50 protein-coding genes (2 of these 50 only partly in view) are annotated in these 57,671 nt (G+C 73.2%); 28 read left to right on the plus strand and 22 right to left on the minus strand.

Annotation, left to right across the window (positions count from 1 at the left end; genetic code table 11):
• Positions 1 to 93, minus strand: partial view of a DsbA family oxidoreductase gene (locus UIS43_RS04540; protein WP_041552692.1) — the 5' portion only. Its footprint begins 549 nt before the window's first position; only the first 93 of its 642 coding nucleotides appear in the window; the start codon lies at positions 91 to 93; the stop codon falls past the left edge of the window.
• A gap of 123 nt (positions 94 to 216) precedes the next feature.
• Positions 217 to 1,158 carry an ADP-ribosylglycohydrolase family protein gene (locus tag UIS43_RS04545; RefSeq protein WP_370012552.1) on the minus strand — a complete coding sequence of 314 codons (942 nt, stop codon included), beginning with the start codon at positions 1,156 to 1,158 and terminating at the stop codon, positions 217 to 219.
• A gap of 278 nt (positions 1,159 to 1,436) precedes the next feature.
• On the opposite strand from UIS43_RS04545, the gene nirB reads away from it, so the two are divergent.
• From nirB to UIS43_RS04600, 11 genes are all read left to right on the plus strand, one after another.
• Positions 1,437 to 3,938 carry a nitrite reductase large subunit NirB gene (gene nirB, locus UIS43_RS04550; RefSeq protein ID WP_013153205.1) on the plus strand — a complete coding sequence of 834 codons (2,502 nt, stop codon included), beginning with the start codon at positions 1,437 to 1,439 and terminating at the stop codon, positions 3,936 to 3,938.
• Complete coding sequence (gene nirD, locus UIS43_RS04555) at positions 3,935 to 4,306, plus strand: nitrite reductase small subunit NirD (protein ID WP_013153206.1); 372 nt, start codon at positions 3,935 to 3,937, stop codon at positions 4,304 to 4,306. Before nirB ends, nirD begins: the two co-directional genes overlap by 4 nt.
• Positions 4,303 to 5,478, plus strand: coding sequence for a uroporphyrinogen-III synthase (locus UIS43_RS04560; protein WP_013153207.1), 1,176 nt, complete (start codon positions 4,303 to 4,305; stop codon positions 5,476 to 5,478). The genes nirD and UIS43_RS04560 overlap by 4 nt, the downstream gene beginning before the upstream one ends.
• 70 nt (positions 5,479 to 5,548) lie before the next feature.
• Entirely contained in the window at positions 5,549 to 6,241 is a 693-nt protein-coding gene (locus UIS43_RS04565; RefSeq protein WP_117199473.1) for a sirohydrochlorin chelatase, read from the plus strand.
• Positions 6,242 to 6,456: 215 nt separating this feature from the next.
• Positions 6,457 to 7,611 carry a protein phosphatase gene (locus UIS43_RS04570; RefSeq protein ID WP_370012554.1) on the plus strand — a complete coding sequence of 385 codons (1,155 nt, stop codon included), beginning with the start codon at positions 6,457 to 6,459 and terminating at the stop codon, positions 7,609 to 7,611.
• Between the two features lie 245 nt (positions 7,612 to 7,856).
• Entirely contained in the window at positions 7,857 to 8,576 is a 720-nt protein-coding gene (locus UIS43_RS04575) for a septal ring lytic transglycosylase RlpA family protein (protein ID WP_013153210.1), read from the plus strand.
• A gap of 220 nt (positions 8,577 to 8,796) precedes the next feature.
• On the plus strand, positions 8,797 to 12,393 hold the full coding sequence (locus UIS43_RS04580) for a TM0106 family RecB-like putative nuclease (protein ID WP_370012555.1): 3,597 nt from the start codon (positions 8,797 to 8,799) through the stop codon (positions 12,391 to 12,393).
• A gap of 391 nt (positions 12,394 to 12,784) precedes the next feature.
• Positions 12,785 to 13,105 (plus strand): hypothetical protein, encoded by a 321-nt coding sequence (locus tag UIS43_RS04585; protein WP_041553134.1) that lies wholly within the window; start codon positions 12,785 to 12,787, stop codon positions 13,103 to 13,105.
• A gap of 56 nt (positions 13,106 to 13,161) precedes the next feature.
• On the plus strand, positions 13,162 to 13,659 hold the full coding sequence (locus UIS43_RS04590; protein WP_013153213.1) for a hypothetical protein: 498 nt from the start codon (positions 13,162 to 13,164) through the stop codon (positions 13,657 to 13,659).
• Between the two features lie 78 nt (positions 13,660 to 13,737).
• Positions 13,738 to 14,979 carry a site-specific integrase gene (locus tag UIS43_RS04595; protein ID WP_370012559.1) on the plus strand — a complete coding sequence of 414 codons (1,242 nt, stop codon included), beginning with the start codon at positions 13,738 to 13,740 and terminating at the stop codon, positions 14,977 to 14,979.
• Between the two features lie 133 nt (positions 14,980 to 15,112).
• Positions 15,113 to 16,507 carry a hypothetical protein gene (locus tag UIS43_RS04600; protein ID WP_358452969.1) on the plus strand — a complete coding sequence of 465 codons (1,395 nt, stop codon included), beginning with the start codon at positions 15,113 to 15,115 and terminating at the stop codon, positions 16,505 to 16,507.
• Between the two features lie 31 nt (positions 16,508 to 16,538).
• Here the strand turns inward: UIS43_RS04600 and UIS43_RS04605 are convergent, their stop codons facing one another.
• Positions 16,539 to 17,063 carry a hypothetical protein gene (locus UIS43_RS04605; protein ID WP_370012562.1) on the minus strand — a complete coding sequence of 175 codons (525 nt, stop codon included), beginning with the start codon at positions 17,061 to 17,063 and terminating at the stop codon, positions 16,539 to 16,541.
• A 224-nt stretch (positions 17,064 to 17,287) separates the two neighbouring features.
• Positions 17,288 to 18,673 carry an amino acid permease gene (locus UIS43_RS04610; protein WP_019607156.1) on the minus strand — a complete coding sequence of 462 codons (1,386 nt, stop codon included), beginning with the start codon at positions 18,671 to 18,673 and terminating at the stop codon, positions 17,288 to 17,290.
• Positions 18,674 to 19,066: 393 nt separating this feature from the next.
• Between UIS43_RS04610 and UIS43_RS04615 the strand changes: the two genes are divergently transcribed.
• The 3 genes from UIS43_RS04615 to UIS43_RS04625 all read left to right on the plus strand — a co-directional run bounded on the left by UIS43_RS04615 (position 19,067) and on the right by UIS43_RS04625 (position 21,795).
• A complete protein-coding gene (locus UIS43_RS04615; RefSeq protein WP_358413529.1) occupies positions 19,067 to 20,326 on the plus strand; it encodes a histidine kinase in 1,260 nt (419 codons plus the stop codon).
• Positions 20,323 to 20,979 (plus strand): response regulator transcription factor, encoded by a 657-nt coding sequence (locus UIS43_RS04620; RefSeq protein ID WP_013153219.1) that lies wholly within the window; start codon positions 20,323 to 20,325, stop codon positions 20,977 to 20,979. Before UIS43_RS04615 ends, UIS43_RS04620 begins: the two co-directional genes overlap by 4 nt.
• A gap of 105 nt (positions 20,980 to 21,084) precedes the next feature.
• Positions 21,085 to 21,795: a class I SAM-dependent methyltransferase gene (locus tag UIS43_RS04625; RefSeq protein ID WP_013153220.1), complete on the plus strand. Its 711-nt coding sequence runs from the start codon at positions 21,085 to 21,087 to the stop codon at positions 21,793 to 21,795.
• 54 nt (positions 21,796 to 21,849) lie between these two features.
• Here the strand turns inward: UIS43_RS04625 and UIS43_RS04630 are convergent, their stop codons facing one another.
• The 6 genes from UIS43_RS04630 to UIS43_RS04655 form a co-directional block, all read right to left on the minus strand.
• Positions 21,850 to 22,596 carry an alpha/beta fold hydrolase gene (locus UIS43_RS04630; protein ID WP_013153221.1) on the minus strand — a complete coding sequence of 249 codons (747 nt, stop codon included), beginning with the start codon at positions 22,594 to 22,596 and terminating at the stop codon, positions 21,850 to 21,852.
• Positions 22,597 to 22,608: 12 nt separating this feature from the next.
• Positions 22,609 to 23,427, minus strand: a complete 819-nt coding sequence (locus tag UIS43_RS04635) for an exodeoxyribonuclease III (protein WP_370013228.1) — start codon at positions 23,425 to 23,427, stop codon at positions 22,609 to 22,611.
• Positions 23,428 to 23,452: 25 nt separating this feature from the next.
• Positions 23,453 to 24,442, minus strand: a complete 990-nt coding sequence (locus UIS43_RS04640; RefSeq protein ID WP_013153223.1) for a tyrosine-type recombinase/integrase — start codon at positions 24,440 to 24,442, stop codon at positions 23,453 to 23,455.
• A gap of 252 nt (positions 24,443 to 24,694) precedes the next feature.
• A complete protein-coding gene (locus UIS43_RS04645; protein ID WP_013153224.1) occupies positions 24,695 to 25,771 on the minus strand; it encodes an acetate/propionate family kinase in 1,077 nt (358 codons plus the stop codon).
• On the minus strand, positions 25,771 to 28,119 hold the full coding sequence (locus UIS43_RS04650) for a phosphoketolase (RefSeq protein WP_071622133.1): 2,349 nt from the start codon (positions 28,117 to 28,119) through the stop codon (positions 25,771 to 25,773). The genes UIS43_RS04645 and UIS43_RS04650 overlap by 1 nt, the downstream gene beginning before the upstream one ends.
• A gap of 1,256 nt (positions 28,120 to 29,375) precedes the next feature.
• The gene (locus UIS43_RS04655; RefSeq protein WP_013153226.1) at positions 29,376 to 30,404 is read right to left on the minus strand and encodes an acyltransferase domain-containing protein; all 1,029 of its coding nucleotides are present in this window, start codon (positions 30,402 to 30,404) and stop codon (positions 29,376 to 29,378) included.
• Between the two features lie 118 nt (positions 30,405 to 30,522).
• On the opposite strand from UIS43_RS04655, the gene UIS43_RS04660 reads away from it, so the two are divergent.
• Entirely contained in the window at positions 30,523 to 32,142 is a 1,620-nt protein-coding gene (locus UIS43_RS04660; protein WP_370012565.1) for an AMP-binding protein, read from the plus strand.
• Positions 32,143 to 32,217: 75 nt separating this feature from the next.
• Here the strand turns inward: UIS43_RS04660 and UIS43_RS04665 are convergent, their stop codons facing one another.
• Positions 32,218 to 32,502 (minus strand): 4a-hydroxytetrahydrobiopterin dehydratase, encoded by a 285-nt coding sequence (locus UIS43_RS04665; RefSeq protein WP_013153228.1) that lies wholly within the window; start codon positions 32,500 to 32,502, stop codon positions 32,218 to 32,220.
• Positions 32,503 to 32,917: 415 nt separating this feature from the next.
• Between UIS43_RS04665 and UIS43_RS04670 the strand changes: the two genes are divergently transcribed.
• From UIS43_RS04670 to UIS43_RS04685, 4 genes are read left to right on the plus strand one after another with little or no spacing between them, the layout of a single operon-like run.
• Positions 32,918 to 35,227, plus strand: coding sequence for a nitrate- and nitrite sensing domain-containing protein (locus UIS43_RS04670; RefSeq protein ID WP_013153229.1), 2,310 nt, complete (start codon positions 32,918 to 32,920; stop codon positions 35,225 to 35,227).
• Positions 35,227 to 35,685, plus strand: a complete 459-nt coding sequence (locus UIS43_RS04675; protein WP_013153230.1) for a roadblock/LC7 domain-containing protein — start codon at positions 35,227 to 35,229, stop codon at positions 35,683 to 35,685. The genes UIS43_RS04670 and UIS43_RS04675 overlap by 1 nt, the downstream gene beginning before the upstream one ends.
• Positions 35,686 to 35,689: 4 nt before the next feature.
• A complete protein-coding gene (locus tag UIS43_RS04680) occupies positions 35,690 to 36,070 on the plus strand; it encodes a DUF742 domain-containing protein (protein ID WP_174548378.1) in 381 nt (126 codons plus the stop codon).
• Between the two features lie 46 nt (positions 36,071 to 36,116).
• Positions 36,117 to 36,692 (plus strand): ATP/GTP-binding protein, encoded by a 576-nt coding sequence (locus UIS43_RS04685; protein WP_036552209.1) that lies wholly within the window; start codon positions 36,117 to 36,119, stop codon positions 36,690 to 36,692.
• Between the two features lie 304 nt (positions 36,693 to 36,996).
• On the opposite strand, the gene UIS43_RS04690 is transcribed toward UIS43_RS04685, so the two are convergent.
• The 3 genes from UIS43_RS04690 to UIS43_RS04700 are packed head-to-tail and all read right to left on the minus strand — an operon-like array spanning position 36,997 to position 39,954.
• Positions 36,997 to 37,812, minus strand: coding sequence for an ABC transporter ATP-binding protein (locus UIS43_RS04690; RefSeq protein WP_013153233.1), 816 nt, complete (start codon positions 37,810 to 37,812; stop codon positions 36,997 to 36,999).
• Between the two features lie 19 nt (positions 37,813 to 37,831).
• Positions 37,832 to 38,923, minus strand: coding sequence for an iron chelate uptake ABC transporter family permease subunit (locus tag UIS43_RS04695; protein WP_013153234.1), 1,092 nt, complete (start codon positions 38,921 to 38,923; stop codon positions 37,832 to 37,834).
• Complete coding sequence (locus UIS43_RS04700) at positions 38,920 to 39,954, minus strand: FecCD family ABC transporter permease (RefSeq protein ID WP_370012568.1); 1,035 nt, start codon at positions 39,952 to 39,954, stop codon at positions 38,920 to 38,922. Before UIS43_RS04700 ends, UIS43_RS04695 begins: the two co-directional genes overlap by 4 nt.
• A gap of 141 nt (positions 39,955 to 40,095) precedes the next feature.
• On the opposite strand from UIS43_RS04700, the gene UIS43_RS04705 reads away from it, so the two are divergent.
• Positions 40,096 to 41,103 (plus strand): ABC transporter substrate-binding protein, encoded by a 1,008-nt coding sequence (locus tag UIS43_RS04705; protein ID WP_071622135.1) that lies wholly within the window; start codon positions 40,096 to 40,098, stop codon positions 41,101 to 41,103.
• A 177-nt stretch (positions 41,104 to 41,280) separates the two neighbouring features.
• Positions 41,281 to 42,081 carry a GNAT family N-acetyltransferase gene (locus tag UIS43_RS04710; RefSeq protein ID WP_013153237.1) on the plus strand — a complete coding sequence of 267 codons (801 nt, stop codon included), beginning with the start codon at positions 41,281 to 41,283 and terminating at the stop codon, positions 42,079 to 42,081.
• 42 nt (positions 42,082 to 42,123) lie between these two features.
• On the opposite strand, the gene UIS43_RS04715 is transcribed toward UIS43_RS04710, so the two are convergent.
• From UIS43_RS04715 to UIS43_RS04735, 5 genes are all read right to left on the minus strand, one after another.
• Positions 42,124 to 42,891: a TSUP family transporter gene (locus UIS43_RS04715; RefSeq protein ID WP_013153238.1), complete on the minus strand. Its 768-nt coding sequence runs from the start codon at positions 42,889 to 42,891 to the stop codon at positions 42,124 to 42,126.
• Between the two features lie 308 nt (positions 42,892 to 43,199).
• Entirely contained in the window at positions 43,200 to 43,385 is a 186-nt protein-coding gene (locus UIS43_RS04720) for a hypothetical protein (protein ID WP_370012571.1), read from the minus strand.
• 169 nt (positions 43,386 to 43,554) lie between these two features.
• Positions 43,555 to 44,187, minus strand: a complete 633-nt coding sequence (locus UIS43_RS04725) for an alpha/beta hydrolase (RefSeq protein ID WP_013153240.1) — start codon at positions 44,185 to 44,187, stop codon at positions 43,555 to 43,557.
• On the minus strand, positions 44,184 to 45,134 hold the full coding sequence (locus UIS43_RS04730; RefSeq protein ID WP_013153241.1) for a ring-cleaving dioxygenase: 951 nt from the start codon (positions 45,132 to 45,134) through the stop codon (positions 44,184 to 44,186). The genes UIS43_RS04725 and UIS43_RS04730 overlap by 4 nt, the downstream gene beginning before the upstream one ends.
• 161 nt (positions 45,135 to 45,295) lie before the next feature.
• Positions 45,296 to 46,540 carry an MFS transporter gene (locus tag UIS43_RS04735; RefSeq protein ID WP_370012573.1) on the minus strand — a complete coding sequence of 415 codons (1,245 nt, stop codon included), beginning with the start codon at positions 46,538 to 46,540 and terminating at the stop codon, positions 45,296 to 45,298.
• A gap of 70 nt (positions 46,541 to 46,610) precedes the next feature.
• Here UIS43_RS04735 and UIS43_RS04740 point away from each other — a divergent pair, with 70 nt between their 5' ends.
• Positions 46,611 to 47,606, plus strand: coding sequence for a LysR family transcriptional regulator (locus UIS43_RS04740; RefSeq protein ID WP_117198392.1), 996 nt, complete (start codon positions 46,611 to 46,613; stop codon positions 47,604 to 47,606).
• Between the two features lie 103 nt (positions 47,607 to 47,709).
• A complete protein-coding gene (locus UIS43_RS04745) occupies positions 47,710 to 48,489 on the plus strand; it encodes an SDR family oxidoreductase (protein WP_370012575.1) in 780 nt (259 codons plus the stop codon).
• A gap of 46 nt (positions 48,490 to 48,535) precedes the next feature.
• On the opposite strand, the gene UIS43_RS04750 is transcribed toward UIS43_RS04745, so the two are convergent.
• Entirely contained in the window at positions 48,536 to 50,398 is a 1,863-nt protein-coding gene (locus tag UIS43_RS04750; RefSeq protein ID WP_013153245.1) for a serine/threonine-protein kinase, read from the minus strand.
• Positions 50,399 to 50,863: 465 nt separating this feature from the next.
• Here UIS43_RS04750 and UIS43_RS04755 point away from each other — a divergent pair, with 465 nt between their 5' ends.
• From UIS43_RS04755 to UIS43_RS04775, 5 genes are all read left to right on the plus strand, one after another.
• Entirely contained in the window at positions 50,864 to 52,117 is a 1,254-nt protein-coding gene (locus UIS43_RS04755) for a cytochrome P450 (protein WP_370012576.1), read from the plus strand.
• Positions 52,118 to 52,135: 18 nt separating this feature from the next.
• Complete coding sequence (locus UIS43_RS04760) at positions 52,136 to 53,257, plus strand: endo-1,4-beta-xylanase (protein ID WP_013153247.1); 1,122 nt, start codon at positions 52,136 to 52,138, stop codon at positions 53,255 to 53,257.
• Between the two features lie 141 nt (positions 53,258 to 53,398).
• Positions 53,399 to 54,322 (plus strand): aminoglycoside phosphotransferase family protein, encoded by a 924-nt coding sequence (locus UIS43_RS04765; RefSeq protein WP_013153248.1) that lies wholly within the window; start codon positions 53,399 to 53,401, stop codon positions 54,320 to 54,322.
• A gap of 317 nt (positions 54,323 to 54,639) precedes the next feature.
• Positions 54,640 to 55,605: an alpha/beta hydrolase gene (locus UIS43_RS04770; RefSeq protein ID WP_013153249.1), complete on the plus strand. Its 966-nt coding sequence runs from the start codon at positions 54,640 to 54,642 to the stop codon at positions 55,603 to 55,605.
• Between the two features lie 20 nt (positions 55,606 to 55,625).
• Complete coding sequence (locus UIS43_RS04775; RefSeq protein WP_013153250.1) at positions 55,626 to 56,594, plus strand: helix-turn-helix domain-containing protein; 969 nt, start codon at positions 55,626 to 55,628, stop codon at positions 56,592 to 56,594.
• Positions 56,595 to 56,749: 155 nt separating this feature from the next.
• On the opposite strand, the gene UIS43_RS04780 is transcribed toward UIS43_RS04775, so the two are convergent.
• Both UIS43_RS04780 and UIS43_RS04785 read right to left on the minus strand, forming a co-directional pair.
• Positions 56,750 to 57,451: a pentapeptide repeat-containing protein gene (locus tag UIS43_RS04780; RefSeq protein ID WP_358169097.1), complete on the minus strand. Its 702-nt coding sequence runs from the start codon at positions 57,449 to 57,451 to the stop codon at positions 56,750 to 56,752.
• A 119-nt stretch (positions 57,452 to 57,570) separates the two neighbouring features.
• On the minus strand, positions 57,571 to 57,671 hold the end of the coding sequence (locus UIS43_RS04785; protein ID WP_013153252.1) for a PucR family transcriptional regulator. 1,462 nt of this gene lie beyond the right edge of the window; only the last 101 of its 1,563 coding nucleotides appear in the window; its start codon lies beyond the right edge, outside the window — the gene reads right to left on this strand; the stop codon is at positions 57,571 to 57,573.

Consider the following 57,671-nt stretch of genomic DNA (forward strand, 5'->3'; position numbering starts at 1 on the left):
GGCGTGCTCGAACAGCTCCAGCGCCCTCTCCAGGCGCCGCTTGCCGATGTAGCACCACGGACAGACCACGTCGGACCACACCTCGACCTGCACAGGCCAACCCCCCACTCACCCACACGTTCCCCAGGCGCCTTTGCCGCTCCGGCTCCGAGCCACCCTAACCGGCACCCGGTACCGGCTACGGCGCGCGGACCCCGCGGCCCCACGGCACGACCCCTAGCGGTCGAGGCCGCCGTCCGCCAGCGCCCAACCGGGCAGCTCCTCGGTGCGCTCGGCCCACTCGGCGGGAACCCGGCCCCCGGGCAGCCCCGCACCCAGGATCCCCGCCACGATCGCGCAGGTGGTGTCCATGTCCCCGCCCGGAGCGACCGCCGCCCACATCGCCGAGGCGAAACTCCCACCGCCCGCACGCGCCCCCGACAGGACCCCGCCGTGCCGGGCCGCCACCCACAGCGTGAACGGCACCGTGTCCAACGCGCTGACCCGGGAGCCGTCGCCCAACTCGGCGGCCGCCCCCAACGGGTCGGCGGTCACCAGCAGCCTGCGGGCGGCGCCCACCGCCTCGCGCACGCGCCCCGGCCGCAGACACCCGGCCACCCCGTCCAGGAAGGGCCCGGGCCCCATCGGCTCGCGCCGTGCCACCAGCGCGGCGGCCACCGCCACCGCGACCGCGCCGTCCACCGCCTCGGGGTGGGTGTGGGTCACCCGCGCGCTCACCGCCGCCTCCCGGGCGGCCCGACCCGGATCGTCGGCGTACCAGGCGCCCAACGGGGCCACCCGCATCGCCGCCCCGTTGCCGAAGGAACCCGACCCCCCGAACGGCTCCGCGGCCAGCGTCCGCCAGTCCCCGCCCTCGCGCACCCGGCGCAGCAGCCGCCCGGTGGCCGGGCCGTACCCGCGGTCGAAGTCGTGGTGGCGGGCGAAGGAGCCCGCCAGCCGTTCGGGGTCCACCCCTTCGCCGCGCACCGCCTCCGCGTACACCGACGCCGCCATCTCGGTGTCGTCCGTCCACTGCCACGGCCCCGGCGGCAACTCCCGCTCCTCCAAGAAGCGCCGGTTGGCCGGAACGAAGAACTGGGAGCCGAAGGCGTCACCCACGGCCAGGGCGGACAGACAGGACAGGGCGCGCGCGGGGCGCGTGGCGGCGAACGTGTGCATCAGCGCCCATCCTGGCCGAGCCGGGGACCGCTGTCCACGCACCGCCCCCCACCGGGCAGGGAGGGACGGGGACACGGCCGAACCCGCGCGGCCCCTGCGGTGTGACCAACCACCCAGGCGGGGCCCGCCCGGCACCCACCCTGGCGCTTCACCCCGCATCACGCACCCGCCACCTGCGGTGGCAGCACATCGAAACAAGCGCGACACATACGGCTGACCGTCGGGAAACACCCGGGAGGTTGCCTGAAACCTGTCCGACCCCGCAGCAGGAGGAGCCCATGGAAGAACTCGTCGTCATCGGCAACGGCATGGTCGGCCACCGCCTCGTCGAGGCCCTGCGCGACCGCGACACCGCCGGACACTGGCACATCACCGTCGTGGGCGAGGAGCCCCGCACCGCCTACGACCGGGTGGCCCTGTCCTCCTACTTCGACGGCGCCAGCGCCCAGGACCTGTCCCTGGGCGACCTGAGCGGCCCCCACGTGGACGTGCACGTCAACGAACGCGCCGTGGGCATCGACCGCGCCAGCCGCACCGTCACCACCGCGAGCGGACGCGTCCTGCCCTACGACCGGCTCGTCCTGGCCACCGGCTCCACGCCCTTCGTGCCCCCCGTGCCCGGCCACGACCTGCCCGGCTGCCACGTCTACCGCACCATCGAGGACCTGGACGCCATCACCGCCTCCGCGCGCGGCGCGCGCACCGGCGTGGTCGTGGGCGGCGGCCTGCTGGGGCTGGAGGCCGCCAACGCCCTGCGCCTGCTGGGCGTGCGGGCGCACGTGGTCGAACTCGCCCCCCACCTGATGCCCGCGCAGATCGACGAGGGCGCCGGAGGCCTGCTGCGTACCCTGATCACCGACCTGGGCGTGCGGGTCCACACCGGCTCGGCCTCCACCGCCGTGGAGGCCGGCCCCGACGGCCGCGTGGCCCGCCTGAGACTGGGCGAGGGCTCCCTGGACGCCGACCTGGTCGTGTTCTCCGTGGGCATCCGCCCCCGCGACGACCTCGCCCGCGCGATCGGGCTGGAGGTGGGCGAGCGTGGCGGCATCGTCGTCGACGACACCTGCACCACCAGCGACGCCCACATCCACGCCGTGGGAGAGGCCGCCAACCACCGCGGCACCGTGTACGGCCTCATCGCACCCGGCAACGCCATGGCCGAGGTCGTCGCCGACCGGCTCGTGGGCGGCCGGGCCACCTTCACCGGCGCCGACACCTCCACCAAACTCAAGCTCATGGGCGTGGACGTGGCCAGCTTCGGCGACGCCCACGGCCGCACCCCCGGCGCCCTGGACGTGGTCGTCAACGACGCCGCCAGCGGCCGCTACGCCAAGCTCGTGGTCTCCGACGACGCCACCACGCTGCTCGGCGGCGTCCTGGTCGGCGACGCCTCGGCCTACGCCACCCTGCGCCCCCTGGTCGGCTCCCCCCTGCCCGGCGACCCCCTGTCGCTGATCACCCCCGAGGGCGCCACCCTGGGCGCCGACGCCCTGCCCGACACCGCCCAGATCTGCTCGTGCAACGCCGTCACCAAGGGCGAACTGACCGAGGCCATCTCCTGCGGCAACCACGACGTGCCCGCGCTCAAGGCCTGCACCAGGGCGGGCACCAGCTGCGGCTCGTGCGTGCCCATGCTCAAGCAGATCCTCTCCCAGGCGGGCATCGAGCAGTCCAAGGCCCTGTGCGAGCACTTCCCCCAGTCGCGCGCCGAACTGGTCGAGATCGTGCGCGCCACCGGCACCACCACCTTCTCCGGGCTCATCGCCGCCCACGGCACCGGACACGGCTGCGACGTGTGCAAGCCCACGGTGGCCTCCATCCTGGCCTCCCTGGGCAACGGGCACATCCTGGAGGGCGAACAGGCCACCCTGCAGGACACCAACGACCGCTACCTGGCCAACATGCAGCGCAACGGCACCTACTCGGTCGTGCCCCGCATCCCCGGCGGCGAGATCACCCCCGACAAGCTCATCGTCATCGGCGAGGTCGCACGCGACTTCAACCTCTACACCAAGATCACCGGCGGCCAGCGCATCGACCTGTTCGGCGCCCGCCTCGAACAGCTGCCCGTCATCTGGAAACGGCTGGTCGACGCCGGATTCGAGTCCGGACACGCCTACGGCAAGTCCCTGCGCACCGTCAAGTCGTGCGTGGGCACCACCTGGTGCCGCTTCGGCGTCCAGGACTCGGTGGGCCTGGCCATCCGCCTGGAGGAGCGCTACCGGGGCCTGCGCTCACCCCACAAGCTCAAGGCCGCCGTCTCCGGATGCGCCCGCGAGTGCGCCGAGGCCCGCGGCAAGGACTTCGGCGTCATCGCCACCGACAAGGGCTGGAACCTGTACGTGGGCGGCAACGGCGGCTTCACCCCCCGCCACGCCGAACTCCTGGCCTCGGACCTGGACGAGGACACCCTCATCCGCTACGTCGACCGGTTCCTGATGTTCTACGTGCGCACCGCCGACCGCCTCCAGCGCACCGCCCCCTGGATCGAGTCCCTGGACGGCGGCCTGGACCACCTGCGCGACGTCGTCGTCCAGGACTCCCTGGGCATCGCCGCCGAACTGGAGGAGGCCATGGCCCGCCACGTGGACTCCTACGGCGACGAGTGGGCCGCGGTCCTGGCCGACCCCGACAAGCTCGCGCGCTTCGTCTCCTTCGCCAACGCCCCCGACACCCCCGACCCCACCATCAGCTTCACCACCACCCGCGACCAGCCGGTCCCCACCGCTCCCGTCAGCCTGGGCATGCCCGCCCGCCGACCCCAGGAGGCCACCCGATGACCGTCACCACCCGAGCCCAGCCCACCACCTGGATCGACGCCTGCGCCCCGGCGGGCCTGCGCGTGGAGGACGGGGTGGCAGTGCTGCTCCCCGACGGCCGCCAGGTCGCCGTGTTCCGCACCCGCGACCAGCACCTGTACGCCGTCGACAACATCGACCCCTACACCGGAGCCGCCGTCATCGCACGCGGCATCGTCGGCGACCGCGCGGGCGAGCCCACCGTCGCCTCACCCATGCTCAAGAACGTCTTCTCCCTGCGCACCGGCCAGAGCCTGGACGACGAGCACGTGCGCCTGACCACCTGGCCCGTGCGCCAGACCGACACCGCCGTGCAGATCGGCGCACGCGCCCAGGAGGACACACCGTGAACACCTCCCTGGACGACGACACCGCGGCCCCGCCCGCCCACCGCCCGGCCGAACCCGCCACCACCGCGCCGCTGGCCGGGTTCACCGTCGCCGTCACCGCCGCCCGCCGCGCCGAGGAGATCAGCGCCCTGCTGCGCCGCAAGGGCGCCCAGGTCCTGGCCGCACCGGCCCTGCGCATCGTGCCGCTCAGCGACGACCAGCGCCTGGCCTCGGTCTCCGAACAGCTCGCCCGCCGCCCCGCCGACGTCGTCGTGGCCACCACCGGCATCGGCTTCCGCGGCTGGGTGGAGGCGTGCGAGACCTGGGGCACCGTCGACCCGCTCCTGGCGAGCCTGCGCACCTCGCGCCTGCTGGCCCGCGGCCCCAAGGCCAAGGGCGCCATCCGCGCCGCCGGACTCACCGAGGAGTGGTCGCCGCCCTCGGAGTCCTCCGCCGAGGTCCTGGACTACCTGCTCGCCCGGGGCGTGCGGGGTCTGCGCGTGGCCATCCAGCTGCACGGCGAACCCCTGCCCGACTTCACCGCCGCCCTGCGCCTGGCCGGAGCCGACGTCGTCGAGGTCCCCGTCTACCGCTGGACCCTGCCCGAGGACACCGCGCCCCTGGACCGCCTCATCGAGGCCGTCACCAACGGGGGAGTGGACGCGGTCACCTTCACCAGCGCCCCGGCCGCGGCGGGGCTGCTGGCCCGCGCCCACACCACCGGCCACCAGGCCGCCCTGGTCCGGGCCCTGCGCGGCGACGTCCTGGCCATGTGCGTGGGAGCGGTCACCGCACGCCCCCTCATGGCCCACGACATCCCCACCGTGTGGCCCCAGCGCGCCCGCGTCGGCGCCCAGGTCCGCGCGCTCGCCGAGGAGCTGCCCGCACGCTTTCCGACCCTGTCCGTGGCCGGACACCGCCTGCGCCTGCGCGGCCACGCCGTCCTGGTCGACGGCACCGTGCGCACCCTCTCGCCCACCCTGATGCGGGTGCTGCGCGAGCTGGCGCGCAGGCCCGGCCAGGTCCTGGACCGCACCCGCCTGCTCACCTGCCTGGGCGAGGACGCCGACGCCCACGCCGTGGAGACGGCCGTGGCCCGGCTGCGCACCGCGCTGGGCGACCCCCGCATCATCCAGACCGTGGTCAAACGCGGCTACCGGCTGGCCCTGGACCCGGCCGAACGCACCCTCTGACAGCGCACCGGCCCACCCGACCGAGGGAAAGGAAGAAGCGGACCCCGGCCCCGGCCGTCCGCGCCACGCGATGCACCGACACCCCACCCTGCTGCTGGCCGTCCACGGCACCCGCGACCCCCACGGCACCGCCGTGGCCCACTCCCTGGCCCTGCGCGTGGCCGAGGTGACGGGCCGACCCACCCGCCTGGCCTTCGCCGACGTGCTCGCGCCCAGCGTCGGCGAGGTCGCCGCCCGCACCCCGGGACCGCTGGTGGTCGTGCCCGCGTTCCTGGCCTCGGGCTACCACGTGCGCACCGACATCCCCCACCAGCTCGCCCGCGCCGGACGCGCCGACGCCGTCATCACCCCCGCCCTGGGCGATCACCCCGCGGTCCTGGACACCGCCGTGCGCCGCCTGGTCGGAGCCGGGTACCGGCCCGGGGACGCCGTCGTGCTGGCCTGCGCCGGGACCTCCGACCCCTTCGCGGGCGCCGAGCTGGAGCAGGCGGCCCGGCGCATGTCCCAGCGCCTGGGCACCCCCGTGGAGCTGGGGTTCATCGCCACAGGCGAACCCACCGTCGCCGAACGGGTGGTCCGCCTGCGCGAGCGGGGGCACCGCAGGGTGGCCGTGGCCAGCTGGCTGCTGGCACCGGGGCTCTTCCACGACCGCCTGGCCGGGGCGGGCGCGGACGTGGTGGCGCGCCCGCTGTGCCCGGACCCGGCCCTGGCCCACGCCGTGGCCGCGCGCTACCGCCAGGCCGCCATCGCCCAGCCCGTCTGAACCGGGGGCAGGCCACCGGGGCGGGGGAGCGGTACCCACCGGGTCGAGCACCGGTCCGGTGGGGGGAGGGACCCGCCGCACGGCACCGGCCCGCCCCGCCGCGCCCTGCCCGGGCATGGCCACAACCGGCCGCCGGGTGCGCGGGGCCGGCGGCCGGGGAAGACCACCCGTGGGCTCCCCGCCCATCCCGGTCCGCACCGCCCCCGAGGACAGCCATGCCCGCAGTACCCGCGCCCCTGCTCGACTTCCACGACCCCGCCAGCGACCGGGCCGTCGGCGCCCTGTTCGGCGCCCCGACCGCCGCCGCCCTGGTCGGCACCCCACCCTCCCTGGCCGCGCACGCCACCGGACCCGGCACCGCCCACGCCCGCCTGGTCCGCGCCGCGCTCACCGACCTGACCGGACCCGACCAGCCGCCCCGGCCCCCCGGGGACCCCGTCGAGCACGCCTGGGCCGCGGCGCTGCGCACCGCCGCCCGCACCGGCGCCCTGCCCTCCTTCGCCCCCGCCCTGGAGCACACCACCGCCGACGACCCCCTGGGCGCCTCCTGGCGTGCGTTGACGCGCACCCGCCGCCCCGCCGAGGACCCCGCCCGCGGCTCCTTCGCCTGCACCCACCTGGTCGAGGCCGTCTGGTCGGCCCACGCCGCCGCCGGGGACCGGGCCGCCCTGCACACCGGAACCCTGGCCGCCGCCCTGTGGGGCGCCTCGGCCCTGCCCCTGCACGCCCTGCGCCGCCTGTCGGAGACCACCGACCCCCACACCCTGACCACCACCGCCCTGACCACCGCCCGCGGCCCCCACCCCACCCTGTGGCCCGAGCACCCCGTCCTGGTCGACGAACCCCGCCGCCTGCCGCCCTTCGCCGTCCCCCACCCCCTGGACCCGGGCGTCCTGCTGGGCAACCTCGACCACCTGCGCGCCCACCCCGAGACCGTGGACGCCGCGGTCTCGCTGTGCCGCACCCACCCCAGCGACGCGCCCCACCTGCCCGCCGCCGACTGGGTGCGGGTGTGGCTGCACGACCGCCGGGGCGCCAACTCCCACCCGCACTTCACCCTGGACGAGGCCGCCGCCGCGGTCGCGGCCCTGCGCGCGGAGGGCAAACGCGTCCTGCTGCACTGCTGGGCGGGCGCCTCGCGCACCCCGGCCGTGGCCACCCGCTACGCCGTCGCCGCCCTGGGCGCCCCCGTCCTGCCCACCCTGGCCGCCATGATCCGCACCGTGGGCGGGCACCTGGACAACCCCAGCCTGTCCACCGCCGTCGCCCGGCTCAGCGGCGTGGACCTGCCCGACCCGGCCGCCACCCTCTTCCCCGAGGGCGTGCCGCCCCGGCGCCCCGAGCTGCCCGAGCCCCACATCACCGGGTGACGAACACCACCGACCCTTCAGGTGACAAGTTCCACAAACCCTCCCTTTCCGGTACCGTTACCCTCGCGTTACCCCTAGGATCTGCGCCCAGAACCCGCGCACCACCCGGCGGCCCGCTCCGGGCACCGCGCCCTCCCGCGCCCCGGGGCGCCGTACCACCCGCGCACCCTGCCACGGCAACCGCGCACCCCACCCCGGAGCACCCGCGCCGCCACGCCCTGTTCCCGTTCGAAGGACTATCCGTCGTGGGCACACACCAGCCCCAGAACCCGCCGGCCGACGAAGAGGCCACCCGCGCCGACGCGCCCGTGGGACCCCGCGTGGCCGCCAAACGCTCCCGCCGCAAGCGCACCCTCATCCTGGCCTCGGCCACCGGGGCCGCGCTCCTGGTGGGCGGCACCGCCGCCGCGGCCGTCATCGCCACCGGCGCCGACCCGGGCAGTGCCACCAACGCCGCGGGCGTCCCCCAGGCAGACCCGGACCCGCTGGTCGCCGACGACGCCACGCCCAACGCCGGGCAGGAGCAGCAGCAGCTCGCCGAGGAGGCCGTCAGCTCCGCCACCCAGCGCTCCAGCACCGACGCCTCCGACATCCTCGAAGAGCCCGAGGAGGAGGAGACCGAGGAGGCCGAGGAACCCGCCGCCGACAGCGGCGGCGACTCCGAGTCCACCGGTCAGGGCGGCACCTGCCAGGCCTCCTACTACGGAGCCGACTTCGCCGGACGCACCACCGCCAACGGTGAGACGTTCGACCCCAACGCCATGACCGCCGCGCACAAGACCCTGCCCTTCGGCACCCAGGTCCAGGTCACCAACCCGAGCAGCGGCGCGTCCGTGACCGTGCGCATCAACGACCGCGGCCCCTACGTGGACGGACGCTGCCTGGACCTGTCCACCGCGGCCTTCGACCAGATCATCGGCACCGGAGCCGGTGTGGGCCAGGTCGACTGGCAGGTCGTGGGGTAACACCCTCCCCACCCGCACGCGTGCGCGCCGCGGCTGCCCCGAACGGGCCGCCGCGGCGCCGCCGCACGCGGCACACCTTCGGCGCCCAGCCCCAAGACGGCCCCGCCGAACCCTCACCGCCCCTCCCACCGCACCCGCCGCGCGTGTGAGCCCCCACACGTCACCGCTTCGTGGCACAATCCCCAGCACCCACACCAACACCACACAGGGGAGCAGGGGCGTGTTCCGCACCACCACCGGTTGGGTCGTCTCACCCACCGACCTCGTCGACACCCTGGAGTGCGACCACCGCAGCGCCCTGAAGACCGCCCTGGCCGCCCGCGTCGAAGGCGCACCCGCCCCCACCGACATCGACCCGCTCGTGGCCCAGCACGGCCTGGCCCACGAACAGGCCGAACTCGAACGCCTCAGCGCCCTGGTCGAGGTCGTCCGCATGCCCGACCCCCGCCCCGAGGACGCCTCCCTGGCCGCGGCCGCCCAGGCCACCGCCGAGGCCATGGCCGCCGGAGTCCCCGTCATCTACCAGGGCAGCTTCCACCACCGCCTCACCGACCCCGACCCCGACGGGCACACGGTGTCCTTCCACGGCCGCGCCGACTTCCTCATCCGCTCCGACCTGGACCCCGCCACCGGCCGCACCCGCACCCCCGCCCCCGCGAACTGGACCTACGAACCCTGGGACACCAAGCTCGCCCGCCGCCCCGGCCCCGGCGCCGTCGTCCAGCTCGCCGCCTACGCCCACGCCGTCAGCGTCGCCACCGGCCACACCCCCCAGCACATGCACCTGCTCACCGGCGACAACCACACCCACACCCTGCCCACCGCCGACTTCACCCCCATCCTGAGCACCGTCACCACCCGCCTGCTCACCCTCCTGGCCAGCGAACCCGCCCTGCCCGCCCCCACCTGGGGCCAGCCCCGCCCCGCCTGCGAGGGCTGCGGCTACCAGGCCTGGTGCTCCCAGGGGCGCACCGCCGCCCGCCACCTGTCCCTGGTCGCCGGACTGCGCACCGACCAGGCCGCCAAACTCACCGACTCCGGACTGGACACCATCGACGCCCTCGCCCGGGCCGACGACGACCAGCGCCCCGCCACCCTGCCCCGCCGCTCCTTCGACCAGCTACGCGCCCAGGCCGCCCTCCAGGTCCGCCAAGACCGCACCCGCACCCCCGACAACCCCCAGGGCACCGTCACCGCCGAGGTCTTCGCCCCCGACGGCCTGGCCAGCCTGCCCGCCCCCAGCCCCGGCGACGTCTTCTTCGACATGGAGGGCTACCCCTACCACTCCCGCGAGGGCGAACGCGGCCTGGAGTACCTCTTCGGCGCCACCACCGAGGACGCCCACGGAGCCGAGACCTTCCACGCCTTCTGGGCCCACGACCGCGCCCAGGAGAAGAAGGCCCTGGAGGACTTCGTCGACTTCGCCACCGCCCGCGTGGACGCCGACCCCGGCGCCCACGTCTACCACTACGCCTCCTACGAGGTGGACCGCCTCAAACACCTGAGCTCGGAGTTCGCCACCCGCGAGGAGGAGGTCAACCGGCTCCTGCGCGAGAACCGCCTGGTGGACCTGTACACCGTCGTGCGCAAGAGCCTGCGCGTGTCCCAGCGCTCCTACTCCATCAAGTACCTCGAACCCCTCTACCTGCCCGCCGCCCGCTCCGGCGGCGTCACCACCGCCACCTCCAGCATCGACGCCTACGCCGCCTACCTGGCCGCCACCGAGGCCGGCGACCACGACCGGGCCGCGCGGGTCCTGGCCGACATCGCCGCCTACAACCGCGACGACTGCCACTCCACCGCGCGCCTGCGCGACTGGCTGGAGGACCACCGCACCCACCAGGGCATCACCGACCGCCCCCTGGTCCAGCTCGAACTCACCGAGGCCGAGGCCGAACGCGCCCGCAAACGCCAGGAGAAGGCCGCCCGCCACGCCGCCCTCACCGAACCCCTGCTCGACCAGGTCCCCGCCCAGGCCCAGGACCGCGAACCCGACCACCACACCCGCGCCCAACTGGCCGCCCTGGTCGGCTACTACCAGCGCGAGAACCTGCCCCCCTGGCGCGAGCACTACCGGCGCACCAGCGCCCCCCTGACCGACCTGGAGTCCGACACCGACTGCGCCGTGCCCTGGCAGGTGCGCGCGGGGGAGTGGATCGAACCCACCGGCCGCCAGCGCAAGTCCCGCCGCGAACTCTCCCTGCGCCTGGACACCGCCCACCCCCACCCCTTCACCTCCGGCCAGGACGTGCACCTGCTCTACCCCGGCGCCCCCGGGCAGCCCGCCACCACCACCCAGGCCAAGGTCGCCGAGGCCGACGCCGACACCCTGGCCATCACCGAGACCTGCGACCCCGACTCCACCTACTCCCGGCCCCCCGTCGCCGTCCTGCCCGGCTCCCCGGTCAACCCCGCCCCCAAGGACGGCGCCCTGGAGACGGTGGCCCGCACCGCCCTGGACACCCTGCCCGCGTGGCCCCACCACCCCGGCCTGGACGTGCTGCGCCGCATCCCGCCGCGCCTGAGCACCCCCGGCCCGCTCCCCGACCCCGCCGACCACGACGGCGACCTCATCCAGGCCACCATCACCGCCGTGGACCGTCTGGAGGGCTCCTACCTCGCCGTGCAGGGCCCGCCCGGCGCGGGCAAGACCTACCTGGCCGCCCAGCTCATCACCCACCTGGCCCGCCAGGGCAGGAGCGTGGGCGTGTGCTCCACCGGCCACAAGGCCGTGGAGAACGTCATGACCGCCGCCCTGCGCGCCGCCGAGGCCGCCGGGGTGGAGGTGGCCGCCGCCAAACGCGCCAAGGGGCGCGGCAAGGACACCGACCAGGACCTGCCCTGGGAACAGCCCTCCAGCCCCCAGGCCCTGGCCAGCTGGCGCGACAAGCACACCGCCCAGGGCCGCCCCGTCCTCATCGGCGGCACCGCCTGGGCCATGTCCAACGCCGCCATGCTCGCCGACCCCCTGGACGTGCTCATCATCGACGAGGCCGGACAGTTCGCCCTGGCCGACACCCTCGCCGTCTCCGCCGCCGCCCGCAACCTCGTCCTGCTGGGCGACCCCCAGCAGCTGCCCCAGGTCGTCCAGGGCACCCACGGTGAGGGCGCCGACGCCTCCGCCCTGCAACACCTCATGGCCGGACGCCAGATCATCGACCCCTCACGCGGCTACTTCCTCGACCAGACCCGCCGCATGCACCCGGCCGTGTGCGCCACCGTCTCCGCCCTGTCCTACCAGGGCCGCCTGCACGCCCACCCCAGCACCGCCGACCGCACCCTGGCCACCCTGGCACCGGGCGTGTACACCCTGCCCACCCCCCACCAGGGCCGCACCACCCACAGCCCCGAGGAGGTCCAGGCGGTGGTGGAGGTGGCCACCCACCTGGTCACCGACAAGGTCACCGACGCCGCCGAGGCGCACCCGCGCCCCCTGACCGGCCACGACATCCTCGTGGTGGCCCCCTACAACCTCCAGGTGCGCGCCCTGCGCCGCGCCCTGGCCCGGGCCGCCGACGACCACCCCGCCCTGGAGGGAGTGCGCGTGGGCACCGTGGACAAGTTCCAGGGCCAGGAGGCCGCCGCCGTCATCTGCTCGATGACCACCTCCAACGCCGCCGAGGCCAGCCGCGGCACCGCCTTCGTCCTGGACCGCAACCGCCTCAACGTGGCCCTGTCGCGCGCCCAGCTGGTCGCCGCCGTGGTCTTCTCACCCGACCTGCTCACCACCGCCCCGCGCAGCATCGACGAACTGCGCCTGCTGTCCTCCTTCACCCGCCTGACCGAGGGCGCCCGCCCCTGGCCCGCCCGGCGCTGACCGCCCCGCCCCACGGTTTCGGAGCTGCCTGAGTCAGTGCTAGCTTGGTGAGCGTCGATTCGGATGAGAACCAAGTCCGAATCGGCCTACCGCCGGGCTGGCGGGAAGTGATGTCTGTGGAGCTGATGTAAGACCGACGGGCGGTGTTCCGCCCTCCGAACAGTTCGGTTCGGCAACCAGCGACGAAGCAGAAAGCTCGACCCGCGAGGGAAGAATCCCCCTGCTTTGGATGGGAGAGAGGTCAAACAGCACCGCACGCGCCCCGGGCCCCACACGCCGGGGGCGGCGCCCTGCGTCTTCTGACGGCAAGAACCACCACCCGCACCCCGGTGCGGGCGTGCCCCCGCCCGCCCTGGACCGCCACCCGTTCTCGAAAGGCACCACGGCCCCCGTGTCTGACCGTCCCTCCGCCCCCGGCAACGGCCGCAACACCCGCCACCCCACCGGCATCCGCGTCGTCATCGCCCTGTTGGCCCTGATGTGCCTGGTGCTGGGGCCGGCCGGCTACCTCCGGGGACTCAGCGCCCAGGCCCACGCCGGCTCCGCGGCCGAGTGGTTCACCCTGGCCTTCGGCGCCGCCGTGGGCATCCCCCTGCTGGCCGCCGCCGTGGCCACCGTCGCCGGGGACCGCAGGGCCGCCCTGTGGTCGCTGGCCCTGCTGGCCTGGCCGGTGGTCTTCGTCGTGGCCATCCACCTGGCCCAGGCGCTGTGAACCCCGCCCTCCCGGCGCGGCCCGGCCCCCGCCCGAACCGGCGGTAGGCTACCCACGTGTCACCCAAGAAACGCAAGCGCCGCAAGGCCCAGCGCCCCGACACCGCCCCGCACCAGCAGGAGAGCGCCCCGGAGCCCGGCCCGCTCCCGCCCACGGCGGGCGTCAGCCGCACCCCGGTGGTCCTCACCGACCCGCCCGACCGCAGACTCACCGCCCTGTGGGCGGTGCTGGCCCTGGTGTGGCTGCTGGGCACCCCGCTGGCCCTGGCCAACCTGCTGTTCGTGTTCATGGACCTGCAGGAATCGGTGATCAACGCCGCCCCCGACGCCCCGGTGCCCCCCGAGAGCCTGGACCCGGTCGGCAACGCCCTGATCTGGGTCCTGGTCCTGGCCCTGGCCGTCCCGGCGGCCTCGGCCGTGGCCGCCCTGGTCCTGCGGCGCAGGATCGCCGCGATCGGGTTCACCGCGGCCCTGCTCGTCTCGGCCCTGCCCCTGCTGTGGGTCATGCCCCCGGCCGAACTCTGGGACGCCCTGACCGCCCACCTGTTCGGCTGACACACCGCCCCGACCGCTCCGCCGCCCCGGGCACCCGCGCCGCCTGCCGCCTTCGCACGGGCCCCTGGGCCATCATGGATGACCGTGAACACACCCCAGCCCACCCCCGACCCCGCGCCCGCCCACGAGATCGCCCTGCCCGGGGCCGTGCGCGCCCGCCTGGAACAGGCCACCCCCAGCGTCCTGGTCGACACCCGCGCCCTGGCCCGCGTCCGCGAGCGCTTCGACACCGAACAGGCCCAGACCCTGGGCCGCTACCTGGCCAGCGCCCAGTCGCCCAACACCCTGCGCGCCTACCGCGCCGACTGGACCTCCTTCACCGCCTGGTGCCTGGCCCAGGAACGCCAGTCCCTGCCCGCCGACCCGGTGGACGTGGCCGTGTACCTGGCCGCCTGCGCCCAGGAGCGCACCCCCGACGACACCGGCTGGGCCCTGGCCCCCTCCAGCATCGAACGGCGCGCCGCCGCCATCGCCGCCGTGCACGGCGCCCACGGCCTGGACTCGCCCACCCGCGCCGAGGTCGTGCGCATGACCCTGCGCGGCATCCGCCGCACCCGCCGGGCCCGCCCGCGCCGCAAGGAACCGGTCATCCTGCCCGTCCTGGAGGCGCTGCTGTCGGTGCGCCCGGGCCCCGAACACCCCCACGGGGTGGCCCGCAGACGCGACACCCTGCTGCTGCTGACCGGGTTCGGCGGGGCCCTGCGCCGCAGCGAACTGGCCGCGCTGACCTTCGACGACCTGACCCTGCACACCGACCCCGCCACCGGTGCCCCCGCCCTGGTGGTGGCACTGGGCGCGACCAAGACCGACCAGGAGGGCCGCCACGGCCAACGGGTCGCCCTGCCCCGGGGGCGGCACCGCCACACCTGCCCGGTGTGCGCCTACGCTGACTGGGCCGCCCTGGTCGAGACCCACCACGCGGGCGGTGAGGAGGCGGTGGCCGCCCTGCTGGAGCGCCCCCGCCCCGAGGGGGCCCTGGCCCATCTGTGCCAGGGCTGGCCGGGCACGGACCTGGCCGACGGCTCCGAGCGCCCCCTGCTGCCCGCCGTGGACCGCCACGGCCACCTCGGGTCGCGCCCGATGTCGGGCCGGGCCGTGGGGGAGCTGGTCAAACGCTACGCCCGCCGCGCCGGGCTGGACCCCGACGACTTCGGCGGGCACTCCCTGAGGGCGGGGTTCGCCACCCAGGCCGCGCTGGGCGGGGCCAGCGACCGCGAGATCATGCGCCAGGGCCGCTGGACCAACCCGCGCACGGTCCACGACTACATCCGCACCGCCAACCCGCTGGAGGACAACGCCGTCACCCGGCTGGGCCTGTGACCCCGCCCTCCTGGGCCCCTTGGGCATCTCAGCTTGCCAACAAACACACCAGTAGTACTCGAAATCACCAGTTAAAGTGCGATCCTTCCCTGATGAGACATTAGGTTGGTTCCGTGAGAAAGGGGACGGGCCCATGGTCGACGAGTTTCGCGCGGCGTTCCAAGAACTGATCGACGCCTCCGTCGCCACCGACCCCCAACACTTCCCCCCGGCCGTCCACAAGGTCTACGTGCTGGCCTCCCAGATCCCCGCCTCCGAACGCGAACTCGCCCTGGAGGCCCTGGCCCCCCTGCTCTCGGGAGACCACGCCGCCCCCGGCATCATCGCCGACCTGTCCGTGGTCGCCGGAGCCCTGGTCGAGATGGGCACCGACCCCGGCCCCACCGGCATCGAGGTCCTGCGCCGCCTGCGCACCATGGGCCGGGGCGCCATCGTCTTCGTCCGCGCCTGGGAACGCACCGGCAACGACGCCCCGCCCGACCCCGACGCCGTCACCGCCGACGCCGAGGCCCGCGTGAGCTCCGACCTGGGCAACGACGCCCCCGGCGCCACCATGTGCTGGTGGACCATCCGCCGCCACGGCCTGGCCGCCAGGACCATGCTCAGCGAGGCCCCCGTGCGCGCCCACATGCGCCGCGACCCCTCCCTGCACGCCGAACTCCTGGCCATCGCCAACCAGCTCGCCGACCTGCTCACCGAGTTCGTCCAGGTCCGCGACCTGCTGCGCATGGCCGAGGCCACCGGCGCCCTGGTCCTGGACCGCGCCTCCCAGCGCGCCTTCCGCGTCCGCTTCGAGGGCATCGGCGACAACGCCCAGCTGCACACCCTGCTCGCCGACGCCCTCATCGGCCCCCGCCGCCAGGGCCTGCCCGGGGACCCGCCCGACCCGCGCTGGGTCGCCGCCTTCCGCGACAGCGCCCCCGACCCCGCCGCCCAGACCGTGCGCGGCTGGTGGAACCTGGTCGCCCACGACGGCACCTGGGTGTGGAACGAGGGCCTGCCCGCCGAGATCCCCACCCTGGAGGGCGAACACCTGCTGGTCCTGGACGAACAGCCCTATCCCCGCTCCTGGAACGCCGCCCGGCGCCACCCCCAGGTACGCGGCTGGCTGGAGGTGGAGGCCGAACTGCCCCCCGAGGAGGCCGCGCTGTGGTGGAAGCGCGTCGCCCCGGCCGAACCGGCCATCCCCACCACCGACGAGGACCAGCACCCGCCGCTACCCGAACCGGTCGTACTCGGCACCGAGGAGGCCGAACCCCTCCGGGTCCGCGGCTTCCTGCCCGAGGAACCCCCCGCACCCGAGCCGGCGGCCCCGCCCGAGCCCCAGAGCGCACCCCGCCCCGAACCCGCCCAACCCCCACGCGCCCCGGCCCGGCCCGCTCCCTCCGAACCCTCCGCGCGTCCGCAGCGGCCCGAACCGCCCCGCGCACCCCGGCCTCCCGCCGAACCCACCGGCGGCAACGGCATCCTGCCGCCCCTGCCGCCCGGGGTGTCCAACAGCTCCGGCTGGGGGCCCGCCTGGCGCTGACCGCCCGCGCCGGACCCCGGACGTCCCTGTCTCAGGCCCGGTGCCGGGGGGTGTGGGGCACCGACTCGGCCGCACCGCGCGTGCCCCGGGGGTCCGGCTCGTCCTCGTACAGGCCCTCGAAGTACTCCTCCTCCTCCTCGGTGGGGCCCTCATCATCCTCACGGCGCCAGCGCTGCCCCACGAACACCGGGGCCACCAGCACCACCACCAAGGGCACGAACACCCCCAACGGCAGCAGCACCAGGGCGCCCTCGGTCCCGGGCAGCTGCGGCAACCGCTCCAGCAGGTACATCCGCCACACCGCCAGGCCGCTCAGCGACCCCACCGCCAGCGCCGCGCCCAGCGGCAGCATCGGCGTCAACCGCGGCGGCACCGCCACCATCGCCACCAACAGCCCCATACCCACCAACCCGGCCACCGCCAGGGGCCCCGAACCCTGCAGGGCGCCCAGACCGACCGCGTGCAGACCGCGCAGGTGGGTGAACGCCCACCCCGCCAGCAGGACCAGCAGCGGACCCAGGATCAGACCGGACAGGAAGCCGACGAAGTGTCGCACGGGGGTGCTCCTCTCAGAGGTTGCGCAGCACCCTAGCGACAAAACCCAGAAACGGCATCACATCACCTCAAGACGGGCATCCGTTCCGGGGGAGGGAACCGTATCCACGGCAACGGGGCCCCGCCCCCACCGGGAGCGGAGCCCCGCCAGACCGCCGCGTCGGTCGAAGCCCGGGCCGGAACCGCCACCGCGACCCCCGCCCGACCACCGTTCCCCGAAGCGCGCTAGTCGGCGCCCGGGTGACGGCGCAGCGCCTCCGCGTCGGGCCGGTCGGGCACCGCCAGCACCCGGTCCGTGGGCGGCGTACGCCCCCACCGGCGCCGGAACTCATAGGCCACCAGCGCCACCACCACCGACCCCACCGACGCCAGCAGCGCCTGACGCTGGTCGGGGATGACCACCATCGCCACGAAGATCGTCACCAGACCCCCCAGCACCACCCACGTCAGGTACGGGAACGCCCACATCCGCAGGGTCAGCCGCTGCGGCTCACGCCGACGCACCCGCGCCCCCACCACCAGCTGCGAGGCGCAGATGGTCAGGAACAGCACCAGCAGGATCGCGCCGATGGAGGCCACCAGGAACGGGAACACCCGGTCGGGCCACAGGTAGTCGGCCACCGCCGCCCCGTACCCCACCACGGTGCCGAGCAGGATCGCCCGCACCGGCACACCCCGCCGGTTGGTCCCGCGCAGCACCCGCGGGGCGTCCCCCTGCCGGGTCAGCGTGAACAGCATCCGCGAGGAGGTGTACATCGCCGCGTTCAACACGCTCAGCACCGCGATGAGGACCACGATCTCCATGATCAGCGCCGCCCCGGGCACACCCACGTGCTCCATCACCGCCACGAACGGGCTGCGCCCCGGATCCACGCTGTTCCACGGCAGCACCATCACCACCACCACGATCGAGGCCACATAGAACAGCCCGATCCGCCAGAGCACGTTGGTCACCGCCGAGGCCACACCGCGCTCGGGCTCGGAGCTCTCGCCCGCGGCCACGGTGATGATCTCCACCCCGCCGAAGGCGAACAGCACCACCACCGTGGCGGCCAGCACCGCCACCCACCCGTTGGGCGCCACCCCGCCGTGCTCCCACAGGTTGGCCACACTGGAGCCGTCCGCGCCGCTCCACAGACCCACCGCCCACAGGCCGCCGATCAACAGGAACGCCACGATCGTGGCCACCTTCACCAACGAGAAGAACGACTCGGTCTCGGCGAACACCCGCACCGACACCAGGTTGGCCACCGTCATCGACAACAGCACCAGCAGCGCCAGCGCCCACCCGGGCACCCCCGGCACCCACTGGCCCAGGATCGCCGCACCGGCCACCGACTCCGCGGCCACCAGCACCGCGTACATCCACCAGTACACCCACCCGATGGTGAAACCGGCACGGGGACCGAAGGCCAGGCGGGCGTAGTCGGAGAAGGAGCCCCCGGCCGGGACCGCCACCACCATCTCACCCAGGGCGCGCAGGGTGAAGAACACCAGCGCCCCCGCCAGGACGTAGGAGAGCACCGCCGCCGGGCCCGCCATCTGGATGACCGACCCGGAGCCGATGAAGAGCCCGGCGCCCACCGAACCGCCGATCGCGATCAGCGCCATGTGGCGGCGCCGGAGCGAGTGGGCCAGTCCGGCACCGGGGGTCTGCGTTTGGTTGGCCGCGCTCGGGGGCGGCGTCGCACTGCTTGTCACCTGGCCAACCTTAGGCAGCATCCCACCCCCTGGACAGGACCGGCCCCTCAAAAAACAGCGGATGACCCCATCATGTGCCATATGCAACAGTCACCGACGGGCCCTCACCTCCCGCGAAACGCCCACCGCACCCAACCCGGGCCCCGCTCACCCCGCACGCGGGGGACACACGGGGGAGGGGCGCCCGTCAACACCACACCGGGCGACGCCCGGGCCGCGAACACACCCCACCCCCGAACACACCCCCAGCCTCACCCCGCCGGGGGAGGCGCCACCGCCCCCGCCTGTGCCACGATCACCCACGTGCGCCACCTCACCCCGCTCCTGCGCCCGCTCACCAGCGCCCACACCTACCGGCGCTGGGCCTACCTCGTCATCGGCGGCGCGCTCCTGATGCCCTACGCCATGGCCGCCCTCGTCCTGGCCACCCTCGTCAACCCCACCCCCGCACCCGCCGCCTTCGCCCTGACCCTCACCGCGGCCCTGGCCGCCGTCGCCGCCACCGCCTACCTGCCCGGCACCCGCAGCGCCCAGACCCACCTGGCCCGCGCCCTGCTCCGCGGCCCCCTCACCTCCACACCCCGCCCCAACCCCACCTGGCGCAGCAACGCCCGCACCAGCCTGTGGCTGTGCCTGCACATGCTCACCGGCATGGCCGTGTGCCTGCTCACCATGGTCGCCCTGACCGAGGCCGCCCTCCTGGCCGTCGCACCCCTGACCCGCGACGTCGCCACCATCGCCCAGGGCCCCCTGACCTTCATGGGCCAGACCGCCCTGACCCCCGCCCAGCGCGCCCTGGGCCCCCTCATCGGCCTCGCCCTGCTCGCCGCCCTGGTCTACACCACCGCCCTGGTCGGCCACCTGCTCACCCTGGCCGCACCCCGCCTGCTGGGCCCCTCACCCACCGAACGCCTGGCCGCCGCCCAGGCCCACGCCCACACCCTCGCCGAACGCAACCGTCTGGCCCGCGAACTCCACGACTCCCTGGGCCACGCCCTGTCCGTGGTCACCCTCCAAGCCGCCACCGCCGCCCGCCTGCTCGACACCGACCCCGACTTCGCCCGACAGGCCCTCACCCACATCGCCGACCAGGCCCGCACCGCCACCGCCGACCTCGACCACGCACTGGGCATCCTGCGCGAGAACACCCCCACCCCACGCACCACACCCCCCGACCTGGCCCACCTGCCCCACCTGGCCCGCGCCACCCAACACACCGGCACCGACCTGACCCTGCACCTGAACGGCGACCCCGCACACGTCCCCGCCCTGCTCTCCCGCGAGACCTACCGCATCAGCCAAGAAGCCCTCACCAACGCCCTGCGCCACGCCCCCGGCCAACCCCTCACCCTCACCCTGGACATCACCCCCACCGCCCTGACCCTGACCCTCACCAACCCCCTCCCGCCCACCCGCGCCCACCGCACCCCGCGAGGGCGCGGCCACCACGGCATCACCGGCATGCGCGAACGAGCCCACCTGCTCGGCGGCACGCTCACCGCCGGCCCCCACCACGGCACCTGGCACCTGACCTGCCGCCTGACCTGGAAAGAACAACCGTGATCGCCATCAACCTCGTCGACGACGAAGCCCTCATCCGCGCCGGACTGGCCGCCCTCATCAACGCCGAGGACGACATGCGGGTCACCGGCCAGGCCGACGACGGCGCCGACGTACCCGACCTGGTCCGACGCACCCGACCCGACCTGGTCCTGATGGACGTGCGCATGCCCCGCCTGGACGGCATCCAGGCCACCCGCACCCTGCACACCACCCTGACCCACCCGCCCCGCGTCATCGTCCTCACCACCTTCGACAACGACGACTACGTCTGGGGCGCCCTACGCGCGGGCGCCCACGGATTCCTCCTCAAACGCACCCCGCCCGAGGACATCCTGGCCGCCATCCGCCTCGCCCACCGCGGCGACACCCTGCTCTTTCCCACCGCCCTGCGCCACCTGGCCGCCACCCAACCCGCCGCCCCCACACCCGCCGCCCGCGCCGTGGCCACCCTCACCCAGCGCGAGTCCCAGACCCTCACCCTCATGGCCCAGGGGCTCACCAACGCCGAGATCGCCGACCGCCTCTTCCTGGGCACCGAGACCGTCAAGACCCACGTCTCCCACATCCTCACCAAGCTCGGCGTCCGCGACCGCACCCAGGCCGTGATAGCCGCCTACGACTCCGGCCTCATCCGCCCCAACACCGGCCGCTGAGCCCTCCCGCGCACAACGACACACCCACCCCCAGATGAACACACGGCGACAACACTGCTACTTTCAGCAACCACACCGTGTCCATGCCGCACCCGGGGAAACCACATGCCCACCACCATCGACCTCGACCACATCCGCCACCTCTACCGCACCCACCGCGACGACCTGGCCCGCGTCCGCGACCAGATGCGCCACCACCACACCGCCAACCCCCACCTGCGCCCCTGCACCGACGACATCGAAGCCGAGATCACCTACCTGCTCCTGCGCGAGAACGCCCCCGCCCACACCGTCCAGATCGGCACCGACCACGGCTGGTCCACCACCTGGATCCTGTCCGCCCTACGCGACAACGGCACCGGCCACCTGCACTCCTTCGACACCCGCGACCACGCACCCCGCCACGTCCCCACCGACCTGGCCCGCACCCGCTGGACCTTCACCCACGGCGACATCCGCACCAGCACCGCCCACCTGCCCCCGCGCACCGACCACCTGCACATCAACGCCACCCACCAGGGCTGGTTCGCCCGCTGGTACCTGCACCACCTGCTGCCCACCCTGCCCCCGCACACCACCGTCACCGTCCACGACGTCTTCCGCCACCACTCCACCCCGCCCTTCACCGAAGGCGCCCACGTCATGGCCTGGCTCACCACCCACACCACCGGCTTCTTCACCGCCTCCGCCGCCCGCGCACCCCACACCCACCGCGCCCTACGCGAACTCAAGGAAGAACTCGGCCTGACCACACCCCTGCACCCCGGCCACCACAACCCCGCCATCTACTTCCGCCTGCCCGCACCCACCCCCTGACACGCGAAGGGGGGCGAAGGCACACCAACCCCCGCCCCCGCGGCCGCAGCGGCCTCAGCCCTCCCCGGCCTCCACCGCACGCCGCACACGCTCACGCCCCGACACCACATCAGCCGCGTCCGCGACGATCCGCGAAAAATTCACCGGCTGATCCAGACTCACCATGTGCCCCGCCCGCGGCACGTTCACCAACCGACCATCCACACACGAGTCGAAGAAACGCTTCTCATGGATCCGGAAGTGGTCCCGCGCCCCGTTGATCAACCACACCGGCCCCTCATACGACGCCAACGCCGCCAACACGTCCATCTCCGAGACCGCGTCGATCACCGCCGTGGCCGCCTCCACCGCCAAACCACCCCCCAACACCGCGTCCGCCGCACCATCACGCAACGTCAACCGGTGGAACCGCTCGTTGACCGCCGCACCCTTGTCCGGCAACCGATCCATCAACACCGCCGGGATCCGGTACACCTGCGCCAACAACTGCGCGGGCTTGGCCGTACACCCGGCCGCCACCAACCCCGCCACCTTCCCCGGAGCGGCGGCCGCCGTCGCGATCGAGACGAACCCGCCCAGGCTCAACCCCACCACCAGCGCCCGGCCGCCCACACTGTCGACCGCCGTCAACACCGCGTCCACCGCACGCCCCAGCGAGAACTCCTCACCCCGCCGCGACCCGTGCCCAGGAAGATCGGGGACCACCACCGTGCGCCCCTCGCTCTCCAACAACTCCACCTGCGGGCGCCACATAGTCCCCGACACCCGCAACCCGTGCACCAGAACGATCGGCACACCCATGACCGCCTCCTCCTACCGCACCCGGTAGCGCACCGTCACCGGAGCGTGATCCGACCAACGACCCGCATGCTCGGACGCACGCTCCACCCGCGCGTCCACCGCACACCCCGCCAACCCCGGCGTGGCCACCTGAAGATCAATCCGCCACCCCGCGTCGTTGTCGAAGGCACGACCACGGTAGGACCACCACGTGTAGGGCCCCTCCTGGTCCGGATGCAACGACCGCACCACGTCCACGAACCCCGCCTCACCCAGAACCCGCGACAACCACTCCCGCTCCTCGGGCAGGAACCCCGCGTTCTTACGGTTGGCCCGCCAGTTCTTCAGATCCACCTCGGCATGGGCGATGTTCCAGTCCCCGCACACCACCAGCTCACGACCGCGCTCCTCCACCTCGGCCCGCCGCTTGACCAGATACGGCAGGAACGCCTCCATGAAACGCTCCTTCTCCTCCTGGCGCTCGGTGCCCACCTCACCCGAGGGCAGGTACAGGCTCGCCACCGTCACCCCACCCAGGTCCACCTCCACATACCGGCCCGCGTCCTCGAACTCGGCATGCCCGAACCCCACCCGCACCTCGTCGGGCTCACGCCGCGAGTACACCGCGACCCCCGCACGCCCCCGCGCCGCGGCCGGAGCCAACACCACGTGCCACCCCTCAGGCGCCACCACACCCGCCGGCAACTGCTCGGCCTCGGCCCGCGTCTCCTGAAGGCACACCACATCGGCGTCCGTGCCCGCCAACCACCCCACGAACCCCGGATCCTTCTTCGCCGCGGCCCGCAACCCGTTCACGTTCACCGATGACACAGTCAAATAAGTCGTATCCACAGGCAAAGCCTAGCCACACCCCGACTCAGCCGCCCCCGCCCTCGGCCACCAGACGCCGCAGCACCCCGTACGTACGGTTCGACGACGCCGCCTCCCGCTGCGCCCGCGCCGTCACCTCGATGTAGGCCTGCGACGACGCCACCGACGCGTGCCCCAGCAGATGCATGATCTCCGACACCGACGCCCCGTCCTCCGCCAACCGCGTCGCGAAGGTGTGCCGCAACGCGTGCACCAGCGTCCCCCGCGCCACCCGGTCGTGCACACCCGCGTGCTTGTAACACTGCTGCACCAGATACTGCAGCCCGCCCCGGCGCAACCCCTCACCCCGGTTGTCCACCAACAACGGATCCGACCCCCGCACCACCCCGAACCGCTCACGCCGCGAGACCAGATAGGCCTCCAACAACGCCTCCAACGGCACCTCGATCGGCAGGACCCGCTCACCCCCGCCCTTGCCCACCACCCGGATACGGCGCTCACCCGAACGCCCGCCCACCGACTCCACCCGCAGCGACAACATCTCCGCCGACCGCATCCCCGTCAGCAGCGCCAACGCCAACACCGCCAGGTCCCGCTCCGGCCACGGATCACGCGCCTTGCGCGCACCCCGCGCCAACGCCTCCAACAACCGCTCCGGCGTGTCCTCGCCCATCAACGGCTTGGGCCCCGAAGGGCGCACCCGCGGCCGCGGCACCGCCGACATCGGATTTCCCGCCACCACCCCCTCCGACACCCAGAACCCGAAGAACCCGTTCCACGTCGACCACGCCCGCACCACGCTGGAGGCCGCCCGCTCCCCGGCGAACTCCGCGAACGCCGCCCGCAGCACCCCCGCCTCCAGGTCCTGCCACTCCACCTGCTCAGGCTCCACACCCATCACCTGCGCCACACACCCCAACACCCCGCGCAGATCACGCCGGTAAGCGGCCACCGTATGCGGGGAGGGCTTGGCCGCCCGACGCGCCACCAGGTACTGCTCCACAGCCTCGGCCACAGGCCCCGTCTGAGCACTCATACCCCCAGCATCCCCGATTCCGCGGGCGCTTCCACCGCCCGCCTCCACCGGGTGCCGAACACGTCCGAACCCGTCGGACACCCGGCAGCGGGGGAGAGGACACCACGACGCACCCGGGAACCGCACGGCAGCGGGGAAGAGGAGGAGGCACCCGACCACGACGGCACGGCGACACCCCGCACCCACCAGGAACCCCGGAAGCGAAACCGCGCGAAGAACCCAGACAAGGCACAGAAACCGGGGGAGAGGCACTCACCCCCCGCCCAGCACCCGCCGCACCCCCGCCGCGATCTCCACGTCCTCACGCGAGGGCACCACCAACGTGCGCACCCGCGCACCCACACCCGTCACCTCCGCCTCACCCTCCACAGCCGCATTCACCGCACCATCCACACCCACACCCAAGAAACCCAGCCCCCGCGCCACACGCTCACGCACCGGAGCCGCCGCCTCGCCCACACCACCGGTGAACACCAACGTGTCCACCCCGCCCAGCGCCGCCGCCATCGACGCCACACCCGCACACAACCGGTGCACGTACACCCCCAGCGCCAACCGCGCCCGCGCGTCGTCGCGCTCCAACACCTCACGCATGTCCTCGGTCCCCGCAAGCCCCAACAACCCCGACTCGCGCTCCAACCCCCGCTGGACCTCCTCCACCGACAACCCGCCATGGCGCACCAACCACACCACCAACCCCGGATCCACACTCCCCGAACGCGTGGCCATCACCACCCCCTCCAACGGGGTGAACCCCATCGTGGTGTCCACACACCGGCCGCCCGCCACCGCCGCCAACGACGCACCCGACCCCAGATGCGCGCTCACCACACGCTCACCACCGGTCAACTCCGCCGCCCGCCGCGACACATAGGCGTGCGAGAGCCCGTGGAACCCGTACCGGCGCACCCCCCACTCCCGTCGCCACCGCTCGGGCACCGCGTACGTCGACGCCACCTCCGGCAGACCGGAGTGGAAGGCGGTGTCGAAACACGCCACCGCCGCACACCCCGGCAACACCCGCCCCACCGCCTCGATCGCCTCCAACGCCTTGGGCTGGTGCAGCGGCGCCAACGAACCCCACGCCCGCAACCGCTCCACCACCGAGGCGTCCAACCGCACCGGATCGACGAACTCACCGCCCCCGTGCACCACACGGTGACCCACCGCGTCCACCTCGGGCACACCCTCCAGCGCCCGGCTCAGCTCCCGCGGGTCCCAGTGCCCCCCACGCGCCGCGAGCGACTCCGAGGCCAGCACCGCGCCGTCACCGTCCACCACCCCCAGCTTCAGGCTGGAGGACCCCGCGTTGACCACCAGAACACGCATCAGTACCGCCACACCCACTCACGGATCTCCGCCGGATCCTCACCGAACTCCCGGGTGTGGGCGCGGTGCCGCAACCGCTCGTCCACCATCCGCTGACGCACCTGGGCCGACCGCTGGCCCAGTCCCGGAACCCGGTCGATCACGTCCATGACCAGATGGAACCGGTCCAGGTCGTTGAGCATCACCATGTCGAACGGTGTGGTCGTCGTGCCCCGCTCCCGGTATCCGCGCACGTGCAGGTTCGCGTGGCCCGCCCTGCGGTAGGTCAACCGGTGCACCAGCCACGGATACCCGTGGAAGGCGAAAACCACCGGCTTGTCCGTGGTGAACAGGGCGTCGTACTCGGCGTCGGGCAACCCGTGCGGGTGATCGCTGTCGGGCAGCAACCGCATCAGGTCCACCACGTTGACCACCCGTACCCGCACCCCCGGCAACCAGCGGCGCACCAGGTCCGCGGCCGCCAAGACCTCCAACGTGGGCACGTCACCCGCACAGGCCAGAACCACGTCCGGATCCGCCCCACCGTCGGTACTGGCCCACTCCCAGATCCCGATCCCGCGCGCGCAGTGCGCCACCGCCTCCTCCATCGACAGGTACCCCAGCCCCGGTTGCTTGCCCGCCACCACCACGTTCACGTAGTCGCTGGAGCGCAGGCAGTGGTCGGCCACCGACAACAGCGTGTTGGCGTCCGGCGGCAGGTACACGCGCACCACCTCCGCGGGCTTGTTGAGCACCACGTCCAGGAACCCCGGATCCTGGTGGGTGAACCCGTTGTGGTCCTGACGCCACACGTGCGAGGTCAACAGGTAGTTCAACGACGAGATCGGCCGCCGCCACGGCAGATCCCGGGACACCTTCAACCACTTCGCGTGCTGGTTGAACATCGAGTCCACGATGTGCACGAACGCCTCGTAACAGCCGAACAGCCCGTGCCGCCCGGTCAACAGGTACCCTTCCAACCACCCCTGGCACAGGTGCTCGCTGAGCACCTCCATCACCCGGCCGCCGGGCCCCAGGTGCTCATCGGTCGCCAGCCGCTCGGCCTGCCACTCCTTGTCCGAGGCCTCGAACACCGCGTCCAACCGGTTGGAGGCCGTCTCGTCAGGCCCCATCAACCGGAACGTGCGCGGATTGGACCGGATCACGTCCCGCAGGAAACGGCCCAGCACCCGAGTCGCCTCACCGGTCTGCGTCCCGTTCCGGCCCACGTCCACCGCGTACCCGCGAAAGTCCGGCAGCACCAGCTCCCGACGTAGCACCCCGCCGTTGGCGTGCGGACTCGCACTCATCCGCCGTTCGCCCTCCGGGGCCTGCGCGCGCACCTCGGCCACCGGGGCACCCGACTCCTCGAACAACTCCTCGGGCCGGTAGGAGCGCATCCACTCCTCCAACTGCCTCAGGTGCCCCTCGTCCGAACGCACCTGGCCCAACGGCACCTGGTGGGAACGCCACGTCCCCTCCACCGGCACACCGTCCACCTCCGCCGGCCCCGTCCACCCCTTGGGCGAACGCAGGATCACCACCGGCCACACCGCGCGCCCGCGCACACCCGACACCCGCGCCCGGTGCTGGATCCGCGCGATCTCCTCCAGAGCCTCGTCCACCGCCTCGGCCATCCGCCTGTGCATGTACTCCGGATCCTCACCGCTGACCAGCAGCGGCCGGTACCCCAGCCCCTCGAAGTAGGACAGCAGTTCCCGCTCGGGGATCCGCGCCAGCACCGTGGGATTGGCGATCTTGTACCCGTTCAGGTGCAGGATCGGCAGCACCGCGCCGTCGTGCACCGGGTCCAGGAACGCGTTGCCGCGCCAACTGCCCGCCAGGGGGCCCGTCTCGGCCTCCCCGTCGCCCACCACGCACGCCACCACCAGGTCGGGGTTGTCGAAGGCCGCGCCCTGGGCGTGCGCCAGCGAGTACCCCAGCTCCCCGCCCTCGTGGATCGACCCCGGCGTCTCGGGCGCCACGTGGCTGGGCACCCCGCCGGGGAAGGAGAACTGCCGGAACAGCCGCCGCATCCCCTCCACGTCCTGGCTCACGTGCCGGTACACCTCGCTGTAGGTGCCCTCCAGCCAGGCGTTGGCCACCGCGGCCGGACCGCCGTGCCCCGGCCCCATCACGTACATCATCTCCAGGTCCCGATCACGGATCGCCCGGTTCAGGTGCGCGTAGCAGAAGTTCAGCCCCGGGGTGGTGCCCCAGTGCCCCAGCAGGCGCGGCTTGATGTGCTCGGGCCGCAGTTCCTCACGCAGCAACGGGTTGTCCAGCAGGTAGATCTGCCCGACCGACAGGTAGTTCGCGGCCCGCCAGTAGGCGTCCACGCCTCGTAGTTCGTCCTCTTGCAGGGCCATGCCTCGTCCTCCCGGGAGGGTGCCTTCGTGCGCGGAGGGGGAGCGGCGGGCCGGTGGACCGGGGGAGTCCGCACCCGATCCGACTACGGTAACCCTGTGTGATCGTCAGATCACGGGCGACGTGCCGCGGGGTCGTCCGGCCCGGGCGGGGAACCGTTGTTCGCCGCGCCGCCCTCCTGCCCGGGGCGGGGGAGGGGAAACGCGGGGAGCCGCTTCGCGTGCGACGCCGGACTCGAAGGTTCGGGCGGGGGCGAAGGAGCCCGGCGGGGCACGGGGTCGAGCGCGAAGGGAGGGGCGGCGGTCACCGGTGAGCGACTCGGCGGCCAGCCAACCGCCACGAAACTTCGCATAGAAGTACAAAACCCTACAAAATCATGCATAACACGGTTTATGCATGAAACATGGAGGAATCGGGAGAGGGGCGCGTTCGCAGGGGACACCCCGCCGCCCACCAGCGCCTTCTCCCTGGAGCCGACCCGCCGCACCGGGACCTCGCGCCCCGCCTGGACGACCACTGCGGGGGAAGACACCCGGGTCGCGGGCTGCCGCACGACGCCCGACATCGGGGCGAACGCGGCCCCCGGGGCGCCCACGCTGAGGCACCCGGCGCCGAGGCCGGCCTGGACACTCCGAAGGGATGGGTCGGTCTCCGCGCACCGGAGCGGGCGACAGGCCAGGTCGCAGCCGCGCCGAGGACGGCCAGCCAATCGCTCCCGTGCGCCAGCCTCCAGGGCCGGGACGCGGCCGCCATGGACTCCGGATACGCAGCGGCTCCGGGCTCCAGACATCCGGCCGGGCCCGCAACGGTCACCCGACGCCCGTGCGATGGCGTTCAGCGACCCGGCCACTCAGCCACGCCGTCGTAGGCGGGTCAGGATCCCGGCGCACTCCAGGCGGCGCGGCAGCGGCGAGAGCGCGCCCGAGTCCAGGTGCGGAGCCCGGCCGAGTCCGTCGAGCCGACGCCCACCCAACCCCGGACGCGCACACGTCCCGCAGAGCAGCGAACCCCTTCCCCGCAGGCACTCCCATATCGCCGATAATGCACATTATGTAAAGTAGAGCCGGAACAGCCCCTCTCCCGTCCACGCCCTCACGCCCCACAGGCCTGAACGGCTCCCCGCAACCGGACGAAGACCTCAACCTCCGCCCCGGCCCAGCCGCGCCCGACGAACCCCTCCCGCCGCCCCGCACCCCCGGCGACCGCCTTCCCCGGGACCCGCGGCGGTCGCGGGTCCCGGGGAACGCACACACGGTCCCTATCCGGGCAGCCGCAACCACCCCGTGCGCACCTGCCACGCACCCCCCGACTCCAACCGCTCCACCACCGCACGCTCCAACCGCGTACGCCGACCGGCCGCGGCCACGTCCACCACCGGCATCCCGAACACGAACCGGAACACGTCCGACTCCCCCGGCTGCCCGCGCCCCACCAGCGTGAACCGCCGCTGGAACCCCACGATGTTGGAGCCCTCCCCCAACACCTCCTCCCACTGCGGGTCCAGCAACCACGACGTACACGTGGCCACCACCGGATCGAACCCCAGGTGCGCCCGCGCGAACCCCCGCGCCCGCCCCAGCGCGTCGTCCACCGACGCCGGGTCCAGGCCCCCCGAAGGAATGTGCAACCGCAGCGCCAAGTCCCCGCGGCCCATCCCCGGGCCCAGCCGCGCCGCCTCCTCCCGGGCGTACCACTCCACACCGCCCTGGTCGGTCAGCACCCCCGGCTCCAGCTGCAACCCGCCCACCCAGTACAGGCGCCCCCGGAACTGCGCCGCCACCCACGCCGCCGTCTCCACGCCCAACCGGCCGAACATCCGCCGCGACCGCGCCACCTGCACGCCCACGTCGGCCAGCGTCGCCGCCGTCACCGCCGGATCCACGCCCAGCTTCGCGTGCGCCTCGAACTGCGCGGGCACCCGCGCCGCGAACGCCCACAGCGACGCCGCGCGCACCCGCGCGTCCTCGGCCTCCACCAACGACGGCCAGTCCCGCCACTCCCCCAGGGCCAGGTCCGCGTCCGCGCACAGACGCCGGTACATGCACCCCACCAGGTACCACAGCTCCGGCGGCCACTCCCCCGACGCCGAACCCGAACCCGGCCAGAGCGCCGCCACCTCGGCCCGGTCCACCGCCTCCAGCGCGAACAGGTCCAACACCCGCTCCGCCTCAGCACCCACCGGAACCTCCAGAGCCCTCACCGGCTCCGGCAGCCGCTCCGCCTCCTCCAGCCACAGGCGCACATCCGCACCCAGACCGAAACGTTCCACCACCGCGACGCTATCCATCCCCACATCATGTCCCAGCGCCCACGCGACGCGCGAGTGAGGCCAGGCTCACAGGTGGGCATAGTGTTGACGTAACCCGCGAAAGCCCCACACCAACCGAAAAAGAGGACCGCCACCGATGCCCGTGCCCGACCCGGAGCACCACGTCCGCGACTGGCTCGCCACTTACGACACACCCACCACATCGGTGGCCCACCTCCTCTGCGACCGCCACGACCCCCACGCCACCGCCACCACCGAGATCGGCCCCACCCTGGAGGCCACCACCCTCACCTTCGGCGAACTCGCCCGGCGCTCCCGCGACCTGGCCACCGGTCTGGCCGACCTGGGCATCACCAGCGGGGACCGCGTCGCCACCCTCATCCCCAAGGGCGTGGACCTGACCGTCACCGCCCTGGCCGTGTGGCGTCTGGGCGCCGTCCTGGTCCCCCTGCTCTCCTCCTTCGCCCCCTCGGCCATCAACGAGCGCCTCACCGACTCCGGCGCCCGCCTGGTGGTGTGCGACGCCGAGTACCGCGCCAAGCTCGTCCCCGGCGCCGACCGCCCCTGGCACATCGCCACCACCGCCGCCGAGCCCGCCCACGAGGGCGACCACACCCTCACCGGCCTGGCCGCCCGCGCAGCCGCGGCGCCGTCCGTCCCCGACGCCGCCGTGGGCGGGGACGGCCTGCTGGCCGTCGTCTACGTCTCCGGGGTCATCGGCCCGCCCCGGGGCGTGCGGGTGCCCGTGCGCGCCCTGGCCGCCATGCACGCCTACCACCACTACGGCCTGGGCGTGCACGACGACGACGTCTACTGGAACACCGCCGACCCCGGCGCGGCCTACGGCCTCTACCACGGGCTCATCTCGCCGCTGCTGGCCGGGCACAACTCCCTGGCGCTGCGGGCCGGGTTCTTCGACCCGGAGCTGACCCTGGACGTGCTGGGCGTGCACGGCGTCACCAACCTGGCGGCCGATCCCACCACCTACCGCACGCTGCGCGCGGCCACCAAGACCCTGCCGCCCGAGGTGATGGTGCAGAGCCTGGCCAGTGCGGGCGAGCCGCTGGCCCCCGACGTCATCGACTGGGTCACCGACGTGTTCGGCGTCCCGGTGCGCGACCACTACGGGCAGACCGAGCTGGGCTGGTGTGTGGGCGTGCCCAACGGCGACACCGGTCAGGGGCCGGCCGATCCGCCGCCGGGGGCGATCGGTCCCGCGCTGCCGGGCTGGCGGGTGCAGATCCTGGAGGCGATCTCCGACGACCCCGCTCCCCTGGGCGCCTACGGGCGTGTGGCGGTGGACCTGGAGCGCAGTCCGCTGGCCTGGTTCGAGGGCTACGTCGGTCAGGAGGGGGCCTCTCAGGTCAGGTTCACCCCCGACGGCGCCTACTACCTGACCGGGGACACCGGTATCCAGGACCGGCAGGGGTCATTGTTCTTCTCCACCCGTGACGACGGCGCCATCTTGACCTACGGGTACCGGATCGGTCCGAGTGAGGTGGAGTCGGTGCTCAACGCCCACCCGGCGGTGGAGGAGTGCGGGGTGTACTCGATCCCCGACGAGCTCGCCGGGCAGGTGATCGGTGCGCGGGTGGTTCTGGGCGCCGGTCACGAGGCCACTCCGGAGCTGGCCGAGGAGCTCAAGGGGTGGGTGGGCGAGCGGTTCGCCGCGCACGCCGCGCCGCGGGTGGTGGACTTCGTGGAGGAGCTGCCTCGTACGGCCTCGGGCAAGATGCGCCGGGCGCGCCTGCGCTGAGGGTCCGCCCCTGCCCCGCCCGGCGGTCCGGGGCGGGTGGGCGCGGTCCTGTGCGCTGCTCCCCCTGGGTCGGGGTCAGGGGATGAGTTCGTCCACGCGGGCGGCCAGGGACATGTCCTTGTCGGTGACGGCTCCTTCGGAGTGGGTGCTCAGCGCCAGGTGCAGGGTGTCGTAGCGGATGTCGATGTCGGGGTGGTGGTCGACCTGTTCGGCCGCCTGGGCGATCTCGTTGACCAGGGCGATGGCGGCCGGGAAGTCGGGCAGGCGCACGGTGCGGCGGATGGCGGGTGCGGCGGGGTCCAGTTCCCAGTCGGTGAGGCGGGTCAGGCCGTCGCGGATCTGTTCCTCGGTGAGTCTCATGGTGGGCCCTCTCCCCCGGTGGCGGTCGTACGCGCCGGTGCGTGTACGGGTGGCTGTTGGGGGCTACGTACCCGTGTGCGGTGTGGGGGTCACCTGCGGTACGCGTGTTCTGTGAGGTTGGAGCCTGTGGTGGTCGGTGCGGCGGAGCCGCTCCTTCTGTCTTTTTGGGGTTCGAAGGAGCTAAAGGCTCGACTGTACGACGTAGATTTTAATGTACTTAGTAGCTTAGTATTTCGCGTTACCAAGCTGAGGCCAGCCTTCCCACCTGCGCAGATCCTCCCCGTATGGGACACTGTGTCCCCCTCAGGCTTGCGCAATCCCCCGTTGAGCGGTTCACTCTGGGGAACTCCGGCCCCTCCCCCACCCCGGCGGACCCCCGCAGGTAGCCTCCGCCGCTCTCCCCCAAAGCGAGCCCATGCCCCACAACAAGCGCCGTTCGCTTCGCGCCCGCATGATCACGCTGGTCCTGTTCCCCAGCACCGTGCTGCTGGCCCTGTGGGCCGCCTTCACCGCCCTGCTCGTCGGCGACATCGGTGAACTGCGCACCACCGCCACCTTCACCGAACAGGTCGGCGTCCCCGTCGAGGAGACCATCAGCGCGCTCCAGCGCGAACGCCGCGCCACCATGGACGCGGCCTGGGGCACCGAGCGCACCGCCCTGTACCTGACCTACTCGCGCCAGCGCACCGACGAGGCCGTGGACGCCCTCAGCCGGAGCCTGGACGCCTTCGACGTGCAGGACCTGCCCGAACAGGCCCTGGCCTTCCGCGCCGCCGTCAACCGCGTCGACACCCTGCGCGCCCGGGTGGACGCCTCCTCCCCCACCGAGATCGACCTGGAGGAGACCTCCACCGTCTACGACGAGGTCATCGAACAGGGCCTGCGCGTGTGGGACGGCCAGGTCGAGCGCGCCGACCCCGCCCAGGCCCCGCACCTGCGCTCCCTGACCTCGCTGATGCGCACCCGCGAACTCCTCAACCAGCAGGACACCGTCCTGGCCCACGCGGTGGCCACCAACTCCTTCCCCGTCCAGGCCCACGCACAGTTCGCCGCCGCGGCCGGAGCCCAGCACTACACCTGGGACCGGGTCGTGGTCGAGATGAGCGAGGAGGACGGCCAGGACTACATCGAGCTGGAGTCCTACAGCGAGGTGCAGCGCATCTACCAGCTCCAGGAGAGCATCATCTCCATGCCCGTGCGGGGCGGGGCCACCGTGCCGGTCAACGCCACCGCCTGGCAGGGCGCCGCCGAGGCCGTGGACGCGCGCATGCGCGACGTCGAACAGGGCCAGATCGACCGGGTCATCGCCTTCAGCCGCTCGCAGTCGGCCGAGCTGCGCACCAGCGTCCTGCTGGTGAGCGTGCCCGCCCTGGTGGCCGCCCTGGTCTCCTCCGCGGTCGCGGTGGGCGCCACCCAGCGCCTGGGCAGGCGCCTGCAGGACCTGCGCACGGCCACCCTGGAGCACGCCCGGGTGCGCCTGCCGGAGGTGACCGCACGGCTGCGCGCGGGCGGCAGCGTGGACGTGGACGCCGAGGTGCCGCGGCTGCGGGTGGAGAGCACCGACGAGGTCGGGCAGGTGGCCGAGGCCTTCAACGACGCCCAGCGCGCGGCCGTGGCGGCGGCGGTGGAGGAGGCGCAGGTGCGCGCGGGCGTGCGCAACATGTTCCGCAACATCGCCCGGCGCACGCAGGCGCTGGTGCACCGCCAGCTGGGGCTGTTGGACGCGCTGGAGCGCGCCGAGACCGACCCCAAGGTGCTGGAGTCGCTCTTTCGCATCGACCACTTCAGCACGCAGATGCGGCGCAACGCCGAGAACCTGATGCTGCTCAGCGGGGACGCCCCCGTGCGGCGGGGACTGGCGCCGGTGCGCCTGCACGAGGCGGTGCGGGCCGCGGCCAGCGAGATCGAGGACTACGTGCGGGTGCGGGTGCTGGCGGTGCCGGCGGTGGCGCTGCGCGGCGAGGTGGGCGCGGACACCGTGCGGCTGCTGGCGGAGCTGCTGGAGAACGCCACGTCCTTCTCGCCCCCGGGCACGGAGGTGACGGTGCGCGGCCGGGCCGGGGAGGCGGGCGGGTGCGTGCTGGAGGTGCGCGACCGGGGGTTGGGGATGACGCGGGAGCAGTTGGAGGCGTCCAACGCGCTGCTGCGCGACCCGCCGCGCTTCGATCTGGCCCGGATGCGCGAGGACTCCCAGCTGGGGTTGTTCGTGGTGGCCACCATCGCCGCGCGCCACGGCCTGGAGGTGACGCTGAGCGCCGGGCCCGAGCGCGGCGCGTGCGCGGTCGTGGCCGTTCCCGCCGACGCGCTGGCGGACCAGGGCGCGGGCGCCGCGGAGCCGGGCGGGGACCGGGAGGCCGCGACCGCGCGGTCGCAGCGGCTGGTCCTGGCGGGCGGGGTCGAGGAGCGGGCGGCGCGGGAGGACGGGGCCCGGGCCGCGCCCGAGACCGCGGACGCGGCCGGGGACGAGGACACGGGCGATACCTACAAGGGTCTGCCCCGGCGGCGGCGCAAGGGCGTGCAGCCCTCCCCCGCGCCCGCCCCGGCCGCGCCCGGGCACCCCGGGGAGTCCGGGGGCCGGGAGGCGGCGGCCGAGCGGTCGCTGACCGAGATCCGGTCGATGATGAGTGCTTTCCAGTCCGGGAGCCTGCGCGGGCGCGCACAGCCCCTGGACGGGGATGGAGACGGCGTGCGCGGTGCGCGCCCCGGTGAGAGCTCGGAAGGGTGATGTCGATGACGGCGGACGCTGCGGCGGGAGACAGGACGGCCGAGGCGGTGGAGGGGCAGTCCCCGGCCAGGACGCTGGACTGGCTGCTGGGCGACCTGGTGCGGCGGGTGGCGGGGGCGCGGCACGCGCTGTTGCTGTCGGCGGACGGGCTGCTGCTGTCGTGCTCGGACGACCTGGGGCGCGAGCAGGGTGAGCGGCTGGCCGCGATCGCGTCCGGTTTCGCGAGCCTGGCCCGTGGCGCTCGGGGGCAACTGGGGGCCGCGGAGGTGCGTCAGACGGTGGTGGAGATGGACAACGTGTTCTTCTTCGTGCTGGCCGCCGGTCAGGGCGCGTCGCTGGCGCTGGTGGCCGAGTCCACGTGCGACATGGGCCAGGCGGCGTTCGAGGTGAACCGTCTGGTGCGCCAGGTGGGTCCGCACCTGTCGGCGCTGCCGCGGCGCGGGAGTGTGAGGAGGTGAGGGCGTGGACGCTGAGCCGTCCGGTGGGGCGTCGGGACGGGAGTGGTCGTTCGAGTCGAGTCTGATCCGGCCGTACTCGTTGACGGGTGGGCGCACGCGTCCTTCGCGTACGGACTTTTCGATGACCTCGCAGGTGGTCGCGGTCGCCCCGGCTCCCGCCGGGGAGGTGGACCCGGAACTGGAGCTGATCCTGTCGCTGTGCGCGCGGCCGGTGTCGGTGGCCGAGGTGGCCTCGCGGTCGGGGTTTCCGCTGGGGGTGACGCGGATCCTGCTGGCGGACCTGTTGGACCAGGGCCGTGTGGTGGTGCGCACCTCCGACTGGGAGCGGCACCGGCCCGACGCCGAGACGCTGCGCTCGGTGCTGGAGCGCATCCGTCAGCTGTGAGGGGCAAGGGTGGTGTCGAGGTGGAGTGGATGTGTCGTTGGTCGTGATGGACGCCGAGGGTGCGGGGCCGGTTCCCGACACCCTCAAGATCGTGGTCGCGGGGGGATTCGGGGCGGGTAAGACCACCCTGGTCTCGGCGGTGAGCGAGGTGGAGTCGCTGCACACCGAGGAGGTCATGACCTCCGAGAGTGTGGGCGTGGACGATCTGGACGGGGTGGAGGCCAAGGCGACCACGACGGTGGCCCTGGACTTCGGCCGGATCACGCTGGACGGGTCGACGGTGGTGTACCTGTTCGGTACGCCGGGTCAGCGGCGGTTCTCGTTCATGTGGGAGGAGTTGACCGAGGGCGCTCTGGGCGCGGTGGTGTTGGCCGACACCCGGCGGTTGGCGGACTCCTTCGACGCGATCGACTTCTTCGAGTCGCGCGGGGTGCCGTTCGTGGTGGCGGTGAACTGCTTCGACGGGCAGCGCACGCACCGGGCGGACGACGTGCGGGTGGCGCTGGACCTGGAGGAGCGGGTGCCGCTGCTGCTGTGCGACGCCCGGGACCGGGAGTCGGTCAAGGAGGTGTTGGTGGAGCTGGTGGCTCTGGTGTTGCGTCTGGAGCTGTCGGGCGCCTGAGAGGGGACGCCCCGAGGGAGGGGCGCGGTGGGGCCCGGGTCGCGTGGTGCGCCCCGGGCCCCACCTGTCGCCCAGGGCCTCGGGGGTCCGTTTCGGTGGTGGTCCCGGGCACCCGTCGGCGGGTTTCTGCGGGGGAGGCTCCCCTCCCCCGCCCCGCGCCCCCACATCCCCACCCCTGCGGTTCTGGCACCGGCGACGTGTCCAGTCCCTGCCCGCGCGCCAGGGGGCGGGGTTGGGCCCTGCGGGGCCTGGCGTGCCCCTCCCCCGCCGGTGCGTCCCGCGGCCGGGCCCGTCGGAGGCGGGGTCAGCGGGCGGCGCCGCGGCGGTCCACGGGCACGATCATCGGGGTGTCGGTCTCGGGATCGGGGATGATGCGCACGGGCAGGCCGAAGACCTCCTCGACCAGGGACGCGGTGACCACGGTGGAGGGGTCGCCCTCGGCGACGATGGCGCCCTCCTTCATCACGATCAGGTGGGTGGCGTAGCGGCAGGCGTGGTTGAGGTCGTGCAGGACCGCGACCAGGGTGTAGTCGCGTTCGGCGTGCAGCTGCGCGCACAGGTCGAGCATGTCCATCTGGTGGGCGATGTCGAGGTAGGTGGTGGGCTCGTCCAGCAGCAGCAGGGGGGTCTGCTGGGCCAGGACCATGGCCAGCCACACGCGCTGGCGCTGCCCGCCCGAGAGCTCGTCCACCGACCGCTCGGCCAGTTCGGCCACGCCGGTGGAGGCCATGGCCTCGGCCACGACCGCCTCGTCCTGCTTGGACCACTGGCGCAGGAACCCCTGGTGGGGGAAGCGGCCGCGGGCCACCAGGTCGGCCACGCCGATGCCGTCGGGGGCGATGGAGGTCTGCGGCAGCAGCCCCAGGCGGCGGGCGACCTCCTTGGCGGGGTAGGAGCTGATGGCCTTGCCGTCCAGGTGCACGTGGCCGTGCGCGGGCTTGAGGGTGCGCGACAGGGCCCGCAGCAGGGTGGACTTGCCGCAGGCGTTGGGTCCCACGATCACCGTGAAGGAGTTGTCGGGGATGGTGACGGCCAGGTCCCGGGAGATGACGCGCTGCTCGTAGGCCAGGGTGAGGTCGCGGCCGTTGAGGCGGGAGGCGGAGTGGTCGGCGATGGTCATCGTTCTTCCTCGGTTTCGGTCAGGCACGTCCGCCGCGCCATTCGGTGTAGAGCAACCAGATCAGGTAGCTGCCGCCGATGACGGCGGTGACCACGCCCACGGGCAGCTGGGTGGGGGCCAGGGCGCGCAGCGCGACCAGGTCGGCCACCGCCAGCAGGGCGGCGCCCATGAGCGCGGATCCGGCCAGGGTGGTGCCGCCGGTGCGCATCAGGCGGCGGGCCAGCTGGGGTGCGGCCAGGGCGACGAAGCCGATGGGGCCCGAGACGGCGATGGCGGCGCCGGTCAGGGCGCTGGCGGCGGCCAGGGCGGTCAGCTGGGTGGAGCGGGTGGGCACGCCCAGGCCGCGCGCGGTGTCCTCCCCCAGTTCCATGAAGCGCAGGCGCTGGCCCAGGGCGAGCAGGACCGGTCCCAGCAGGACCAGGCAGATCCACACGGCCGCGACCTCGGCCCAGCCGCGGCCGTTGAGGCTGCCGATCATCCAGATCTGGGCGCCGAGGGCGTCGGTGAGTTCGGCTCGGGTGAGCAGGTAGTCGCGGACGGCGCCGAGCATGGCGGCCATGCCGATGCCGACCAGGACCAGCCGGTAGCCCTGGACGCCGTTCTTGGTGGAGAGCAGGTACACGGCGGCGGCGGTGAGCATGCCCCCGGCGATGGCGCCCAGGGACACGCCCAGGCGTCCGGCGCCGAAGAGCAGGATGACGGCGACGGCTCCGGTGGCGGCGCCGCCGGTGAAGCCGATGATGTCGGGGCTGCCCAGGGCGTTGCGCGACAGGCTCTGGAAGACGGCTCCGGCGAGCCCTAAGGCGGCGCCCACGCCGATGGCGGTCAGGGCGCGGGGCAGGCGCACCCCTTGGACGAAGAACACGTCCAGGCGTTCGCCGTAGCCCGCGATCGCGGCGGGCACGGCGCCGAGCGGGATCTCGTAGTCGCCCACGGCCACCGAGACGATCAGGGCTGCGGCGCTGAGCGCGGTCAGGACGGCGGCGACGACGAGGGTGCGCGGGCGCACCAGCAGGGACAGGCGTTCGCCGAACAGGCGCAGGGCGAAGGAGCCGCGGGGTGTGGTGCGGGCGCGCTCGCGCGGGCGGCGGGGTGTCAGGGTGCGGCTCACAGGTGGGCCATTCTCGTGCTGCGGACCAGGGCGATGAACAGGGGGGCGCCGACGAAGGCGGTGATGATGCCGACCTCCAGTTCGGCGCCCGGCACGATGACGCGGCCCAGGGTGTCGGCGGCGGTGAGCAGGACGGCGCCCAGGACCGCGGAGTAGGGCAGCAGCCAGCGTTGGTCGGGGCCGGTGACCAGGCGTGCGGCGTGGGGGATGATGAGGCCGACGAACCAGATGGGGCCCGCGGCGGCGGTGGCGGCGCCGCACAGCAGGATGACGCCCACGGCGGTGGCGGCGCGGATGAGGGGGATGTTGGCGCCCAGGGTGGCGGCCAGGTCGTCGCCCAGGGCGACGGCGTTGAGGGAGGGGCCCAGGCACAGGGTGAGGACGATGCCCGCGACGAGGAAGGGCGCCACCTGCCAGAAGACGTCCAGGTCGCGTCCGACCAGGGAGCCGACCTGCCAGAAGCGGATGCGGTCGAAGACGAACTCGTTGAGGACGAACACGCCGTGGATGAGGCCTTGGAGGACGACGGCGACGGCGGTTCCGGCCAGGGCCAGGCGTACGGGGGTGGCGCTGGAGCGTCCGCGTGAGCCCAGGGCGTAGGCGGCGACGGCGGCCAGGGCGGCGCCGGCGAAGGCGGGCCAGACGTAGCCGGTGCCGGTGGCGCCGAAGGCGATGACGGCGATGACCACGGCCGCGGCGGCGCCGGAGTTGACGCCGAGGATGCCGGGTTCGGCCAGGGGGTTGCGGGTCAGGGCCTGCATGAGGGCTCCGGCCAGGCCCAGGGCGGCGCCGACGAAGACGCCGATGACGGTGCGGGGGACGCGCAGGCTGCGGATGACGTCGTGGTCGTAGGAGCCGTCGTAGGCGGTCAGCGCGGCCCACACGTCGGCGGCGGGGATGGGTTTGCTGCCGACGGTGACGCTGAGCAGGGCGCACAGGGTGAGCAGGCCCAGGGCGGCGACCAGCCCGAGGGGGCGGATGATGCGCCTGGTGAGTGTGGGGCGCGTGAGGGTGGGGGCGCGCAGGGCCACGGCTTCCCCGTTCGTTGTGGCGTGGGTGGTGGACGCGGCTGCCCCGGGGGGGTGCAGCCTGTGGGCGGCACCGGTGCACTGCGCGCCGCCTCGGACAGGTTAGCCTTACCTTCATCCTGTTCGCACGGAAGGGTGCCCGTTATGCCCGAGTTGTCGCGTCCTGTGCGTGCCCTGGCCACACTAACCGCCCTGGCGGCACTGACCCTGTCCGGCTGCGCCGCCCCGCCCTCCTCCCCCCGAACCGACGACGGGCCCACGCGCACCGTACAGGCCGCCAACGGAGAGGTGGAGATCCCCGCCGCACCCCAGCGCGTCGCCGTCCTGTGGCGCCCCACCCTGGCCGCCGCGACCCTGCTGGGACACGACGTGGCCGCCACCATGGGCACCCCCGGCGCACCCGAACAGGGACTGGCCCCCTTCCTGCCCCCGGGCGCCGACGGCGACGCCCTGACCCTGGTGACCAACTCCCCCGCCGAGGACGACGTCCAGCTCGAAGCACTGGCCAACGCCGCCCCGGACCTGATCATCGGCGTCCACACCCGGTCCGGCGCCCAGGCGCAGATGCTGTCGGACCTGGAGGCCATAGCGCCCACGGTCCTGCTGGAGTGGGAGGGCACCGGATCCTGGCGCGGCCACCTGCACCAGGTCGCCGAGGTACTCGACGCCCCCGAACAGGCCGAGCGTGCCGTGGCCGAGTACGAGACGGCCCTGGAGGAAGCGCGCGAGCAGATCACCGGGGCCGGGGTGGATCCGGCCGCCACCGAGGTCTCGCTCGTGCGGCTGCAGAGCCCCAGCGAGATACGCCTGGAGACGCCCGCCTCCTTCCCCGGACAGATCGTCCGGGACCTGGGCCTGGCCCGCCCCCGGGGCCAGCACCAGGCCCAGGGCGCCACCGACTTCATCGCCCTGGGCTATGAGCACCTGGAACGCGCGGACGGCGACACGGTGTTCGTCCTGGCCGGATCGGGCTACCCCGACGCGCCCCGCACCTTCTCCGAGGGGGTGTGGTCCAACCTGCGGGCGGTGCGGGACGCACGGGTGTACCGCATGGACCACGACGTGTGGGGCGCGGCCAACCACCACGCCGCGCACCGCATCGTCCAGGACGTGACCGCGGCGCTGACCGGACAGGCCGAACCCGCGGTGTGAGGGTCAAGGTCACAGATCGGGCGAACCCGCCGGTAACCCCGGGCGCGCCCGCCATCGTGGACGTACACGCCACGCGCTGACCCCGCCCGGCGGGGCGAGGAGCCACGCCGCCCGGGCACCCCGCGCGGCACAGCACGCACCGGGCCCTCCTCGGGCCCCACCCGCCGAGGGGGCCTGATGAGGGACCGCACCGCGTCGATCGAGTCGATGGAGCAGCTCACCCGGGTCTGGCGCACCCTGGTGCTGGACCGCGACCCCCACGCCGACGTGCGCGACCTGCCCGGCCTGGCCGTGCGCTGGGCCGACTGCCGGTTCGCCTTCTGGAACTGCCTCACCCTGACCGGCGTCGACACCGACGCCGCGGACCTCGAACACGCCCTGCACCAGGCGGAACGGGTGATGCGCGCCAAGAGGCGCCCCGGTTTCCTGTGGCTCTTCGAGGACCTGCTCGACCCACGGGCGCGCGAGCACCTGCGCGAGGCGGCCCACCGGGCGGGACTGGAGCACGCCTTCGGCGGCGTCGGCATGGCCGCGGACCTTGCGCACCTGCCCGAACCCTCCCACCCCGACCTGACGTTCGTACGCGTGAGCACCGACGCACACCTGCGCTCCTACGCCGACCTGAACTCCCACGCCTACGGCTTCACCCCGCAGGAGGGCCGCGACGGGCTCGTGGGATCCGCCCTGTGGAAGGACGGCGTCCACGCCTACCTGGGCATACGCGAGGGCGAGGCGGTCACGTGCGCCGCGACGGTACGCGCGCGGGACTGCCTGTTCGTCGTGCTCGTGGCCACCGCACCGCGGTGGCAGCGCAGGGGCTACGCCGAGGCCGTCACCCGCAAGGCCCTGTACGAGGGCGCCCGGGCCAGCGGCCTCAGGCGCGCCGTACTGCAGGCGACCGAGGCCGGAGCGCCCGTGTACCCGCGCATCGGTTTCACCGCCAACTCGCCGGTGCGCTTCTACCGGCTGCGCGACTGACCGCACCGCGCGCGGGGCGCGCGCCCCGCGCCTCAGGCGGCCTCAGGTGAAGATGTCCCAGCCCATGCGCACGAGCAGGGCGATGACCACCACCAGCAGCACCGCGCGCACGAACCCCGAACCCCGCCGCAGGGCCATACGCGCCCCGATCTGGGCGCCGATGATGGTGCACACCGCCAACCCCAGGCCCAGCAGCCAGTCGATGTGCCCGCCCAGACCGAAGACGACGAGCGCTCCCAGGTTGGTGCACACGTTGACGATCTTGGCCGAGGCCGAGGCCTCGACGAAGTCCATGCCGACCACGGCGGTGAAGGCGATGATGAGGAAGACGCCGGTGCCCGGGCCGATGAGGCCGTCGTAGAAGCTCACGCCCAGGCCCGCGACGGCCACCACCGCCAGGGCGCGGTTGCGGGTGCGCAGGCGGCGGTCGGAGGCGACACCCATGGCGGGGCGGAAGTAGACCATGAGGGCGACCCCGGCCAGGACCACCATGATGACGGGTTTGAGCACGTCGGCGGTGAGCGCGGCGGCCATGGCCGCGCCCAGCCCCGAGCCCAGCAGGGCCAGGGCTGCGGTGGGCGCGACCACGCGGCGGTCGATCCTGACCTTGCGGGCGTAGGCCAGGGCGGCGGAGGTGGTGCCGAAGACGGCGCCCAGCTTGTTGGTGCCCAGCAGGGTGGCCAGGGGTGTGGTGGGCGCGGCGACCAGCAGGGCGGGCAGCAGGAGCAGGCCGCCTCCACCGACGACGGCGTCGACCCAGCCCGCTGCGACACCGACCAGCAGGAGCAGGCCGAGGATCTCGGGGTCCATCTACCGCGCGCGCCCGAGGGAAGAGGTGATCATGGGTTCTTTTCGTGGCGGGGATGGCTGACGCACGCAGCCTACTCTTCGCCTCGGAGCGGGTGTGGTCCCAGGGTGTCCTTTGCCCGTGGCTTCGCGCCGGTGCGCGCGGCCGGGAGGGGATGGCGGGGGTGCCGGGGGCGGGTTCACGAGGGAAGGGGTGAACCCGCCGTGCGTCGCTGTGCCCGCTGGGTCCCGCTCCTCGGACGTCCACCCAGGGGAGGGACGACGTCGTGGACGTCCGGCGAAGGCGGCGGTCAGGCCCGCGGGGCCAGCGCTCAGACGGTGATGGTGATGTTGTCGATGATGTCGTCGAGGAAGCCCTCGTCACTGAAGAAGTGCAGGGGGCGGGAGAACCCGGTGGACACGGAGTCCGCCGAGGCCGGGGCGGTGCCGACCAGCAGGACGGTGGCCAGGACGGCACCGGCGGCGGCACCAGCCAGGGCACGTTGCGTCAAGCACATGAAAACCACTCCATGTCACGTTGGGTGTGCATTTCGCTGCCGATGGTATCCATTTTGGTGAGTGTCGCGCTGACTTTTTCGCGATAAACAGGAGTACACGGCCCACGACGCGCGAAGCGGCGACGCCCAGGGTCAGGGGACGCCGCCGCGGTTCGAGGAGAAGCGCAGGTCAAAACCGTGATCGGGCGAACCAGTCGCGGGCCCGCTCCAGCACCTGGGGCGCCACCTGGTGCCCGCCGGGGTGCTCCTCGACCTGCACCCGGGCCCCGCGTTCGCCCAGCTGGTCGGCCAGCAGGCGCGCCTGGTCCACGGTGGTGATCGGGTCGGCCGCGCCGAAGCCCAGGAACACCCGCACCCCCGACAGGTCCACCGGGTCGGGCCGGCGCCCCTGCAGCGGAGCCCCGGCCGCGAACAGGGCCGCGCCCCGCAGCAGGTGCGGGTGGAGCAGCAGCAGGGCGGCGCCGGTGTTGGCGCCGTTGGAGAACCCGCTGACCACGACCCGCTCCGGGTCCAGGTCGTAGGCGCGCACGGCCTCGGTGACGAAGGCGGCCAGGTCGGCGGTGCGCTCGATGAGGTCCTCGACGTCGAAGACGCCCTCGCGCACCCGGCGGAACCACCGGTTCATACCGTTCTCGTCCACCGTGCCGCGCGGTGAGAGCAGGGCCGCGCCCGGGGCCAGGGCCCGCCCCAGCGGCAGGAGGTCGTGCTCGTCGGCGCCGGTGCCGTGGAGCAGCAGCAGGGTGGGCGCGTCCGGGACCGTGGCCGGGGTGAAGACGTGGACGAGGTCGTCGACGCCGCTCACCGGCGGGTCTCCAGGGCGGGCAGGTGGGCGGCGATCTGCTCGCGGTCGGGCTCCAGCCACGGCGGGAGCCTGAGCGAGCGGCCCAGCTCCAGCAGAGGCTCGTCGTAGTCGAACCCGGGGCCGTCGGTGGCGATCTCCAGCAGCACGCCGCCGGGCTCGCGGAAGTAGATGGAGGTGAAGTAGCAGCGGTCGCGGACCTCGGTGACGCCCACGCCGTCGGCCTCCAGGCGTTGGCGCCAGGCCTCCTGGACGGGGCCGTCCGGAGCGCGGTAGGCCACGTGGTGGACCGTTCCGGCGGCGACCAGTCCGCGCGGCGCGCGGGGGTCGGCCACCACGTCGACGATGGTGCCCACGCCCTGGCCGGAGGCGTTGGTGTGAAAGCGGGTGCGCCCCCCGCTCTCATCCGCCAGGTGGAAGCCCAGCTGCCCGCCCAGCATCTGGACGGTGCCCTCCACGTCCTGCTCGGTCAGGGTCACCGCGCGGATGCCGCGGATGGCGTGTTCGGGCGGTACCGCTCCCCCGTCCCAGGGGTCGGTGTCGTGGTGGTCGGCGCTGGCGGCCAGTTCGATGACCAGGCCGTCGGGGTCGCGCAGGCTCAACACGTCCTCCTCACCGCGCTCGGCGGGACGGGTGGCCTCCACGTCCAGGGAGGCCAGGTGCCGGGCCCACCAGCCCAGGGAGCCCTCGGGCACGGAGAAGGTCGTGGTGGTGGCCTGGCCCGCGCCCACGCGCCCGCGGGGCGCGCCGGGCCAGGGGAAGAAGGTCATGATGGTGCCGGGGTTGCCCGCGCGGTCGCCGTAGTAGAGGTGGTAGGTCTGGGGCGCATCGAAGTTGACCGTGCGCTTGACCATGCGCATGCCCAGGGCGCGCAGGTAGAAGTCGGCGTTGGCCTGCGGATCGCTGGCGATCGCGGTCACGTGGTGGATTCCCGCGGGGCGCACGTCCATGTCCCTCACCCTTCGTCGAGTTCGCCGGGGCGCCTGCCAATGTAGTTTAAATTTAAACTACCACGGTGGTGTGCTCCCTTCCCACACTCCCCCCAAGACGGCCCCGGGGACAAGCACACCGCCCGCGCGGCGCCAGAGCGCGACACGGGCGGTGACGGCACCTACCGCAGACGGCGCAGACGCAGACCCGCCGCCGCGGCCACCGAGCACAACCCCAACGCGAAGACCACCGCCCCACCCCAGCCCACGGCGTCGTAGACCAGACCGCCCAACCAGCCGAACAGGCTCGACCCCAGGTAGTAGGCCAGCGTGTAGACCGCCATCGCCTGGGCCCGCCCCCGCACCGCGCGGGTACCCACCCACGCCGAGGCGGTGGCGTGCGCACAGAAGAAACCGAAGGTCATCACCAACAGGGCCGCCAGCAGACCCGGCAAAGCCGTGGCGAACATCCCGCCCAACCCGGCGGCCATCAACACGGTCGCCGTGGTGAGCACCGCGTACCCGCCCCAACGCGCGCTGGCTCCCCCCGCCACCGCCGAACCCAGCATCCCCGCCGTGTAGGACAGGAAGAGCAGCGAGGCCGCGGCCTGGGAGAGCCCGAAGGGCTCGGCCATCAGACGAAAACCCAACAGGTTGTAGACCGTCATGAAGGCGCCCATCAGCAACAGGGCCTGGGTGTAGAGGGCGATCAGCCCGGGCGTGGTCACCGCCGCACGCAGGCGCCCGCCCATCCCGCCCCCGCCCGACCCCCGCGACGGGGACGCCTCCCCCCGCACCGCGACGGTGCGCACGGCCCGCGGCCGACGGGGCAGGACCAGCGCGAACACAACCAGCGCGACCAGGGCCAGCAGGGTGTTGGCGGCGATCCCCCACTGCCAGCCGCCCAGATCCGCGGCGAACCCGGCCAGCAGACGCCCGCCCATCCCGCCCAACGGGTTGCCCGCGATGTACAGGCCCGTGGCACGCGAGGCGTCGGCCGGGTGGATCTCCTCCGACAGGTAGGCCACCGCCGCGGCCGGCACCCCGCCCAGAGCCGCACCCTGCAACGCGCGCAGCACCAGCAGCGGCCACAGATCGGCGACGAAGGGGATCACACAGCCCAGCAGCGTCGCGGCCAGCAGGGAGACACCGATGACACGCGCACGACCGAAGCGGTCCGCCGCCCCGCTCCAGACCAGGGTGAACCCGGCCAGGCCGCCCGTGGCCAGCGAGACCGCGAGCGCGGCCTGGGAGGCCGAGGCGCCGAAACCCTCCGCGATCGCGGGCAGGATCGGCTGGACCGCCCACAACTGGGCGAAGGTCGCCACGGCGGCGGCCACCAGCGCGATGACCGTGCGCCGGTAGGCGCCGGTCCCCGCACGGGGACGGGTGTCGTAATCAGGCGGCGAGGCACTGGTCAGGCTCATACCGTCCACGCTAGAAAGACCGGTTTCATACGTCCAATGCATGCTTTGGCGTTGACCCATACTGGAACGCATGGAACGCAGTGAACACGACGACACCGACGCCCTGGCCCAGATCCTGGCGCCCCGCCTGCGCATGGTGGCCGCGGTGGCCGCCACCGAGCACATCACCCAGGCCGCCGAAGCGCTGGGCACCCCCCAACCGACCCTGAGCCGGGCCCTGGCCCGAACACAGGAGGAACTGGGCATGGCACTGGTCGAACGCACCGGACGCGGAGTACGACTGACCCGCGCCGGAAGACTGCTACTGCCGCACGTGGAACGAGCCCTGGCGGACCTGCGCCAGGGCCTGGCCGAACTGACCGGAGCCGAGGAGGGCCGGGTCGCGCTGACCTTCCTGCCCACACTGGGCGTGGAAGTGGTCCCGGCACTCCTGCGGGACTTTCGCGCCCGGCACCCGGGGGTGCGCTTCTCCCTCACCCAGGAGCCCTGGTCGGAGTCCCTGCACCGGCTCACCGCCGGCGGCGCGGACCTGGCACTGACCTCACCGCTGCCCTCGGGTCAGGGACTGGCGGCGGCCACACTGCACACCCAGGTACTGCGCCTGGTGGTACCCGAACAACACCCGCTCGCACAGGAACACCAGACACCGGACGACGGGACGGCGGGCCAAGAAGCGGGCGCGGCACCGCCCGGGGTGACGGTGACCGCCGCGGCACACGAGGAGTTCATCCTGCTCAAACCCGGACGGGGCGTACGCCACCTGACCGACCGCATCGTGGAACAGGCGGGATTCACCCCCCGGGTGGCCTTCGAGGCCGACGACATCGCCACCGCACGCGGACTGGTCGCGGCGGGACTGGGGGTGTCCGTGCTCCCGGCCCGCCCCAAGGGACCGCTGAGCGGAACGGTGGAACTGGGCATCGAGGGCGTGGACGCCCGCCGCCCCATCGGCGTGGTCTGGCCCCAGCAGGGGTCGGGCGGCGGCTACGAACCCCCCGCGGTGGCACTGTTCCGCGACCACGTGCGGCGGGTGGGCCCGCGCCTGATCCCCGACCTGACCGGCTGAGGGCACACCCGCCCACCGCCCCACCCGGCGGTGGACCCGCCCAGGCCCGCGCTCACGCGAAAACCACTGGTGCGCGGCACAGGAGCCGCGCGAGTATCACCCCATGACGCACACACCACCCTCCCACCCGCCCCGCCCCGTCGCCCTGGTCACCGGCGTGGGCCGCACCATCGGCATCGGCTCCGCCGTCGCCCGCCGCCTGGCCGCCTCCGGATGGGACGTGGCCTTCACCCACTGGAACGCCTACGACGCCCGCATGGACTGGGGCGCCGAACCGGACGCGACCCGCACCATCCTGGACGCCCTGGCCGAGCACGGCGCCCGCGCCGTGGCCATCGAGGCCGACCTGGCCGACACCGCCACCGCCGCACACGTCTTCGACACCGCCCAGGAGCGGTTGGGCCCGGTGAGCGCACTCATCATGTGCCACTGCGAGTCGGTCGACTCCGGACTCCTGGAGACCACCGTGGACAGCTTCGACCGGCACTTCGCGGTCAACGCCCGCGCCACCTGGCAACTGGCCCGCGAATTCGGCCTGCGCTTCACAGCAGAGCACGGCACCGGACGCATCATAGCCCTGACCAGCGACGACACCGTGGGCAACCTCCCCTACGGCGCGAGCAAGGGCGCCCTGGACCGCATCGTGCTCTCCTGCGCGCGCGAGCTGGCCCACCTGGGGGTGAGCGCCAACGTCATCAACCCCGGCCCCGTCGACACCGGCTGGATGTCACAGCGGACCAAGGACGACTGCCTCCAGTACACCCCGCTGGGGCGCCTGGGCACACCCCAGGACACCGCGGACCTGGTGGAGTTCCTGTGCTCACCCCGCGGGCGGTGGATCAACGGCCAACTCCTGACCAGCGACGGCGGCATCTCCGCCTGACCCGCCCCGTGGGCGTCGGCGACGCCGACCAGGACCCACCCCGGACTCAGCCCCAGAAACCGAAGCTGTACAGCAGGCCGTTGGTCGCCGCGATCGCACCCAACGCCAACACCGCACCCGTGACGAACGACGTACGCAACGACCTGACCAGGTACTCCAACGACACCAGGTTGTTCAAGATGAAGTACCCCAGCATCATCGCGTGCCAGAAGGACTCCCACCGGAAGGGCTCGAACGCGTACGGCGCCCCCGTCCACACCTCGGTCTCGGTGGTGAACCACGCCCACGCCAACGCCGCCCCGTACCCCAACGGCACCTGGATCAGCGGAATGATCAGCAGCGGCAACAGCTTGACGAAACCCCACAGGCCCGGCTGGTCGGCATGGCGCGCCTGGCTCTGGGCGCGGCGCGCGGCCTCCTGCTCGGCCCGCACCCGCTCACGGTGGGCCCGCTCCGCCTCCTGACGGCGCCGGTGCTCCAGCCGCTGCTCCTGCTGCTGACGCTGCTGCTCCTCCGCCCGCCTGCGCTGCTCCTCCTGGTGGCGCTGCTGCTCCTGCATCCGCCGCTGGCGCTGCTCCTCCTGCTGACGCAACTGCTCCTGCTGCTGGCGGCGCGCGTCCGCGGCCGGATCACGCCGATCGCCGTACAGGTCGGCGTAGGCGTCCTCCTGGCTGGGCCGGTCCGGCTGCCGGTGACCCGCGGCCTCCTCCCGCCCGTGGGAAGCACCGCCCTGACCGTGAGCCGCCCCCTGGCCATAGGCCGTGGCGCCCTGACCGTACTGGGCGGTCGGCGGAACCTGCTGCCCCGACGGGAAACGGGCCGTGGCCCCATACCCCTGCTGCTCACCCCACACCGAGGTCGCACCGCCCTCGTGCCCCGGCGCCTGCGGCGTGACACGGGTGGCCGCCTCATCACCGAACACACCCGCACCAGCCGCAGCTCCCGCCGCACCACCCACAGCAGCAGCACCACCCTGCCCCAACACCTCCGTGCGCTGGTGCTGACCGGTGACACGCCCATCCCCAGCAGCGGCCGCCAACGCCCCGTTGACCTTGGCCACCTGCTCCTGGACCCCCCGCATCACCGCCGCGGGCAACCAGGTCGGCCCCGTGGCCACATCACCCAGGTAGTCCAGGATCTCCCCCGGCCCCGGACGACCCTGCGGATCCTTGGACAAACACGCCGCCACCAGATGACGCAACGACTCGGGCACACCCGACAGATCCGGCTCACGACTGATGATGCGCATGACCATGGTGGGCATACTGCCCTCACCGAAGGGACCCGTCCCCGCCGCCGCGTAGGCCAGCACCGCACCGTAGGCGAACAGGTCACTGGCCGGGGTGAGCGCCTCCCCCTGCACCTGCTCCGGACTCATGAACCCCGGCGTACCGATCACCGACTGCGTGGCCGCCGTACCGTCGGTGGCACGGGCGATACCGAAATCGATCACCCGCGGCCCGTCCTCGGCCAACAGCACGTTGCCGGGCTTGAGGTCACGGTGGATCAACCCCACCCTGTGGATGTCGGCCAACGCCTCGGCCAGACCCGCCGCGAGCACCCGCACACTCGCCTCCGGCAACGGCCCGTGGTCGTGCACCGCCGTGTCCAACGGCAACGACGGCACGTACGAGGTGACCAGCCAGGGCACCTCGTCATCGGGACCCGCGTCGATCACCGGCGCGGTGAACGCACCGCTGACCTGACGGGCGGCGTTGACCTCACGGGCGAAACGCTCCCGGAAGGAGGCGTCGGCGGCCATGTGCGGATGAATGCGCTTGACCGCCACCGCACGCCCCCCGGCCGAGCGGCCGAAGAACACCTGGCCCATGCCGCCAGAGCCCAAACGGCCGATCAGCCGGTACCGGCCGATACGTTCCGGGTCACTGGGATCGAGCCTAAGGGACACTACAGCCTCCACACACGACGTTTCGCCACCCCCGGGTGCCAGAGGATGACCACCGCCTCCCCCGGTGCCCGAGCACCCGCCGGAAAGACGCCTGCCCCCAACCTATCGGCGGGCGCGCCCCCAGCCTCCCCCGCCAACCCCGGCGTGTGCGCCGATACGCGCCCCCACACCCCCCGACACCGCCCCGACCCGGCACCCGCCCCGCACCTGTGACACCCCACCCACCCACCGGGTCCGCCCCGCCCCGGCCGACCACACCCACCGCCCCACACCCGCACAACCCCCCACAACCCCGACCACCTGCGACAACCCCACCACCACACCCCACCCGTCAACGCCGCACCCCAACGACGAACCACCCCGCAAAGTTCCCCCCTGACCGCAGGCGGCCAACTCACCCACCCGCCTGACCAGGCACCCCCCACCCGCCTAGGGTCGAAAAAACACGCGACAGGAGAACACACCATGCACATCCCCGACGCCCTGCGCACCGACGCCCACCTGCGCCTGGCCCACGCCACCTCCTGGACCGCCGCCCAAGCCGGCGACCACCCCAGCAGACTCCTGCACTACCCCTGGCGCGACAACCCCTACCCCACCTACCAACGCCTGCGCGACCAAGGCCACTTCGCCACCAGCAAACTCGGCTTCCGCACCGCCAACACCTACCAAGCCGTCAGCGCCCTGCTACGCGGACGCGAATTCGGCGTCCAACCCCCCGACGGCACCGCCCCACCCCAGCAGTTCGACATCCTGGACCTGTCCTTCCTCATGAAGGACCCACCCGAACACACCCGCCTGCGCCAACTCGCCCGCCCCGCCTTCAGCCCCCGCCGCATGAGCGAGTACGAAACCCACATCACCAAGATCACCCACGAACTCCTGGACAAGGCCACCGCCAAGGGCCACTTCGACCTCATGCGCGACTTCGCCCAACCCCTGCCCATCGCCGTCATCAGCCACCTGCTCGGCGTCCCCGCCGCCCAGGACGCCGAGTTCGTCCGCATCGGCCACGCCCTGGGCAGCGCCCTGGACGGCGCCCGCTCGGCGAGTCACCTGCGCAGCATCCACCAGGCCACGGCACAATTGGACCTGCTGTTCACCCGGCTCATGCGACAGCACCGCGCCGACCCCCGCGATGACGTGGTCTCCACCCTGGTCACCCAGGCCGACGACGGCCACCTCACCGCGACCGAACTGAGCACCATGTGCCGCCTGCTGCTGATCGCCGGGTTCGAGACCACCGTGAACCTCATCGGGAACGGGGTGATGGCCCTGCTGCGCCACCGCCACCAGTGGGAACGCCTCGTCGCCGACCCCGACCTGGCCCCAGGCGCCGTGGAGGAGATCCTGCGCTTCGACTCACCCGTCCAGATGACCAGCCGCTGGGTCCACACCGACACCACCGTCCAACGCCAACCCCTGCGCCGCGGCGGCTACACCATGTGCCTCATCGGATCCGCCAACCGCGACCCCGCACGCTTCACCGACCCCGACCGCTTCGACATCACCCGCCCGCACGCCGCCGACCACCTCTCCTTCTCCAGCGGCGTCCACTACTGCCTGGGCGCACCCCTGGCCCGCCTCGAAGGCCGCATCGCCCTACGCGCCCTGGCCGAACGCCTCCCCCACCTGCGCCCCACCGCCCCACCCACCCGCCGACCCACCGCCGTCGTACGCTCCCTGTCCGCCTTCCCCGTCACCACCGGCACCCGGTAGAAGGTGAGAGCCGACCAGATGCCCAGCACGGCCTCCTCCCCCTGGCGCCCGCTCACCCGCGGACGCGGAGCCCTGCTGACCGCCACCGCCCTGTGCGCGATCATCCTCCTGGTCACCGCGATCCTGGCCCTCACCCTGCCCGCCCAACCAGAATCCACCGGCGCCGCACAACTCCCCCACCTGGCCCGCCAGAGCGACATCGACCTGGGCGTCGCCGTAGCCGTCAACCCCCTCGTCCACGACCGCGAGTACCGCTCGGTGGTCACCGAGCACTACACCTCCCTGACCGCCGAGAACACCATGAAATGGGAGTACGTCCAACCCCGACGCCACACCTTCGACTGGAGCGGCCCCGACACCGTCGTCGACTTCGCCGAACGCAACAACCTCACCGTGCACGGCCACACCCTGCTCTGGCACAACCAACAACCCGCCTGGCTCGCACAAGGCACCTGGACCCCCGACGAACTACGCCAGGTCATCCGCGAACACATGCAGGCCCTCATGGGCCGCTACCAAGGACGCGTCACCTCCTGGGACATCATCAACGAACCCTTCGAGGACAGCGGCCCCCGCCTACGCGACAACCTCTGGTACCAGGTCCTGGGCGAGGACTACATCGCCGAGGCCCTCACCACGGCCCACGAGATCGACCCCCAGGCCCGCCTCTACATCAACGAGTTCGGCATCGAAGGCGGCGGCCCCAAGACCGACGCCCTCTACCAACTGGTCACCACCCTGCTCGAACGCGACGTCCCCCTGCACGGCATCGGCTTCCAGAGCCACTTCATCCACGGACACGTCCCCGACGACCTCGCCGAACAACTACGCCGCTTCACCGACCTGGGCCTGGAGGTCAGCATCAGCGAACTCGACGTACGCATCCCCGAACCCGTCCCCAACGGAGCCCTCCAGGACCAGGCCCGCGAATACGCACAGGTCGTCCAGGCCTGCCTGGACGTACCCCGCTGCGTACGCGTGTCCGTGTGGGGAGTCAGCGACCAGCACTCCTGGATCCCCGAATGGTTCCCCGGCTACACCGCCGCACTGCCCTTCGACGACTCCTACGCACCCAAACCAGCACTCAACGCCATGGTCCAGACCCTCTCCCGCCGACACCCCCGTCCCCCGACGCACTGAGCACACACACCCCCACCCGCCCACCCGCTACCCTCGAACCCCACAACGAACAACGAACGAGGTGTTCGGTATGCGTTAGACCCGTGGCCCCCCGGCGCTCCTTCGTCACCAGCCAAACCACAACGACGAAGGACACACCACATGCACGACGACACTCCCCCCATCCGCGTCCCCGACGCCCTCGCACCCCTGCTCGACCGCTTCTTCGGACCCCAGTGGACCCAAGGGCTGCCCGAACTCACCCGGCGCCAGCTCGAACGATGGGACCTGCACCCCGTGGGCGCGCCCATGCACGGCATGGTCGCCCTCGTCGTCCCCGTACGACTCCCCCACGGGGACTCCGCCATGCTCAAGCTCCAGCCGGTGGACGAGGAGAGCCGGGGCGAACCCGACGCCCTGCGCGCCTGGAACGGCGACGGCGCCGTACGCCTCCTCCGACACGACCCCGGCACCGGCGCCATGCTCCTCGAACCCCTCGACCCCGCACGCACACTCGACACCGTCCCCATCGACCAGGCCCTCACCACCACCGGCTCCCTCCTGGCCCGCCTCACCGCACACCAGGCACCACAGGGCATGCGCACCCTGGCCGACACCACCCGCGCCATGGTCACCCGCGCCCAACACCTGGCACCACGCCTGCGCACCGCACACGAACGCGACCGCATGAACGCACTCGCCGCCCGCGCCCGCGAGATGGCACCCGAAGCCGGAGACCGGCTCCTGCACTGGGACCTGCACTTCCAGAACGTGCTCGCCCCCCTGCCCGGCGCCGACCGCGAACCCTGGCTCGCCATCGACCCCAAACCCCTCGCCGGAGACCCCGGCTTCGACCTCTTCCCCACCCTGCACAACCGCTGGGACGAAGCCCTCGCCACCGGCGACCCCCGAAAAGAGACCCGCCGCCGCCTGGACCTGGTCTCCGAGGCCGCCCGCGTCCCCCGCGACCGCGCACGCGCCTGGACCCTCGTCCGCGTCCTCCAGGAATGCGTCTGGGCCATCGAGGACGGCGAACCCGGCCTGCCCCGCGTACCGGTGACCATCGCCGAAGCCCTGGGCGCCTAGGCTGTGTTTTTTTGAACCTCCGCTCCGCTGCGGTTCGTGCTCGGCGCCCCTAAGGGCGGGAACCTTCGGCCCTACGTCGACATCCTCGTTCCTCGGACGCCGCCTCCGGGCCTCCAGAACCCCGCCGGGCGCCTCGCCACCGCCCCGGCCGCCCCCGACGCACGAGGTTGTCGTCGGGGACAGCCGGGGCGGACCAGGAACACCACCGCAGCACACCCCGCCGTGTGGCGGCACACACCCGCCACACGGCACTGCCCCACACCCACACCCGCCCCCGACAATGGTGACGCACGACACACCACCAACGGAAGGCACCCGTGACCACACCACCCCGCCCCGCACTCGACCCCGAACTCGCCGCCGCCCTCACCCTCCTCGGCGACGAGATCACCCCCTCCATCACCCCCGACATGATCCCCTCCCTACGCCAACGACGAGCCCACCTCCTGCCCACCGACACCACCCTCCACCCCGCCTACACCGAAACCCCACACCACGCCCCCAGCCACGACCACACCCCCATCCCCCTCATCCACTGGCACCCCACCCACACCACCGCCCCCACCGGCGCCCTCTACTGGATCCACGGCGGCGGCATGATCATGGGCTCCCACCGCGGCACCGAGATCCCCGGCCTCCTCGAAACCGCCCACGAACTCGACCTCGCCCTCATCTCGGTCGACTACCGCCTGGCCCCCGAACACCCCCACCCCACCCCCGTCGAGGACTGCTACGCGGGCCTGACCTGGATCACCGACAACGCCACCGACCTCGGCCTGGACCCCACACGCATCGTCATCGGCGGAGGCAGCGCGGGCGGCGGCCTCGCCGCCGCCACCACCCTGCTCGCCCGCGACCGCGGCGGCCCCGCCCTCCAGGGACAACTGCTCATCTGCCCCATGCTCGACGACCGCAACGACACCGTCTCCTCCCACCAGATGGCCGGAACCGGCGTATGGGACCGCACCTCCAACGCCACCGGCTGGACCGCCCTGCTCGGCACCCACGCGGGCGGCCCCGACGTCTCCCCCCACGCCGCGCCCGCCCGCGCCCAGGACCTGTCCGGACTACCCCCCGCCTTCCTGGACGTGGGCTCCGCCGAGACCTTCCGCGACGAGGTCGTCGACTACGCCTCCCGCATCTGGCAGGCGGGCGGATCAGCCGAACTGCACGTGTGGCCCGGCGGCTTCCACGGCTTCGACGGCATCGCCCCCCAGGCCGCCCTCAGCCGCAGCGCCCGCGCCCAACGCCTGCCCTGGCTGCGCCGGATCACCGGAGCCTGAACCCGGGGCACCATGAAGGCATGAGAGAGCTCCTGGGCAGGATCTCCGCGCTGGACCCCGAAGCGGGCGCCGCCGTCAAGGTCATCGCCTACTTCGACGAACTCACCGGAGCCGGAGTCGAACCCGTCATCCGCGGCGCCGCCGTCCTGACCGGCGTCCCCGCCGGGTTCACCCACCCCGGACGCGGCCTCGCGCTGCGCGCCGACCCCGCCGGAGAGGTCCGGCGCACCGCCGCCGACCCCGACCCCTCCTGGCACTCGATCCGGGTCGGCGGCGGCGTGCTGTGGCTGGAACGCGCCACCGCCGGCCCCGGCCCGGTGGAGGCGATGGTCCTCGAACGCGCGGCCGCCGCCCTGCGCGCCCGGCTCGAACACGCCCCGCCCCCGGCGGGCGGACGCACAGCCCTGGCCCGGGCCCTGGTCGACGCCGACCTGCCCGAGGAGCAGCGCGCCCGGGCCGCCCGCCGGTACGGGCTCGCCCCGGGGTCCCGGGCCCGCGCGGTGGCCGACCACGGCGGCGGCGTGCGCGTCCTGGCCGCCGAGGAGCCCCCGGGCGCGCGGCGGGCGGGGGTGGGACCGGCCGTGGAGGCGCTGGACCTGCCCTCCTCCTGGCACGACGCCCGCAAGGCGCTGCGCTTCACCGCCCGGGGCACCGGCGCCGACCCGGGCCCGCGCGTGGTGTTCGCCGAGGAGTTGGGCGGGCTGCTGCTCCTGGCCGACACCGTGCGGCCCGGCGGCGAACCGGTGCCGGACGTCGCGGCCCTGGAACGGGTGGCACGCGAGGCCCCGCCGCTGCTGGCGGTCCTGGACGCGGTGGCCTCCTCCCCCAGTCTGCGGGCGGCGGCCCGGGCGCAGGGCCAGCACCACTCCACGCTCCAGGAAGGCCTGGGGCGGGCCGAACGCCTGCTGGGCTGGCCGGTGCGCGAGGTGTCGGGGCGGCTGCGCCTCCAGGTGGCACTGGCCCTGCGCCGGTTGTACTGCAATCTCTGATTGTCGTTCTTGTTTTTCCCCCAGTTGAGATAAGTGAAGGAAACAGGCACCTTTACGACGTAGATTCAAATATTCGGCCGACCCCTCACCGCGGTTCGGAGCACCTTGCGTCACGCCAGCCACGCTTTCGGTCAGCGCACCTTTGGCGAACGCTCCTACTCCATGACGGTGATGCCCAGGGCGGCCAGGATGGCGCCCGCCTGCACCGGACTGATGCCGGCCCCCCGCAGGTATCCGGCCTGCTCCAGGGTGGGCTCCCCCAGATCGGCGCCGCGCAGGTCGGCCCCCGCCAGCTTGACGTTGACCAGGTTCGCGCCGCGCAGCCGCGAGTCCCTCCACACCGTCTCACGCAGATCCGCGCTGGCCAGGTCGGCCTCGTCCATGCGCAGCCCCTCCAGGGTCTGCCCGCGCAGCACCAGGCCCTTGCAGCGGGCCAGCATGAGGTTGCAGTGCGCGAAGGTGTAGCCGATCCCCCGGAGCGAGTTCAGCGCGGCCCCGGTCATCCGGCAGCCGGTGAAGGCGGTGTCGGTGAGCAGGGCGCCCTGCCAGCGGGTGTTGGCCAGGTCTACCCGCTCGAACCTGGTCTCGGTGCACTCGGCGTGCGGGAACGCCGCCCCCGAGGCACTGCCCCCGGTGAACACCGCGCCCTCCAGGACGGCCCGCTCCAGGCGGGCCCCGTCCAGGCGGCAGTCGCGGAAGACGGCGTCGACCAGGTCGGCGTCGCGCAGGTCCGCCTCGGTCAGGTCGCAGCGGGTGAACACGCGCGGTGCGTCCAGGGGCCGGGACAGCTGGTCGCGCAGGTCGGCGCCGTTCAGATCGGCGTCGGTGGTCTCGGGGAGAAGGAGGTCGGTACTCATCGCCAGCACCCTAGCGGTGACCCGTGACACGCGTGCTCCGGCGCGCCCGTCCCCCGACGCGGGCCGCCCGGTGCGCGTCGCTCCCCTCCCCCGCCCAGCGGCCCCTCCCCCGGCCGGAGTCAGTCCCGGAGCTTGAGCGCCAGGAACAGGTCCACCCGGTGCTCCAGGCTGCTCAGATCCCGTCCGGTCAGCTCCTCCACGCGGCCGATCCGGTACCGCA

This window comes from Nocardiopsis sp. LDBS0036, assembly GCF_041228755.1.
In the GTDB taxonomy this organism is placed as follows: domain Bacteria; phylum Actinomycetota; class Actinomycetes; order Streptosporangiales; family Streptosporangiaceae; genus Nocardiopsis; species Nocardiopsis dassonvillei.

Coding starts and splice junctions, on each gene's coding strand:
- UIS43_RS04755 (WP_370012576.1), top strand. CDS start 50,864: ATGCACATCCCCGACGCCCTGCGCACCGACGCCCACCTGCGCCTGGCC.
- UIS43_RS04775 (WP_013153250.1), top strand. CDS start 55,626: ATGAGAGAGCTCCTGGGCAGGATCTCCGCGCTGGACCCCGAAGCGGGC.
- UIS43_RS04610 (WP_019607156.1), bottom strand. CDS start 18,673: ATGGCGCTGATCGCGATCGGCGGTTCGGTGGGCGCCGGGCTCTTCATC.
- UIS43_RS04665 (WP_013153228.1), bottom strand. CDS start 32,502: ATGAGACTCACCGAGGAACAGATCCGCGACGGCCTGACCCGCCTCACC.
- UIS43_RS04685 (WP_036552209.1), top strand. CDS start 36,117: ATGGACGCCGAGGGTGCGGGGCCGGTTCCCGACACCCTCAAGATCGTG.
- UIS43_RS04625 (WP_013153220.1), top strand. CDS start 21,085: ATGCCCACCACCATCGACCTCGACCACATCCGCCACCTCTACCGCACC.
- UIS43_RS04655 (WP_013153226.1), bottom strand. CDS start 30,404: ATGGATAGCGTCGCGGTGGTGGAACGTTTCGGTCTGGGTGCGGATGTG.
- UIS43_RS04765 (WP_013153248.1), top strand. CDS start 53,399: ATGCACGACGACACTCCCCCCATCCGCGTCCCCGACGCCCTCGCACCC.
- UIS43_RS04780 (WP_358169097.1), bottom strand. CDS start 57,451: ATGAGTACCGACCTCCTTCTCCCCGAGACCACCGACGCCGATCTGAAC.
- UIS43_RS04595 (WP_370012559.1), top strand. CDS start 13,738: ATGACCGTGAACACACCCCAGCCCACCCCCGACCCCGCGCCCGCCCAC.
- UIS43_RS04675 (WP_013153230.1), top strand. CDS start 35,227: ATGTCGATGACGGCGGACGCTGCGGCGGGAGACAGGACGGCCGAGGCG.
- UIS43_RS04545 (WP_370012552.1), bottom strand. CDS start 1,158: ATGCACACGTTCGCCGCCACGCGCCCCGCGCGCGCCCTGTCCTGTCTG.
- UIS43_RS04645 (WP_013153224.1), bottom strand. CDS start 25,771: ATGCGTGTTCTGGTGGTCAACGCGGGGTCCTCCAGCCTGAAGCTGGGG.
- UIS43_RS04670 (WP_013153229.1), top strand. CDS start 32,918: ATGCCCCACAACAAGCGCCGTTCGCTTCGCGCCCGCATGATCACGCTG.
- UIS43_RS04720 (WP_370012571.1), bottom strand. CDS start 43,385: ATGTGCTTGACGCAACGTGCCCTGGCTGGTGCCGCCGCCGGTGCCGTC.
- UIS43_RS04705 (WP_071622135.1), top strand. CDS start 40,096: ATGCCCGAGTTGTCGCGTCCTGTGCGTGCCCTGGCCACACTAACCGCC.
- UIS43_RS04640 (WP_013153223.1), bottom strand. CDS start 24,442: ATGAGTGCTCAGACGGGGCCTGTGGCCGAGGCTGTGGAGCAGTACCTG.
- UIS43_RS04730 (WP_013153241.1), bottom strand. CDS start 45,134: ATGGACGTGCGCCCCGCGGGAATCCACCACGTGACCGCGATCGCCAGC.
- UIS43_RS04630 (WP_013153221.1), bottom strand. CDS start 22,596: ATGGGTGTGCCGATCGTTCTGGTGCACGGGTTGCGGGTGTCGGGGACT.
- UIS43_RS04565 (WP_117199473.1), top strand. CDS start 5,549: ATGCACCGACACCCCACCCTGCTGCTGGCCGTCCACGGCACCCGCGAC.
- nirB (WP_013153205.1), top strand. CDS start 1,437: ATGGAAGAACTCGTCGTCATCGGCAACGGCATGGTCGGCCACCGCCTC.
- UIS43_RS04745 (WP_370012575.1), top strand. CDS start 47,710: ATGACGCACACACCACCCTCCCACCCGCCCCGCCCCGTCGCCCTGGTC.
- UIS43_RS04715 (WP_013153238.1), bottom strand. CDS start 42,891: ATGGACCCCGAGATCCTCGGCCTGCTCCTGCTGGTCGGTGTCGCAGCG.
- nirD (WP_013153206.1), top strand. CDS start 3,935: ATGACCGTCACCACCCGAGCCCAGCCCACCACCTGGATCGACGCCTGC.
- UIS43_RS04660 (WP_370012565.1), top strand. CDS start 30,523: ATGCCCGTGCCCGACCCGGAGCACCACGTCCGCGACTGGCTCGCCACT.
- UIS43_RS04600 (WP_358452969.1), top strand. CDS start 15,113: ATGGTCGACGAGTTTCGCGCGGCGTTCCAAGAACTGATCGACGCCTCC.
- UIS43_RS04690 (WP_013153233.1), bottom strand. CDS start 37,812: ATGACCATCGCCGACCACTCCGCCTCCCGCCTCAACGGCCGCGACCTC.
- UIS43_RS04740 (WP_117198392.1), top strand. CDS start 46,611: ATGGAACGCAGTGAACACGACGACACCGACGCCCTGGCCCAGATCCTG.
- UIS43_RS04710 (WP_013153237.1), top strand. CDS start 41,281: ATGAGGGACCGCACCGCGTCGATCGAGTCGATGGAGCAGCTCACCCGG.
- UIS43_RS04735 (WP_370012573.1), bottom strand. CDS start 46,540: ATGAGCCTGACCAGTGCCTCGCCGCCTGATTACGACACCCGTCCCCGT.
- UIS43_RS04760 (WP_013153247.1), top strand. CDS start 52,136: ATGCCCAGCACGGCCTCCTCCCCCTGGCGCCCGCTCACCCGCGGACGC.
- UIS43_RS04650 (WP_071622133.1), bottom strand. CDS start 28,119: ATGGCCCTGCAAGAGGACGAACTACGAGGCGTGGACGCCTACTGGCGG.
- UIS43_RS04570 (WP_370012554.1), top strand. CDS start 6,457: ATGCCCGCAGTACCCGCGCCCCTGCTCGACTTCCACGACCCCGCCAGC.